The 56,458-nt window shown below is 57.7% G+C and carries 53 protein-coding genes, 1 tRNA gene, 3 pseudogenes and 1 riboswitch (2 of these 58 only partly in view); of the genes and pseudogenes, 39 read left to right on the forward strand and 18 right to left on the reverse strand.

What is annotated here, in order from left to right:
* The 3 genes from ACR3EJ_RS18510 to ACR3EJ_RS18520 all read right to left on the reverse strand — a co-directional run.
* Nucleotides 1-1,932 carry the 5' portion of a cellulase family glycosylhydrolase gene (locus ACR3EJ_RS18510; protein WP_170542969.1) on the reverse strand. Its footprint begins 93 nt before the window's first position, so 1,932 of the gene's 2,025 nt are visible here — the first part of the coding sequence; the start codon lies at nucleotides 1,930-1,932; its stop codon lies beyond the left edge, outside the window.
* Nucleotides 1,933-2,090: 158 nt separating this feature from the next.
* Nucleotides 2,091-3,677 (reverse strand): MFS transporter, encoded by a 1,587-nt coding sequence (locus ACR3EJ_RS18515; RefSeq protein ID WP_170542967.1) that lies wholly within the window; start codon nucleotides 3,675-3,677, stop codon nucleotides 2,091-2,093.
* Nucleotides 3,678-3,806: 129 nt separating this feature from the next.
* Nucleotides 3,807-4,694: an AEC family transporter gene (locus ACR3EJ_RS18520; RefSeq protein WP_170542965.1), complete on the reverse strand. Its 888-nt coding sequence runs from the start codon at nucleotides 4,692-4,694 to the stop codon at nucleotides 3,807-3,809.
* Nucleotides 4,695-4,911: 217 nt separating this feature from the next.
* Between ACR3EJ_RS18520 and ACR3EJ_RS18525 the strand changes: the two genes are divergently transcribed.
* Nucleotides 4,912-5,721, forward strand: a complete 810-nt coding sequence (locus tag ACR3EJ_RS18525; protein WP_010437571.1) for a division plane positioning ATPase MipZ — start codon at nucleotides 4,912-4,914, stop codon at nucleotides 5,719-5,721.
* On the opposite strand, the gene ACR3EJ_RS18530 is transcribed toward ACR3EJ_RS18525, so the two are convergent.
* The 3 genes from ACR3EJ_RS18530 to ACR3EJ_RS18540 form a co-directional block, all read right to left on the reverse strand.
* A complete protein-coding gene (locus tag ACR3EJ_RS18530) occupies nucleotides 5,718-6,503 on the reverse strand; it encodes a DNA/RNA non-specific endonuclease (RefSeq protein WP_170542964.1) in 786 nt (261 codons plus the stop codon). The two genes, ACR3EJ_RS18525 and ACR3EJ_RS18530, sit on opposite strands and share 4 nt — an antisense overlap.
* 122 nt (nucleotides 6,504-6,625) lie before the next feature.
* The gene (locus tag ACR3EJ_RS18535; protein ID WP_170542962.1) at nucleotides 6,626-7,861 is read right to left on the reverse strand and encodes an adenylate/guanylate cyclase domain-containing protein; all 1,236 of its coding nucleotides are present in this window, start codon (nucleotides 7,859-7,861) and stop codon (nucleotides 6,626-6,628) included.
* A 62-nt stretch (nucleotides 7,862-7,923) separates the two neighbouring features.
* Nucleotides 7,924-8,376, reverse strand: a complete 453-nt coding sequence (locus ACR3EJ_RS18540) for a MarR family transcriptional regulator (RefSeq protein ID WP_170542960.1) — start codon at nucleotides 8,374-8,376, stop codon at nucleotides 7,924-7,926.
* 58 nt (nucleotides 8,377-8,434) lie between these two features.
* Here ACR3EJ_RS18540 and hmgA point away from each other — a divergent pair, with 58 nt between their 5' ends.
* The 10 genes from hmgA (at nucleotide 8,435) to ACR3EJ_RS18590 (ending at nucleotide 16,566) form a co-directional block, all read left to right on the forward strand.
* Nucleotides 8,435-9,790, forward strand: coding sequence for a homogentisate 1,2-dioxygenase (gene hmgA / locus ACR3EJ_RS18545; RefSeq protein ID WP_170542959.1), 1,356 nt, complete (start codon nucleotides 8,435-8,437; stop codon nucleotides 9,788-9,790).
* A complete protein-coding gene (locus ACR3EJ_RS18550) occupies nucleotides 9,787-10,410 on the forward strand; it encodes a LysE family translocator (RefSeq protein WP_170542957.1) in 624 nt (207 codons plus the stop codon). The genes hmgA and ACR3EJ_RS18550 overlap by 4 nt, the downstream gene beginning before the upstream one ends.
* 22 nt (nucleotides 10,411-10,432) lie before the next feature.
* Entirely contained in the window at nucleotides 10,433-11,689 is a 1,257-nt protein-coding gene (gene fahA, locus ACR3EJ_RS18555; protein WP_170542955.1) for a fumarylacetoacetase, read from the forward strand.
* 3 nt (nucleotides 11,690-11,692) lie between these two features.
* Complete coding sequence (locus ACR3EJ_RS18560; protein ID WP_170542953.1) at nucleotides 11,693-12,049, forward strand: VOC family protein; 357 nt, start codon at nucleotides 11,693-11,695, stop codon at nucleotides 12,047-12,049.
* 3 nt (nucleotides 12,050-12,052) lie between these two features.
* Nucleotides 12,053-13,003, forward strand: a complete 951-nt coding sequence (locus tag ACR3EJ_RS18565; RefSeq protein WP_039541551.1) for an MBL fold metallo-hydrolase — start codon at nucleotides 12,053-12,055, stop codon at nucleotides 13,001-13,003.
* 134 nt (nucleotides 13,004-13,137) lie between these two features.
* A complete protein-coding gene (locus tag ACR3EJ_RS18570) occupies nucleotides 13,138-14,748 on the forward strand; it encodes an FAD-dependent oxidoreductase (RefSeq protein WP_170542951.1) in 1,611 nt (536 codons plus the stop codon).
* Between the two features lie 5 nt (nucleotides 14,749-14,753).
* Nucleotides 14,754-14,951 (forward strand): DUF2783 domain-containing protein, encoded by a 198-nt coding sequence (locus ACR3EJ_RS18575; RefSeq protein ID WP_170542950.1) that lies wholly within the window; start codon nucleotides 14,754-14,756, stop codon nucleotides 14,949-14,951.
* 5 nt (nucleotides 14,952-14,956) lie between these two features.
* Nucleotides 14,957-15,499 (forward strand): VOC family protein, encoded by a 543-nt coding sequence (locus ACR3EJ_RS18580; RefSeq protein WP_010437557.1) that lies wholly within the window; start codon nucleotides 14,957-14,959, stop codon nucleotides 15,497-15,499.
* A 7-nt stretch (nucleotides 15,500-15,506) separates the two neighbouring features.
* Nucleotides 15,507-16,145, forward strand: a complete 639-nt coding sequence (gene maiA / locus ACR3EJ_RS18585) for a maleylacetoacetate isomerase (protein WP_170542948.1) — start codon at nucleotides 15,507-15,509, stop codon at nucleotides 16,143-16,145.
* Between the two features lie 88 nt (nucleotides 16,146-16,233).
* Nucleotides 16,234-16,566, forward strand: coding sequence for a DOPA 4,5-dioxygenase family protein (locus ACR3EJ_RS18590; RefSeq protein ID WP_170542946.1), 333 nt, complete (start codon nucleotides 16,234-16,236; stop codon nucleotides 16,564-16,566).
* Here ACR3EJ_RS18590 and ACR3EJ_RS18595 read toward each other — a convergent pair.
* Nucleotides 16,563-18,191, reverse strand: coding sequence for an acyl-CoA synthetase (locus ACR3EJ_RS18595; protein ID WP_170542944.1), 1,629 nt, complete (start codon nucleotides 18,189-18,191; stop codon nucleotides 16,563-16,565). The genes ACR3EJ_RS18590 and ACR3EJ_RS18595 overlap by 4 nt on opposite strands.
* A 221-nt stretch (nucleotides 18,192-18,412) precedes the next feature.
* Between ACR3EJ_RS18595 and ACR3EJ_RS18600 the strand changes: the two genes are divergently transcribed.
* The 16 genes from ACR3EJ_RS18600 to cobT all read left to right on the forward strand — a co-directional run bounded on the left by ACR3EJ_RS18600 (nucleotide 18,413) and on the right by cobT (nucleotide 37,554).
* Nucleotides 18,413-19,804: an aminotransferase family protein gene (locus tag ACR3EJ_RS18600; protein WP_170542942.1), complete on the forward strand. Its 1,392-nt coding sequence runs from the start codon at nucleotides 18,413-18,415 to the stop codon at nucleotides 19,802-19,804.
* 294 nt (nucleotides 19,805-20,098) lie between these two features.
* Nucleotides 20,099-20,219, forward strand: a riboswitch (TPP riboswitch).
* A gap of 101 nt (nucleotides 20,220-20,320) precedes the next feature.
* Complete coding sequence (gene thiC / locus ACR3EJ_RS18605) at nucleotides 20,321-22,120, forward strand: phosphomethylpyrimidine synthase ThiC (RefSeq protein ID WP_170542940.1); 1,800 nt, start codon at nucleotides 20,321-20,323, stop codon at nucleotides 22,118-22,120.
* A complete protein-coding gene (locus ACR3EJ_RS18610) occupies nucleotides 22,117-23,085 on the forward strand; it encodes an FAD-dependent oxidoreductase (RefSeq protein WP_170542938.1) in 969 nt (322 codons plus the stop codon). Before thiC ends, ACR3EJ_RS18610 begins: the two co-directional genes overlap by 4 nt.
* Nucleotides 23,054-23,251 (forward strand): sulfur carrier protein ThiS, encoded by a 198-nt coding sequence (gene thiS, locus ACR3EJ_RS18615; protein WP_170542936.1) that lies wholly within the window; start codon nucleotides 23,054-23,056, stop codon nucleotides 23,249-23,251. Before ACR3EJ_RS18610 ends, thiS begins: the two co-directional genes overlap by 32 nt.
* A gap of 1 nt (nucleotide 23,252) precedes the next feature.
* Entirely contained in the window at nucleotides 23,253-24,020 is a 768-nt protein-coding gene (locus ACR3EJ_RS18620; RefSeq protein WP_170542934.1) for a thiazole synthase, read from the forward strand.
* Nucleotides 24,020-24,613, forward strand: coding sequence for a thiamine phosphate synthase (locus tag ACR3EJ_RS18625; protein WP_170542932.1), 594 nt, complete (start codon nucleotides 24,020-24,022; stop codon nucleotides 24,611-24,613). Before ACR3EJ_RS18620 ends, ACR3EJ_RS18625 begins: the two co-directional genes overlap by 1 nt.
* Nucleotides 24,610-25,575: a ThiF family adenylyltransferase gene (locus ACR3EJ_RS18630; protein WP_170542930.1), complete on the forward strand. Its 966-nt coding sequence runs from the start codon at nucleotides 24,610-24,612 to the stop codon at nucleotides 25,573-25,575. Before ACR3EJ_RS18625 ends, ACR3EJ_RS18630 begins: the two co-directional genes overlap by 4 nt.
* A complete protein-coding gene (gene thiD / locus ACR3EJ_RS18635) occupies nucleotides 25,572-26,303 on the forward strand; it encodes a bifunctional hydroxymethylpyrimidine kinase/phosphomethylpyrimidine kinase (protein WP_170542928.1) in 732 nt (243 codons plus the stop codon). The genes ACR3EJ_RS18630 and thiD overlap by 4 nt, the downstream gene beginning before the upstream one ends.
* A gap of 228 nt (nucleotides 26,304-26,531) precedes the next feature.
* The gene (locus ACR3EJ_RS18640) at nucleotides 26,532-27,347 is read left to right on the forward strand and encodes an ABC transporter substrate-binding protein (protein WP_170542926.1); all 816 of its coding nucleotides are present in this window, start codon (nucleotides 26,532-26,534) and stop codon (nucleotides 27,345-27,347) included.
* A 1-nt stretch (nucleotide 27,348) separates the two neighbouring features.
* The gene (locus ACR3EJ_RS18645; protein WP_010437538.1) at nucleotides 27,349-28,182 is read left to right on the forward strand and encodes an amino acid ABC transporter permease; all 834 of its coding nucleotides are present in this window, start codon (nucleotides 27,349-27,351) and stop codon (nucleotides 28,180-28,182) included.
* Nucleotides 28,182-28,913, forward strand: a complete 732-nt coding sequence (locus ACR3EJ_RS18650; protein WP_170542924.1) for an amino acid ABC transporter ATP-binding protein — start codon at nucleotides 28,182-28,184, stop codon at nucleotides 28,911-28,913. The genes ACR3EJ_RS18645 and ACR3EJ_RS18650 overlap by 1 nt, the downstream gene beginning before the upstream one ends.
* 100 nt (nucleotides 28,914-29,013) lie before the next feature.
* Entirely contained in the window at nucleotides 29,014-30,489 is a 1,476-nt protein-coding gene (locus ACR3EJ_RS18655) for a Y-family DNA polymerase (protein ID WP_170542922.1), read from the forward strand.
* Nucleotides 30,486-33,833, forward strand: coding sequence for an error-prone DNA polymerase (locus ACR3EJ_RS18660; protein WP_170542920.1), 3,348 nt, complete (start codon nucleotides 30,486-30,488; stop codon nucleotides 33,831-33,833). Before ACR3EJ_RS18655 ends, ACR3EJ_RS18660 begins: the two co-directional genes overlap by 4 nt.
* Nucleotides 33,834-33,978: 145 nt before the next feature.
* A complete protein-coding gene (cobS, locus tag ACR3EJ_RS18665) occupies nucleotides 33,979-34,965 on the forward strand; it encodes a cobaltochelatase subunit CobS (protein ID WP_010437533.1) in 987 nt (328 codons plus the stop codon).
* A 13-nt stretch (nucleotides 34,966-34,978) separates the two neighbouring features.
* Complete coding sequence (locus ACR3EJ_RS18670) at nucleotides 34,979-35,680, forward strand: aspartate/glutamate racemase family protein (RefSeq protein ID WP_170542918.1); 702 nt, start codon at nucleotides 34,979-34,981, stop codon at nucleotides 35,678-35,680.
* A complete protein-coding gene (cobT, locus tag ACR3EJ_RS18675; RefSeq protein ID WP_170542916.1) occupies nucleotides 35,677-37,554 on the forward strand; it encodes a cobaltochelatase subunit CobT in 1,878 nt (625 codons plus the stop codon). The genes ACR3EJ_RS18670 and cobT overlap by 4 nt, the downstream gene beginning before the upstream one ends.
* Here the strand turns inward: cobT and ACR3EJ_RS18680 are convergent.
* Nucleotides 37,551-37,712 carry a hypothetical protein gene (locus tag ACR3EJ_RS18680; protein ID WP_170542915.1) on the reverse strand — a complete coding sequence of 54 codons (162 nt, stop codon included), beginning with the start codon at nucleotides 37,710-37,712 and terminating at the stop codon, nucleotides 37,551-37,553. The two genes, cobT and ACR3EJ_RS18680, sit on opposite strands and share 4 nt — an antisense overlap.
* 139 nt (nucleotides 37,713-37,851) lie before the next feature.
* Between ACR3EJ_RS18680 and ACR3EJ_RS18685 the strand changes: the two genes are divergently transcribed.
* From ACR3EJ_RS18685 to ACR3EJ_RS18725, 9 genes are all read left to right on the forward strand, one after another.
* Nucleotides 37,852-39,024 carry an alpha/beta hydrolase gene (locus ACR3EJ_RS18685; RefSeq protein ID WP_170542913.1) on the forward strand — a complete coding sequence of 391 codons (1,173 nt, stop codon included), beginning with the start codon at nucleotides 37,852-37,854 and terminating at the stop codon, nucleotides 39,022-39,024.
* A 71-nt stretch (nucleotides 39,025-39,095) separates the two neighbouring features.
* Nucleotides 39,096-40,886, forward strand: coding sequence for an aminopeptidase P family protein (locus tag ACR3EJ_RS18690; RefSeq protein WP_170542911.1), 1,791 nt, complete (start codon nucleotides 39,096-39,098; stop codon nucleotides 40,884-40,886).
* 63 nt (nucleotides 40,887-40,949) lie between these two features.
* Entirely contained in the window at nucleotides 40,950-41,294 is a 345-nt protein-coding gene (locus ACR3EJ_RS18695) for a DUF427 domain-containing protein (RefSeq protein ID WP_170542909.1), read from the forward strand.
* A gap of 292 nt (nucleotides 41,295-41,586) precedes the next feature.
* Nucleotides 41,587-42,462 (forward strand): carbon-nitrogen hydrolase family protein, encoded by an 876-nt coding sequence (locus tag ACR3EJ_RS18700; protein WP_170542907.1) that lies wholly within the window; start codon nucleotides 41,587-41,589, stop codon nucleotides 42,460-42,462.
* Nucleotides 42,463-42,552: 90 nt separating this feature from the next.
* Entirely contained in the window at nucleotides 42,553-42,771 is a 219-nt protein-coding gene (gene infA, locus ACR3EJ_RS18705; protein WP_005978431.1) for a translation initiation factor IF-1, read from the forward strand.
* A gap of 10 nt (nucleotides 42,772-42,781) precedes the next feature.
* A complete protein-coding gene (locus tag ACR3EJ_RS18710) occupies nucleotides 42,782-43,360 on the forward strand; it encodes a Maf family protein (RefSeq protein WP_170475663.1) in 579 nt (192 codons plus the stop codon).
* Nucleotides 43,357-44,379, forward strand: a complete 1,023-nt coding sequence (locus ACR3EJ_RS18715; RefSeq protein ID WP_170542905.1) for a ribonuclease E/G — start codon at nucleotides 43,357-43,359, stop codon at nucleotides 44,377-44,379. The genes ACR3EJ_RS18710 and ACR3EJ_RS18715 overlap by 4 nt, the downstream gene beginning before the upstream one ends.
* A complete protein-coding gene (locus ACR3EJ_RS18720; protein WP_170542903.1) occupies nucleotides 44,376-44,558 on the forward strand; it encodes a DNA gyrase inhibitor YacG in 183 nt (60 codons plus the stop codon). The genes ACR3EJ_RS18715 and ACR3EJ_RS18720 overlap by 4 nt, the downstream gene beginning before the upstream one ends.
* Nucleotides 44,559-44,637: 79 nt before the next feature.
* Nucleotides 44,638-44,712, forward strand: a tRNA-Phe gene (locus tag ACR3EJ_RS18725).
* Between the two features lie 41 nt (nucleotides 44,713-44,753).
* On the opposite strand, the gene ACR3EJ_RS18730 is transcribed toward ACR3EJ_RS18725, so the two are convergent.
* The 6 genes and pseudogenes from ACR3EJ_RS18730 to ACR3EJ_RS18755 all read right to left on the reverse strand — a co-directional run bounded on the left by ACR3EJ_RS18730 (nucleotide 44,754) and on the right by ACR3EJ_RS18755 (nucleotide 47,828).
* Nucleotides 44,754-45,845 carry a tyrosine-type recombinase/integrase gene (locus ACR3EJ_RS18730; RefSeq protein ID WP_170542901.1) on the reverse strand — a complete coding sequence of 364 codons (1,092 nt, stop codon included), beginning with the start codon at nucleotides 45,843-45,845 and terminating at the stop codon, nucleotides 44,754-44,756.
* 85 nt (nucleotides 45,846-45,930) lie between these two features.
* Entirely contained in the window at nucleotides 45,931-46,170 is a 240-nt protein-coding gene (locus tag ACR3EJ_RS18735; RefSeq protein WP_480423312.1) for an integrase core domain-containing protein, read from the reverse strand.
* 27 nt (nucleotides 46,171-46,197) lie between these two features.
* Nucleotides 46,198-46,302, reverse strand: a pseudogene (locus ACR3EJ_RS18740) (hypothetical protein); the annotation flags it as partial.
* Nucleotides 46,303-46,490: 188 nt separating this feature from the next.
* A pseudogene (locus ACR3EJ_RS18745) lies at nucleotides 46,491-46,739 on the reverse strand (IS3 family transposase); the annotation flags it as partial.
* Nucleotides 46,740-46,769: 30 nt separating this feature from the next.
* Nucleotides 46,770-47,057 (reverse strand): transposase, encoded by a 288-nt coding sequence (locus tag ACR3EJ_RS18750; protein ID WP_170703282.1) that lies wholly within the window; start codon nucleotides 47,055-47,057, stop codon nucleotides 46,770-46,772.
* A 243-nt stretch (nucleotides 47,058-47,300) separates the two neighbouring features.
* A complete protein-coding gene (locus tag ACR3EJ_RS18755) occupies nucleotides 47,301-47,828 on the reverse strand; it encodes a universal stress protein (RefSeq protein ID WP_170542897.1) in 528 nt (175 codons plus the stop codon).
* A 345-nt stretch (nucleotides 47,829-48,173) separates the two neighbouring features.
* Here ACR3EJ_RS18755 and ftsH point away from each other — a divergent pair, with 345 nt between their 5' ends.
* Both ftsH and ACR3EJ_RS18765 read left to right on the forward strand, forming a co-directional pair.
* Nucleotides 48,174-50,087 carry an ATP-dependent zinc metalloprotease FtsH gene (gene ftsH / locus ACR3EJ_RS18760; protein ID WP_480423249.1) on the forward strand — a complete coding sequence of 638 codons (1,914 nt, stop codon included), beginning with the start codon at nucleotides 48,174-48,176 and terminating at the stop codon, nucleotides 50,085-50,087.
* Between the two features lie 81 nt (nucleotides 50,088-50,168).
* Nucleotides 50,169-50,389: pseudogene (locus ACR3EJ_RS18765) on the forward strand (DDE-type integrase/transposase/recombinase); the annotation flags it as partial.
* A gap of 60 nt (nucleotides 50,390-50,449) precedes the next feature.
* On the opposite strand, the gene ACR3EJ_RS18770 reads toward ACR3EJ_RS18765, so the two are convergent.
* From ACR3EJ_RS18770 to acsA, 4 genes are read right to left on the reverse strand one after another with little or no spacing between them, the layout of a single operon-like run.
* Nucleotides 50,450-50,698, reverse strand: coding sequence for an acyl carrier protein (locus ACR3EJ_RS18770; RefSeq protein WP_170542895.1), 249 nt, complete (start codon nucleotides 50,696-50,698; stop codon nucleotides 50,450-50,452).
* Nucleotides 50,695-51,861: a dihydrolipoamide acetyltransferase family protein gene (locus ACR3EJ_RS18775; protein ID WP_170542894.1), complete on the reverse strand. Its 1,167-nt coding sequence runs from the start codon at nucleotides 51,859-51,861 to the stop codon at nucleotides 50,695-50,697. The genes ACR3EJ_RS18770 and ACR3EJ_RS18775 overlap by 4 nt, the downstream gene beginning before the upstream one ends.
* A gap of 1 nt (nucleotide 51,862) precedes the next feature.
* The gene (gene pdhA, locus ACR3EJ_RS18780; protein ID WP_170542893.1) at nucleotides 51,863-53,857 is read right to left on the reverse strand and encodes a pyruvate dehydrogenase (acetyl-transferring) E1 component subunit alpha; all 1,995 of its coding nucleotides are present in this window, start codon (nucleotides 53,855-53,857) and stop codon (nucleotides 51,863-51,865) included.
* On the reverse strand, nucleotides 53,854-55,593 hold the full coding sequence (gene acsA, locus ACR3EJ_RS18785) for an acetate--CoA ligase (protein WP_170542891.1): 1,740 nt from the start codon (nucleotides 55,591-55,593) through the stop codon (nucleotides 53,854-53,856). The genes pdhA and acsA overlap by 4 nt, the downstream gene beginning before the upstream one ends.
* A 385-nt stretch (nucleotides 55,594-55,978) precedes the next feature.
* On the opposite strand from acsA, the gene ACR3EJ_RS18790 reads away from it, so the two are divergent.
* Nucleotides 55,979-56,458 carry the 5' portion of a TSUP family transporter gene (locus ACR3EJ_RS18790; protein ID WP_480423362.1) on the forward strand. It continues 246 nt past the right edge of the window, so 480 of the gene's 726 nt are visible here — the first part of the coding sequence; it begins with the start codon at nucleotides 55,979-55,981; its stop codon lies off the right edge, out of view.

Below are 56,458 nucleotides of genomic sequence, written 5' to 3' on the forward strand. Positions count from 1 at the left end.
AGGAAGGGCCCGCCCCGGATCAACGGACCTCAGTTTGAGGTCAGCGGAGGCGGTAATCTGCAAAATGCCCGTAACCGGTTCGACCCGGAAGGCAGCTGATTGAGGTTCGACAGGAACACTTCGCCCTGAAATCGAAATCAAAATCTGACGCGATTGTGCAATGTCATTGCCATCCAGACTTTGAACTGCCACCGCCGCCACGGGTGTCGTGATGTCGAATACAACATTTCTGGTCGTAATTACCTCGTCATGGAAAAAGCCTGCCGCAATCTGACTCTTTCCCGTGTCCACCGTGAACCGGGCATTGCCAAAGTCGCGCTGAAACTCGCCCGTATCTGCGGCAACAACAGTGGCATCCTCTGCCAGATATGATCTGTCGAGATCAAGCGGGCCGTATTCGTCGCGGTTCAATTTGGTCGCCGCGAGCCACGGCAATGCACGAGTCTCGGGCATACATGTTACCAACCTGCTTTGTTCAAACACTGTCCGTATGGCAACTGATGTTTCCGGAGACACGGGACGGCCAAAGAACGTGTCCTCATCCAAGCAAATCGCGTACGTATTCTCGGCTTGCTTGACATGGCCTTCCCGGAACAGAAGGGCTGCGGCGGGCATCATCCATATCATCCCGGGATCTTCGGCCATACTCCAATTGTTTGGCGATGTTGATCGGTTCAGAGATTGCTGTGAGTAGCCATAAATCATCATGGCATCCCAGCCTTGATGCGCTGCGCTCGTCGCAACACGGAGCGGCGTGATGAACCTATCTTCTGCGGGAAATTCCCCAATGTTCCACTCTGAAACGCTAAGCGGCATACCTTCGACCTGCGCGATCGCGATCCATTCCAAAAAACCACTCTGTTGGCGCGGGTCAAAACCGATTTCACCAACTGCTCCGTAACTATGCGCGTCGATTATGGACCCAACGGTCAGCGATGGCAGACCGGCGATTGTCATCCCGCCCCAAAGGCTCGTTGTCGAGATCAGACCTTCAAATCCAGTGTCGCGAACAGCGGGGATCAGTTGTTCGTTGAAACGGCGTTCAAGATCGTTCAGAAAAATCTTCGAGTCGCCGTGCTCCCATGTCCGCCAGGTTTCATCGGGATCAAGCCCGTTGCCGCGCGCAAATTCATCTGCCATAGCCATGAATAGTTCACTATGCATAGGTACATTCTTGTTCGGGAGGAGAGCATTGCCGAAGTGATGCGTAAGGTCGTTTTCGTTCGTCAACATCACGGCGACAACTGCCGGGTCCTCGGCATACGTAAGACCCGTCAAAGAATTTTCGTGACGCAAATAGGCGTTCTGGAATTCGACCATTCGCGCCTCAATGCTGGACGAGATGTAGTTAAAGCCTCTGACATCGGCAATATCGTCATCCCCAGCAATCTCATCGAACCCGGAAATTCCGTCCTGCTGCGTAAACCTTCGACCTACATGGAGATCAAGCCATACGTAAATTCCTTGCCTCTTGAGCGCTGCAATCCAAGCGTCAAGCCTTTGCATCGACGCTGGGTCGAGGTTAAGCGTATCAGAGGGATCTGATCCGAAGATGTTAGGACCCACCCAATGAGAATCGTGGTGGTGAATTCTGACAAGGTTAATCCCCAACCGCGCCATCCTTTGGGCATGCAGTTCGACTGAATTCAGGTTGGTGTGAAATAACGCATATGCCTGTAGATTAACGCCCCAAAAACGGACTGGCGTCCCATCCTCAAACACCAATGCACCCTCTTGCGCTAGAATTTTTCCGTGAAACCCGGCAGGTTTATGATTGAGCCAACTCAGGTCAGGAGTCGGTGCATAGGACAGCACCCTATCTATTGGCCATTTGTCCGAAGCCGAGGATTCTTGTGCCAAAGTGCATACGGGCAAGGTACACAGTGATAAAAGGACATACAGAAACCGTTTCGTGATACCAAATAGACTCATTAACTTTTCCAATACCAATACATCCACATCATAACCTCAGTTCCGGTAGCCGCTATTCACAAAAGTTGTGCTCCCGGACGTACCAGTTGTGTTTTCGCTATGCTCAACTCAGAGCATGAAGTAAGCCCCAAACCCAGAATCGCACTTGAAACCGTGCGCTATCGGGTCAGGTTCACCGCGCTATGCACAGGCGGAACGGGCCCTCTGAGCAGCAGCAATGCCAGCAGCATCCCAGCCAGTGCGACACCGGCAGCGATCAGCATCACACTGTCAAAAGCATCATCCTGAAGATCACGCAGAGCACGTGCCAATGTTGCGCCAGTATCCGGATCAAGCCCAGCGATAAGCTGCTGTACCTGACTGGCTGTACCATGGGTCAACGCATGAGCCAGATCGGCCCGTTGCTCTGATCCAGCGGGTAATGCGGCGATCACTTCGGACAGACCCCGACGGGTGGTGATCGCCTCGGCCAGCCCACCGACCACGGCACCAAGGGTCGCACCAAAATAGAGGAACGCGTTCACCACACCCGAACCCTGCCCCATGTGCTCTTCTGGCAACAAGCGCAGCCCGAGACGAGGCAGCAATGAAAACCCGATGCCAAGCCCGGTCCCTATGATCAGCAGCTTCCACCAGATCCCGCCCATGCCGGTCGTGTTCGTCGTTATGGTCAACAGCAAAAAACCACACGCCATGAAACCCATGCCAAGTATCACGGGCCATTGGAAGCTATAGGGTGCCAGAAAGCGCGGCGCGATCACGGACACAACGAACATGCTGAGGCTCAACGGCAGGATCGCCACACCTGCACCGACGGCCGATAAGCCAAATGCATCGGGCGACTGCACAAACACGTTGAAATAGACAAAGAAGCTAAACAGCGCGAAGCCGGTGATGAACATCCCCGCCGCTGCCATGAAATAGCGGGGATGACGGAAATAACGCAGCTCGATCAGAGGGTCTGCGCTTCGGCGCGAGGTGATAATCAACGCAATCACCGCAATCGCTGAAACGCAGAGCGGGATAAGTGTCGAACTAGAGGTCCAGCCCTGGCTTTCGCCATTGCTAAGAGCGAAGGACAGCGGACCGAGCAGCAGGACCAAAGCAACGGCACCAGCCAGATCAAACTTCGCACCAGCAAGCCGCGTGTCAGGGACATAATGTTCCTTGCTCACCCGTAACCCAACCAAAAATGCAACCAGCAGCAGCGCGAGATCGGTGGCAAACACGCCCCGCCAACTGAGGTAATGCGCGAACGCGCCGCCCAAGATCGGACCCACACCGATCGCCAACCCAACGATCGCACCCCAGGCGCCGGTTACGCTGGCCCGCTGATCTTCTGGCGTCGCCGCCGTCAACAATGACAGAGAGGTGCCAAACAACGCCGCAGCCCCTGCGCCCTGAGCCCCTCGGCCTATCAACAACATGGCAGCATCCTGCGAAAACAGCACCAGGGCAGAGCCAAGGGCAAACACAATCATCCCGGCAAAGAATACGCCGACCTTGCCGGTAATATCACCCAGCCGGCTAACGATGGTAACAAGTGTGGCGCTCACCACCGTATAGATTGCCATCACCCATTGCAGGCTGGATGGTGACAGATCAAATTCGGTTTTCAGGTTGGGCAGGATCGTCGCAACGGCGGTCGAATTGAACCCAACCACCATCATGCACAGCGCCGTCATTATGAGAACCAGGCGCCCCCCACCAGAGCCTGAATTGTCATCAGTGACGCTTGCTGGCATCTGTGTACTCCTCGTTCAGGAATAGCCTGCTGGTTTTCCAGGCGCATAGCTTAGCGCTGTGTTGTTCCTATTATTAAACGGTTTTTCGTTGGTGCGTATAGTTTTTCCGCAAGGCGAGCTTTGCCCACTTCAGACCCAGTAAGACAGTGCCACCGGCAACACCAAAATCGTGGTCAGGGTTGAAACCAGAATGAACCCGGCCACGTCGGGCCCGTATTCCGGTACATGTTGATCAATGAATAGATATGTTGCGACGGAAGACGGCATCAGGCAGCACAGGATCACCGCCCCCCGCTCGGCCCCCGTGAAGTCGAAAGCCCAGACCAGCGCGCTTGCAATCACCATGGCCATCACCAGGTGCAACGCGGTCAGCATTACAGCGCGTCCAAGGCTTGATATCCGCAGCGTCGCAAGCGTGTGCCCCAACGTCAGCAGCATCAGCGGGATCGAGAGACCACCCAGTATGTCAAAGGATTTGGCGACCGGTTGTGGAAGGTTATAGCCCGTGGCCATCAGCACCAGGGACAGCGCTACCGCGTAGATGATCGGAGATGTAGCAAGTTTTCTGGGTGAGAACTCCCCAGCCGGAATCCACATACCGATCGTGAAAATACTGATCAGCACAACAACCACAAATCCCATCGTATAAGCCATGCCGGCATCCCCCAACGCCAGTAAGGTTATGGGAAGACCGATATTGCCGACATTGCCGTGCATAAGCGGCGTTAAAAACGCCCGCGCTGGCAACCGCATCAGCTTGAGCGCGACAAACCCCAACACTCCAAATCCTGCGATCGCCAAAGCGGCTGCTGTCATCACGTCAAGAAACGTGCCGACCGCGATTTTGGTGGTCGACAAGTGCGAGATGATCAGGGTTGGATACCCGACCCTCGATACGATTCCACCAATGACCTTATTGTCGAACGGAGCACGGATTAGTGCCAGACAATAACCGATTCCAGCACAAATCAGGACGGGCAGAACCACGTTCAGGACGTTCAAAAACAGATGGTCCAATTGCTGTCCTTAATCACAATTCCTCGATCCCGACATTGAAATACGGGCGTCTGTTTGGCAAGGAGTTACCCTAAACCCAACCCATCACGCGTTTTTCCAAAATAGAGCCTGATAAAGCTACTCGGGACGGCCCGAGGTTCTTCCCTTCCACGCTCACACAACATATAGTGGCTGCCACAACGTGTAGATAAACACGGCGGGACTTGGGAATACAGGCATGGCACATATCATCGTGGTCGGGAACGAAAAAGGCGGCGCAGGTAAATCGACCGTGTCAATGCATGTTGCCACTGCCCTGGCCCGATTGGGGCATAAGGTCAGCACGCTTGATCTCGACTTGCGGCAGCGCAGTCTGGGCCGGTATTTCGAGAATCGCCTGAACTTCCTCAACGGCTCGGACCTGTCTCTGCCCAGTCCGCGTCATCACGACCTGCCCGAGATTGACGCCAGCGCGCTGAAACCCGGCGAGAATATATATGACCACCGCCTGTCGGCTGCCGTCGCAGAGCTGGAAAGTGACAGCGATTTTATCCTGATCGATTGCCCCGGATCGCATACGCGCCTCAGCCAGGTGGCCCATTCACTGGCCGATACGCTGGTTACGCCGCTGAACGACAGTTTCATCGATTTCGACCTGCTGGCGCGGATCGATTCCAAGGGTGAGAAAATCCTTGGCCCGTCGGTCTATTCCGAAATGGTTTGGAACGCGCGCCAATTGCGTGCTCAGGCCGGCTTGAAACCGATCGACTGGGTGGTGGTGCGTAACCGGGTCGGGACGCAGCGCATGGTCAATAAGGAAAAGATGCAACGCGCCATCGAGATGCTGTCGCAGCGCATCGGTTTCCGGGTGGCATCTGGTTTCTCTGAACGGGTTATCTTTCGCGAACTTTTTCCACGCGGGCTGACCCTGCTGGACCTCAAGGATATTGGCGTCAAACAGCTCAACATCTCGAACATCGCCGCGCGGCAGGAATTGCGCGACATGATGAAAGAATTGAACCTGCCGGGCGTTGAGATCGATTTTTAGAGGCTCAGCGGAGGTGGAGCCTTCAAAGGTCTAGGGTAGTTCTTGCTGGGTGGGGTTGATTGAGCTTTGCCCGTGCTCGCCTCAACGTACTCTGTTTTAATCTTGTAGGTGATTTTTTCTGGGAGTTTTCTTAACTTTCTTTTTACTCTATCGGAACAATTGCTGAACCAGGGTGACATATTGCCTTCGGCTTTGATTTTCAGCTCAACACGAACATAGTGTTTACTAGCCGACATTTTCTCAGCGTTTTTTGCGGCTTTGAAAAAATTGTATAAAGAGGTTTCAAACTTCTCCATAACAGCATTTTTGTTGCGATCCAGCGGCACCAAATTTTCGGATTTTCCAGACCCACCCAGTTTTTGCGCTAATAAGTGGCCACGAACCCACCGCTGCGAGTTCAGTTCCGCGTAATCCGCAAGTTCAAGTATACCCGTGAGCTTGAGCTCTTTGAGTATGGAATCGACCGATCGCATTCGTTCGATCTTTTTGACATCAAGGCTGGAAACAGCGGCGGTAACATCTGATATCTTGATGAAGTCGCGCACATTCCAGTTTGTATTGAATTCGTCAACGATCACACAATCGCTTTTGCTTGCACTCTGCCCTCGATTTAGGCAGGTCGATGTAAGAGTAGCGATCGCGGCTCTGCCACCATAAACCTTATCGCTCGGGGCATAATCCACTGAGAATTTTGGAATTTTTATTGCCATCACTCGTACAGGTTCCCAACTGATCAATACCAAAACTAAAGAGTTGCATTTTTCTAAATTGCGATAGTTCAATGTTGTATCAAGAACTGAAGAAAAGCTCCGTTCCGGTACAATGATAGATTTTCGGTTGCCCCAACGTCAACCAACTCCGCATCAGAAGCCTACACCCGCGATATTTTATTGCCTATCACGATCTAGTTCGCTGCATGGTAGACCGTAAACAGCTCTTTCGGCTCTGCCACACCTCGCAGCATATAGCGCCCAACTGAAATCAGATCCTGATCGCAAGGCTGAGCCGCACGGGCCACATCATCCGAGATCAATATTCGCTGCCCCAACGAACGATGCATCCCGGCGATACGGGATGTCTGGTTCACGGTCGGGCCGATAACTGTAAAATCAAGACGGCTGTCGGCACCGATATTGCCATAAAGAATCTCGCCCGCATGCAGGGCCAGCGTATAGTTCGAAACCGGCTGCCCGCGCTCTTTGCGCAGGGTGTTCAGCTCCGCCATACGTTGCTGAAGCATTGTCGCGGCAGCCAGAGCGGCACGGGCGTCGGCATCAATTTCGCCCACATCAAACATCGCCATAACCCCGTCGCCCATAAATTTCAGGATATTGCCATCACATTGATGAACCACATCCACCACCGCAGCGAGGTAGTCATTCAGCATGTCGATGACTTCAATCCCCGGAAGCTCTTCCGACAGGCTGGTGAATCCTTCGAGATCGAAATTCCAGATCACTGCATCGATTTGCTGCAAAGACCCCCGGCGGATTTCGCCGGACAGGACCCGCCGCCCGGCATCACGTCCCAGGTAAACCCGCATCAAGTCCTTAGACACCCGCGCATTCGAGGCCGACTTCAAGGCCAAACCCAGGTGCGGCAGCGCAGTTTCGATCACTTCCAGATCATCGTCGCCGAACCCTTCGGGCGCGTTGCTGGCCCAGGACATCAGCACGCCATCAATTGACATTTTTGCATCGTGCGGGTTGGTTTGGCTGGGCACGTCAAAGCTAATACCAGTCGCGTAATAGTCCGTGGCACCGTTTTCCCGCAATTCATTCAGCAATGGAAATCGACTGGGCTCATTCTGATCGATCAGACGTTCGCGGATCGCGTCGACGTCCTCGTTGAGAATGACGTAGAGCGGGCTTTTGGTCCAAACCTCGCTGGGCTCCTCGGAGTATTCGAAAGTTTGGAAATCACCGCCCCGATCCTGATACCAGCTGTATCCAGTGCCACCGTAGACCGGATGCAATGCCGGTTGCGCTGCGTGGAACCGCATCAAAGGCACGCCAAGATCGACCAGCCGGTTGCAGTAACCGTCCAGCAGCTCTTCTTTGTCGGCCCCTTCCAAACCTCGGGCGACAAGCCAATCGATCAGATTATGGGATTTTGCCGTTGGGGACTCCGGCTTGGTCATTTCACAGTCCTGTGTTTGTTATGACGTTGATCTGGGGATCATGATCCCAGATTACCAGAGTGCTATTCCATTCCAGCTAGACGTCGCAGCATCATACGCAGCAATGCGGCTTCGCCGGTCGTAAAATGGGCTGCAAGCTTGGCGTCATAATCGCGCGCAATTCCGCGTAGCTCACGATACACATTCTGGCCAGAGGTTGTCAGCGTCAGTCTTTCAACTCTGCGGTCGTTTTCGTCCCGCGTCCGTTTCAGATATCGGCGCTGTTCAAGCTTGCGCACAGCGCGGCTGACTTTGGTCTTATGGATCTTCGCGCGCAAGCCGATTTCCTTGGCCGTCATCTCACCATAATTCCCAAGGTGAAACAGCACCCGCCATTCGGTACGCAACATCCCATATCGATTCTTGTAGACGCGCTGAAATTCAAGCGAGCTTTCCTCGGCCGCCTGATTCAACAGGAATGGCAGGAAATTTCGCAAATCAAACTCATCTTTTTCGTCATTATTCTGTTGTGTCATCCTTGTTAGTTACAAAATCAACTATTATCCGACAAGCAGCAACTTGAAGGAGCGCCCGATGAATCGCCCCACCGATCCGCATAAGATGACCCAGGCTAGCACCCCTGTCGGAACCCATCCCGGCTATATGCCCGGCTTTGGCAATGACTTTGAAACCGAAGCCCTGCCCGGCGCGCTGCCGCAGGGCATGAACAGCCCGCAGAAATGTAACTATGGGTTATATGGTGAACAACTGAGCGGCACCGCCTTCACTGCCAACCCGCCCGAACGCACGTGGTGCTATCGCATCCGGCCATCGGTAAAGCATTCGCATCGATATGTGAAAATCGACCTGCCCTACTGGAAATCAGCTCCCTGTGTTGATCCGGACGTGATCTCTCTGGGCCAATACCGCTGGGATCCAGTGCCACATTCGGATGAAGGCCTGACCTGGCTGACCGGCATGCGCACCATGACCACGGCCGGCGACGTGAATACCCAAGTTGGCATGGCCAGCCACATCTATCTGGTCACAGAATCGATGGTGGACGAGTACTTTTTCTCGGCAGATTCAGAATTGCTAATCGTCCCGCAGGAGGGTCGGCTTCGATTTGCCACTGAAATGGGTATCATCGATCTGGAGCCGAAGGAGATCGCGATTATCCCACGTGGGCTGCTCTATCGCGTCGAAGTGCTGGAAGGCCCCGCGCGCGGTTTTGTTTGCGAGAATTACGGACAGAAGTTCGAACTACCCGGGCGCGGACCGATTGGGGCCAACTGCATGGCGAACCCACGCGACTTCAAAGCTCCGGTGGCAGCGTTTGAGGATCGCGAGGTGCCCTCGACCGTGACGATCAAATGGTGCGGGCAGTTCCACACCACCAAGATCGGTCACAGCCCGCTGGATGTGGTTGCATGGCATGGCAATTACACGCCTTACAAATACGATCTGAGCACCTATTGCCCGGTCGGAGCGATCCTGTTCGACCATCCCGATCCGTCGATCTTTACCGTCCTCACCGCACCCTCAGGCCAGCCGGGCACGGCCAATATCGACTTTGTGCTGTTCCGCGAGCGCTGGATGGTGATGGAAGACACGTTCCGCCCACCCTGGTATCACAAAAACATCATGTCCGAACTGATGGGCAACATCTACGGTCAGTACGACGCCAAACCGCAAGGGTTCATCCCGGGCGGCATGAGCCTGCATAACATGATGATCCCACACGGGCCCGACAAGGAAGCTTTTGAAAAGGCGTCGAATTCGAACCTCGGCCCGGATAAGCTGGAAAACACCATGTCCTTCATGTTCGAAACCCGCTTCCCGCAGCACCTGACCGGTTTTGCCGCAATCGAGGCCCCGCTGCAGGACGATTACATCGATTGCTGGAGCGACATCGAAAAGAAATTCGACGGGACGCCGGGCAAGAAATGAGCTTTGATATCTGGATAACCTATGTGCTGACGGTCCTGCTGCTTATGAGCACGCCCGGCCCCAGTCAGTTGCTAATGTTGTCTAATTCCGCAACCAACGGTCTGCGCCGCGGAATGTTCACCGCTGCCGGAGATCTGACGGCCAACTTCCTGCAGATGCTTGCCGCAGGGTTGGGCCTCGCAGCCCTAATCGCAACGTCCGGGACGGCTTTGGCCGTCATCAAGTGGCTGGGAGTGGCCTATCTGGTCTATCTCGGTGTCAAGCAAATCCTGAAAGCCCGCGTCGCCGACACCAAAGATGCACCGCGTGCCAGCTGCAGGGCGCTCTGGATGCAGGGTTTCATCACTTCTGCCGCGAATCCTAAGGCAGTGGTGTTCTTTGCCGCTCTGTTCCCACTGTTCATCGACGGCGCGCGGCCATTCTGGCCGCAATTCGCCATCCTCTCTGCCACCTATCTGATCATAGACGGAATGTTTCTGACCACCTATGGCGCCAGCGCAAGTTGGCTGGCCCGGCGACTGCAAGGCCCAGCGCGACTTTGGCTTGACCGGATCGGGGGAAGCTTCATGATTTTGGCTGCAGTTTTGTTGGGCTTCAAATCCCTACGCGCCGCCACGTAACTGAAAGACTTAAGGACGCAACATGCCTTTGATAAAATCCTGGGTCTCATCGGCCAATTCCGCCGATCACCCATTTCCACTGAACAACCTGCCTTATGGCGTATTCTCTACAGAAAGCACCGAGCCCCGCTGTGGGGTGGCTATCGGTGACATGATCTTTGACGTCACCGCCGCCGAGGTCGATGGGCTAATCGCACTCTCTGACGAGCCGCTCTTTGATCTGCCGTTCTGGAATCCGTTGATGGAAGAAGGCCCTGCCGTATGGGCCGCCTTGCGCGACCGCCTGATCGCTCTGCTGGCCGAAGGCTCAGACGCGCAGCACAAGATCGAAGGCCTGCTGATCCCGCAGGACGAGGCCGAGATGCATATGCCCTTTGCCGTCAGCGAATACACCGATTTCTACGCGGGACGCCATCACGCCCAGAACGTTGGCACCATGTTCCGTGGCGCTGAAAATGCGCTGCCGCCGAACTGGCTGCACATCCCCATCGGCTATAATGGGCGCGCCTCTTCGGTGGTTGTTTCGGGCACCGATATCCGCCGCCCTTGGGGTCAACTGAAATCCCCCGATCAAGACCTGCCCGCCTTCCTGCCCTGCCGCCGCTTTGATATCGAGCTTGAGATGGGTGCGATCGTCGGTACACCGTCTGACGGCCCGATTTCTGTGCAGGAAGCCGATGACAACATCTTTGGATACGTCCTGCTGAATGACTGGTCCGCGCGCGATATTCAGGCGTGGGAATACCAACCGCTGGGACCGTTTCAGGCCAAGGCGACAGCGACCTCGATCAGCCCTTGGATCGTGACCAAAGCGGCGCTGGAGCCATTTCGCTGCGACACGTCGGATCGTGAGTTTGCCCTGTTGGATCACCTGAAAGATTGTGGACCGATGCTGTATGACATTGATCTGGCCGTGACCATGGCACCCAAAGGCAAAGACGCCACGACCATCGCGCGGACCAATTACCGCGAGATGTACTACTCGGCGGCACAGCAGTTGGCGCATCACTCGACGTCTGGCTGCCCCATGAACACAGGCGACCTGCTGGGATCCGGCACCATCTCGGGCCCGACCAAACCGGAACGCGGCTCATTACTGGAACTCAGCTGGGGCGGGAAAGAACCACTGAGGCTGGACACCGGCGAAACCCGCAATTTTATCGAAGATGGTGACACCATGACTCTGACCGGCGCGGCCAAGGGCGACGGCTACACCATCGGCTTCGGCGATTGCGTGGGCACTGTGCTGCCAGCGTTAAGCGACCCTTATACGCGCTGATTGATGTTTGGGCTCGACCATATCCAGATCGCGCTTCCCGAAAGTGGCGAATCCACCGCCCGGAAATTCTGGTGCGATGCTCTGGGGTTGAGCGAACTGCAAAAGCCCGAAGCCCTGCACGCGCGTGGTGGCCTCTGGCTGGCGCTGGGTCAGTGTGAACTTCACTTGGGTGTCGAGAAAGACTTCTCGCCAGCCCGCAAAGCCCATCCGGGTTTCGCCGTCGATGATCTGGATGCGATCGCCGCTCAGATCGAAAGTTACGGTCAGAAATTGCGCTGGGACACAACACTAAATGACCGCCGCCGGTTTTTCACCGAAGACCCCTTTGGAAACCGGCTCGAGTTTTTGCAAAAGGATTGAGAAATGGCCAAGGCATTCGCGTCCCAGGGGGACATGTCGGAAAAGAAAATCAGCTTCACTGAGGTGGGCGAAGGGCTGTATGCCTTCACTGCTGAAGGTGATCCCAATTCTGGCGTGATCATCGGCGATGACAGCGTGATGATTGTCGAGGCGCAGGCGACCCCGCGTTTGGCTAACAAGGTGATCGAATGCGTGCGCTCGGTCACCGACAAGCCGATCACCCATGTGGCGCTGACGCATTACCACGCAGTACGCGTGCTGGGCGCGAGCGCCTTTGGTGCGCAACAGATCCTGATGTCGGATATGGCGCGCGCCATGGTGGTTGAACGCGGTCAGGAAGACTGGGACAGCGAATTCCAACGCTTCCCCCGCTTGTTCGAAGGGCATGAGAGCATCCCTGGCCTCACATGGCCCACCACCACATTCAGCGACACCATGACCGTTTATCTGGGCAACCGTCGGATCGACTTGATGCATCTGGGCCGCGCCCATACGGCAGGCGATATCGTCATCCATGTGCCCGATCAGAACGTCATGTTCACCGGTGATATCGTCGAATACCACTCGGCCTGCTACTGCGGCGACGGGCATTTCAGCGACTGGGGCGATACGCTGGATGAGATCAAGTGGTTTGACGTGGACGCTATCGCTCCGGGGCGTGGGGACGCTTTGGTCGGAAAGGACATGGTCAACGCGGCCATCGAAAACACCCGCGATTTCGTGGAAAGCACCTACCGTCCGGCGGCCAAGGTCGCGGCTCGCGGTGGCAGCCTGAAAGAAGCATGGGACGCGGTTCGCGCAGAATGCGACCCAAAATTCGCCGACTATGCGATCTACGAACACTGCCTGCCCTTCAATGTTGCTCGCGCCTATGACGAGGCCCGCGGCATCGACACGCCCCGTATCTGGACCGCCCAGCGCGATCTGGAGATGTGGGAGGCCCTGCAGGGCTAAGAATTCCGGGCCAAATTTGATCCAGATCGTGGCGGCCCGGATTTGACGGTGAAACTCTAACGCAAGCCCTCCGGTGCAACCGTGCCGGAGATCAGATGAGGTGCGCCCGATGCGCCAGAAATGGGAGAGAGAGAGTGAACAAGATCTTTGAAGTTCCACTTTATGCCTACGAGGCCAGCCCGGATCAATCCGCGCCAGCGCCCGTGCGCCACAAGGTCATCGTTGTCGGGGCCGGTCCGGTGGGTCTGGCCGCCGCCATCGATCTGGCCCAGCAAGGGGTCGAGGTGCTGGTGCTGGACGACAACGACAAGGTCAGCTTCGGCAGCCGCGCCATTTGTTTTGCCAAGCGCCCGCTGGAAATCCTCGACCGTCTGGGTTGCGGGCAGCCGATGGTGGACAAAGGCGTTCTTTGGAACAAGGGCAAAGTGTTCTTCGACGAACGTCAGGTTTACGAGTTCGACCTGCAGCCCGACAGCGGCGATCAGCGCCCGGCCTTCATCAACCTTCAGCAATACTATTTCGAACAGTTTCTGGTCGACCGCGTCCGCGAATTGCAAGCGCAGGGTGCACCGATCGAAATCCGCGGCCGCAACAAGGTCGAAGCCGTTGGAACCCACCCCGATCACGTCAAGCTTGAGGTCGAAACGCCTGAGGGTTCATACACCATCGAGGCGGATTGGGTCATCGCCTGCGACGGCGCGGGCTCACCCATGCGCGCCATGATGGGTAAGGATTTTGTGGGCCGCGTGTTCGAAGACAACTTCCTGATCGCTGATGTGATTATGGAGGCCGATTTCCCCTCGGAACGCTGGTTCTGGTTCGATCCGCCCTTCAACAAAGGCCAATCGGCGCTGCTGCACAAGCAACCCGATGGCGTCTGGCGCATTGATCTACAACTGGGTTGGGATATCGACAAAGAGCGCGAAAAGCGCCCGGAAAACGTAATCCCGCGCCTCAAGGCCATGCTGGGTGAGGACGTTAATTTCGAACTGGAATGGGTCAGCATCTACACCTTCCAGTGCCGCCGGATGGAGCAATTCCGCCACGGCCGAGTGATCTTTGCAGGCGACAGCGCGCATCAGGTCAGCCCGTTTGGTGCACGGGGTGCAAATTCTGGCGTTCAGGACACCGACAACCTGTGCTGGAAGCTGAAACTGGTGATTGACGGCAAAGCGCCAGAGTCGCTGTTGGACAGCTACGATCAGGAACGCATTCACGGCGCGGACGAGAATATCCTGAACTCGACCCGCTCGACCGATTTCATCACCCCGAAATCGCAGATGTCCCGCATCCTGCGCGATGCGGTATTGGACCTGAGTGAACATTATGATTTTGCCCGACCGATGGTGAATTCAGGTCGGCTCAGCGTGCCTTGCGTCTATGACGGCTCGCCACTGAATTCGGCGGACGCATTGAACGGACCATCGCAGACGCGCCCCGGAGCGTCCTGTCCCGATGCGCCTTTGGGTGATGACTTTCTGCTGCCTAAACTGGCTGGACAGTTCACGCTGTTGACCATCGACGCCGATGCGCCGGATGAGATCGAGGTCGATGGGATCACCGTCAAACGCCTGGCACTCTCGGTCAAAGACGACCCGACCCTGACGCTGAAGCGCCGCTATCTGGGCGATGCGACCGGAGCAGTCTACCTGATCCGTCCCGATCAGCACGTGGCCGCCCGCCGCGACACTTACGAAGAAAACGCATTCCGGCACGCGGTGCGCCGCGCCACAGGCAAGGAGTAAGCGACATGGCCGATCTGATCCTCTCACCCAACCTGACCCAGGCCGACGATTTCTATGCCGATTTGGTGGCGGCCCATGAAGGGCTTGAGAAATCCGAAAGCGATGCGTTCAACGCACGCCTCGTGCTGGTACTGGCGAACCACATTGGCGACAATGCAATCTTGAAGCACGCGCTTGAGGCCGCAACGCTGAAACAGGAGTAAGCCTCATGAAAATCGATCAAATTCACCACGTCGCCTATCGCTGCAAGGATGCGAAAGAGACGGTGGAATGGTACGGCAAGATGCTGAACATGGACTTCATTCTGGCGATTGCCGAAGACCATGTGCCCTCGACCCACGAGCCCGACCCTTACATGCACCTGTTTCTGGATGCTGGAAACGGAAACGTGCTGGCGTTTTTTGAACTGCCCACCAAGCCCGAGATGGGGCGCGATCCCAACACGCCGATTTGGGTGCAGCACATCGCCTTCAAGGTGAAGGACCGCGATGAGTTGATCGCGTTCAAGGACCACCTCGAAGCCAACGGGGTCGAGGTTCTGGGTGTCACGGATCATTCGATCTTTCACTCGATCTATTTCTTCGACCCAAACGGCCACCGCGTTGAACTGGCTTGCCCCGACCCCGAGGAAGAGGCCATGCTGGCCCGGCTGGATTCGGTGAAATGGGATATGCTCGAAGAATGGTCGCGCACCAAACGAGCCCCTCAGCATGCCGACTGGCTGCATGCCAAGGAACTAAGCAAAGGCTGACCATCATATGTCCGAAGTGGTGCTGTATGATTACTGGCGCTCGTCCGCCAGTTACCGGGTGCGAATTGCGCTCAATTTAGCAGGGATCACCTATCGCCCTGTTGTGGTCGATCTGGTGAACGGAGCGCATCGCGCCTCGGATCATTTGGAACGCAACCCGCAGGGTCTGGTCCCGGTGCTGGATATCGATGGGGTTCGATTGACCCAATCGCTGGCGATCATCGATTATCTGGATGAGACCCGCGACCTGGGCCTGCTGCCAACCGATCCGGCCAAGCGAGCCGCGGCGCGGGCATTGGCTCACAGCATCGCGGTGGATATCCATCCGGTCTGCAACCTGTCGGTTGCCAAACATGCCACCGCGCTTAGCAATGGCGCTGGCGACATGCCCGGCGACTGGATGCGCCACTTCATCCGGCCGGGTCTGCTGGCGTTTGAATCGCTGCTGAGCGGCTTTGATCAATCCCCGTTCTGCACCGGAGACACCCCCGGTCTGGCCGATATCTGCCTGATTCCACAGCTTTATAATGCGCGCCGGTGGGAAGTTGATCTATCCGACATGCCACGCCTGACAGCAGTCGAGGCCGTTTGCGCCGAGCATTCCGCCTTTGCCGCAGCCCATCCCGATCTGCACACTCCGCTCTGAACCGGTGCACAGGGTCTGTTTGGCAGTGTGGGTGCACAAATCCTCGCGCCACCCTTAGGTTTCTGTACAACGTCAGACGGAGACCCCCATGCCCGAGATCACCGGCTATCACGCCCATGTTTATTTCGACGCCGACACACAGGACACGGCGCAGCAGGTCTGCAAGGAGGCCGCGCGACTGTTCCCCAGCGTGCTGATGGGCCGAATGCATGCGCGCAACGTTGGCCCTCATCCGCGTTGGAGTTGCCAGCTGGGCTTTCCCGCCGAAGCCTTTGATCAGGTCTTTCCCTGGCTGATCCTGAACCGGAAAGGGCTGACCATCTTTACCCATCCAGAAACCGGCGATCACTTGGCCGATCACCGGGATCGCGCCATTTGGATGGGTGAGATGCTGGATCTTGATCTGTCGATCTTCGATTAACCCAGCTCCCGCGCCCGGTCGCGCAAGATGAACTTCTGAATTTTCCCCGTCGACGTTTTCGGCAACGCACCGAAAACAACCGTCTTGGGCGCTTTGAAGTGGGCCATATGATCCCGGCAGAAAGTGATGATATCCGCCTCATTCGCCTCTGCCTGCGGTTTCAATTCAACAAATGCGCACGGCGTTTCACCCCATTTCTCATCCGGGCGGGCCACCACCGCTGCTTCCATCACGGCCGGGTGTTTATAAAGCGTGTCTTCGACCTCAACGGATGAGATATTCTCGCCGCCCGAGATGATGATATCCTTGGATCGATCCTTCAGCGCGATGTAGCCATCCGGGTGCATCACGCCCAGATCGCCTGAAGCAAACCAACCGCCTTTGAAGGCCTTGTCCGTTGCCTCGGCGTTCTTGAGATAGCCCTTCATGACGATATTGCCCTGCATGAATATCTCGCCCATGGTTTCGCCATCCGAAGGCACAGGCTCCATCGTCTCGGGGTCAGCCACCATCAGGCCGGACAGGGCGACATATTTCACCCCCTGACGCACCTTCAGCGCAGCGCGGTCTTCTGCGCCCTTCTCGTTCCATTCGTCCTTCCAGGCGCAGACGACAGACGGGCCATAGGTCTCGGTCAGACCATAGACATGGGTAACCTCGACCCCCATCCCTTCCATCGCTTCGATCACCTTTGCAGGCGGCGGAGCACCAGCGGTCATCGCCCTGATCTGCTGCGTGAAATCCCTGAGGTGATCCGGCGCGTTGGCCAGCATGTTCAGCACAATCGGCGCGCCGCAGAAATGGGTTACGCCCTCTTCACGGAACGCGCGATAGATGGGTTCTTCACGCACGGCGCGCAAGCAAACGGACGTGCCGGCGTTGGCTGCCATCGTCCACGGGAAGCACCAGCCGTTGCAATGAAACATCGGCAGGGTCCACAAATAGACCGAATGCTGCGGCATCCCCCAGGTCAGAATATTCGACGTCGCGTTCAGTGCCGCGCCCCGGTGGTGATAAACCACACCCTTGGGGTTGCCGGTGGTGCCCGAGGTATAGTTCAGCGTGATCGCATCCCATTCATCTGCGGGCAAAGACCAATCGAACTCCGGATCGCCCTCGGCCAGCAGCCCCTCATAGGTCAAATCGCCCAATCGCTCGCCACCGTCAAAACTGGCGTCTTCGATGTCGATCACCAGAATGTTGTGATCCACCTGCCCTAACGCCTGTTTCACGACGCCTGAAAACTCGGGATCGACCAGGAGAACCTTGGCTTCGGCATGGTTCAGAATGAAGGCGATGATCGGCGCATCCAGCCGCGTGTTGATCGCGTTCAGCACCGCGCCCGCCATTGGCACGCCAAAATGTGACTCGTAAAGCTCGGGGATATTGGCCGCGATGATCGACACTGTGTCGCCCACGCCCACGCCACGCGCAGTTAGCGCGCTGGCCAGTCGCCGGCTGCGCTCATAGGTATCAGCCCAGCAATAACTGCGCTCGCCATACACCACGGATGGGTAATCCGGATACACTGCCGCCGTCCGCTCAAGATAGCTGAGCGGAGACAGAGGCGTGAAATTCGCAGGGGTTTTATCCAAATGTTGCTGGTAGATTGGTGTGGCTGTCATCCGGCGATCCTCCCAAACTCGACAGATTGGCGTATTGAGCACAAAGTTTACGTCATAACAAACCCGTATTAATACGCGTTTCTGGTACACTGGAGATATCCTATGGGCTAATCTGGCCCTACTTCACGCGCACCATTCGCGTTGATCTGCAGTATCACGTCACTTTGTGCCCGCCGGGACCTACTGATTCCCCGCGCGCCCCACTTTTGAAAGGACATGTCATGGACGGCACGTTCAACGAAAACGATCTTTCCCGCGTAGTCGAAGCGGACCGCGCCCATATCTGGCATCACCTGATCCAGCACAAGCCGTTCGAAACCAATGACCCTCGCATCATTGTCGAAGGCAAAGGCATGCGCGTGTGGGACCAGAAGGGCAAGGAGCATCTGGATGCTGTTTCCGGCGGGGTCTGGACAGTGAACGTCGGCTATGGCCGCGAATCCATCTGTAAGGCGGTTTACGACCAGCTGATGAAGCTGTGCTACTTCGCCAACACCGCAGGCTCGATCCCCGGTTCGAATTTTGCAGAAATGCTGATCGACAAGATGCCGGGCATGAGCCGCGTTTACTACACGAACTCGGGCTCCGAGGCGAACGAGAAGGCGTTCAAAATGATCCGCCAGATCGCGCACAAGAAGTACGGCGGCAAGAAGACCAAAATCCTGTATCGAGACCGCGACTACCACGGCTCGACCTTGGCGACGATGTCAGCAGGCGGTCAGGACGAGCGCACCGCGCAATACGGCCCCTTTGCACCCGATTTTGTGCGCGTTCCGCATTGCATGGAATACCGCAAGCACGAGCTGGACGGCGCACCGGAAGAGAACTTTGGTGAATGGGCTGCCAACCAGATCGAAGAGGTCATCCTGCGCGAAGGCCCCGACACCGTTGGCGCCCTGTGCCTTGAGCCGGTGACCGCAGGCGGTGGCGTCATCGAAGCGCCCGAAGGCTATTGGCCCCGCGTGCAGGAAATCTGCAAGAAATACGACGTGCTGCTGCACATTGACGAGGTTGTCTGCGGCGTTGGCCGGACCGGCACTTGGTTCGGATACCAGCAATACGGCATCAAACCTGACTTCGTGACCATGGCCAAGGGCGTTGCCTCGGGTTATGCCGCGATTGCCTGCATGGTAACCACCGAGGAAGTCTTTGACATGTTCAAGGACGACGCGTCAGACCCGATGAGCTATTTCCGCGATATCTCGACCTTTGGCGGCTGCACCGCCGGTCCGGCTGCGGCGGTTGAGAACATGCGCATCATTCAAGACGAAAACCTGCTGCAGAACTGCATCGACATGGGCGACCGCATGATGGGCAACCTGAAGGCACTGATGGAAAAGCACAAGGTTATCGGCGACGTGCGTGGCAAAGGCCTGTTCCTGGGTGCCGAACTGGTCGCGGATCGCGGTTCCAAAGAGCCGGTGGACGAAAAGCAGGCACAGGCCGTCGTGGCTGACTGTATGGCGCAGGGCGTTATCATCGGTGTTACCAACCGTTCGATCCCCAGCCGCAACAACACGCTGTGCTTCTCGCCAGCGCTGATCGCAACAGCGGACGATATCGACCAGATCACCGACGCCGTAGACGGCGCGCTGGGACGTGTCTTCGGTTGATCCTACAATACAGGCTACCCACTAGAGCACCGAAACCCGCCAAATTTTGGCGGGTTTCTTTTTCGGATATCTCCGTGGGTAAAGGCCGCTCGGGTCGGTGTAGAGCATCGACACTATTCTCGATTTAGCCAATACGGTTTCCGGTAGTGTTGATTGAGCGCTTCAATCCCAACTGAAACTGTCGTCAGACCAACCCGCCTGATTGCCCGCTATCCGGACAAGGTGTGCTTTCACCGCGATTGCGCGAAAGGTTGTTTCTTGAGACTTTACAAACCGGCTGTTCCATCCTATCGCAAACCTACGCAGGGGAGTCCCGCCCAAGGGACTGAGAGGCTGATTGGGTGAGAACCCGGTGATGCGACCCTTTGAACCTGACCCAGTTGACACTGGCGTAGGAAGCTAAGGTCGCACAGCCCATTCTGGCTTTCGCAACCGGAACACAAGGCACGTTTTGCCTTTGCCTCCTCCCAAACTCTTCTGGTGTCTTTTTGAGACCTGAGCTTGAGGAGCGCCAAAGTGAACGTACCAAACCCAAAAATTACCACCGATGAATTGCCGGCATCGCGCAAAATCTATGTCGCTGGCGAGTTGCATTCCGACATCCGCGTACCGATGCGCGAAATTTCGACACATCCGACAGCCGGTGAAGCTCCGCTGCCTGTCTATGACAGTTCAGGCCCTTACACCGATCCGAAAGTGCTGACGGACATTAGGCAGGGTCTGGCACCAGTGCGCGCCGAATGGATCAAGGCGCGCGGTGATGTCGAAAAATATGAAGGGCGCGAGATCACTGATGCCGATAACGGCTTTGTTCACAAGGACAAGCTGACACCTGAATTTCCAGTCAAGACACGACCGCTGCGTGGTAAGGATGGGTTGGCTCCGACTCAATTGGCCTATGCACGGGCCGGGATCGTCACCCCAGAAATGGAGTTTGCGGCGATCCGCGAAAACCAGCTGCGCGAAACGTCACCTTGCCATCGGGACGGGAACGACTTTGGGGCCAATATCCCCGACTATGTGACGCCTGAATTTGTCCGCTCTGAAATTGCCGCAGGGCGTGCGATCATCCCGGCCAATATCAACCACCCAGAAACCGAACCGATGATCATCGGTCGAAACTTTCTGGTAAAGGTGAATGCCAATATGGGAACGTCCGCCGTGACCTCCAGCATGGAGGAAGAGGTCGACAAGATGGTCTGGGCCATCCGCTGGGGTGCCGATACGGTTATGGATCTCTCAACCGGGCGCAACATCCATAACACCCGCGAATGGATCATTCGCAATTCCCCAGTGCCGATCGGGACTGTCCCGATGTATCAGGCGCTGGAAAAGGTGAACGGTATTGCCGAGGATCTAACTTGGGAAGTCTTTCGCGATACTCTGATCGAGCAGGCCGAACAGGGCGTGGACTATTTCACAATCCACGCGGGTGTACGCCTGCATATGGTACCCATGACGGTCAACCGTGTGACTGGCATTGTCTCGCGCGGCGGCTCAATCATGGCCAAGTGGTGCCTGCATCACCACAAGGAGTCGTTTCTTTATGAACACTTCGAAGAGATTTGCGACATCTGCCGTCGGTATGATGTGGCCTTCAGCTTGGGTGACGGGTTGCGCCCTGGCTCGATCGCCGACGCCAATGATGAGGCGCAATTTGCTGAGCTAGAGACCTTGGGTGAGCTGACGAAAATCGCCTGGGCCAAAGACTGCCAGGTGATGATCGAAGGGCCGGGCCATGTGGCCATGCACAAGATCAAGGAGAACATGGATAAGCAGTTGGAATGCTGCCACGAAGCGCCTTTCTATACGCTTGGGCCGCTTACCACCGATATCGCGCCGGGTTATGATCACATCACGAGCGGTATTGGCGCTGCGATGATCGGTTGGTTCGGTTGCGCCATGCTATGCTACGTCACGCCCAAAGAGCATCTGGGCCTACCAGACCGCGATGACGTCAAAACTGGAGTGATCACATACAAAATCGCCGCGCATGCTGCCGATCTGGCCAAAGGGCTGCCTGGCGCACAGCGACGCGATGATGCGCTAAGCCGGGCGCGGTTCGAATTCCGCTGGGAGGACCAGTTCAACCTGTCGCTTGATCCTGACACTGCACGCGATTTTCATGACCAGACCTTGCCCAAACAGGCCCATAAAGTAGCGCATTTCTGCTCCATGTGCGGGCCTAAGTTCTGCTCGATGCGGATTTCCCATGACATCCGTGCCGAAGCGCAAAGAGAGGGGATGGAGGCCATGGCTGCAAAATACCGCGAGGGGGGCGATCTTTATATGCCCGTCGAGGAACCGAGCGAATGATTACGATCGCGGGGGCCGGTCTCGCCGGCCTCACCTCAGCCTTGGAGCTTGCGCGGGCGGGGGTCCGGGTACGCGTGTACGAAGCCCGCACCGAGATCGGAGAGGGGAGCGTTTCCCGGTTCGCCGGTGGCATGTTGGCTCCGTGGTGCGAACGTGAAAATGCCGAGGAAGAAGTTATCACTCTTGGTGCGGGGGCGGCTGATTGGTGGGCGGACATCACACCCGTCACCCGTCTTGGTACGTTGGTGGTCACCCCGGCCCGTGACAGGGCAGAGTTGACGCGCTTTGCCCGGCGCACCTTCGGGTATCGTGAGATGGACGTCGCTGACATCAGCGCCTTGGAACCGTCTTTAGCAGGCCGGTTTTCGCGCGGGTTGTTTTATGAATCCGAGGCCCACCTAGATCCGCGATGCGCCCTGCGGGATCTGGCCGAGGCAGCGCAGGCTCTGGGTGTTGAGATCCTTCTTGGAACCAAAGCACCGGGGCATGTCGATCTGGATTGCACAGGTATTCAAGCCGCTCTGTCCGATCTGCGCCCTGTGCGCGGTGAGATGGCGATACTGCATTGCCCGGAGGTCACGATCAGCCGAACCATCCGCCTATTGCATCCGCGCATTCCGCTCTACCTCGTCCCGCGTAGAGACAACCACTATATGATCGGCGGCACAATGATCGAAAGCTCGTCCGAGCGTCCGGTAACCCTGCGTTCGCTTTCCGAACTACTTGCTGCGGCATTTGCCATCCACCCTGGTTTCGCAGAAGCCAGCGTCATAGAGACCGGTAGCGGGTTACGCCCGGCCTTTCCCGACAACCTTCCTCGCCTTGTTCAGTGTGGCGACACTCTGCATCTGAACGGTCTTTATCGTCACGGCTTCCTTCTGGCCCCGGCAATGGCGGCAAGGGTGGTCCAACATCTCATTCCGGAGACGAAACATGCACATCACAGTGAATGCCAAAACGCATGAAGTATCTGCCGAAACGCTGGACGCGGCGCTTGTCGAGCTTGGCTTTATCAGTCCCGCCATCGCAACAGCGCTAAATGGCCAGTTTGTACCGGCGTCTGCGCGCAGCGTAACCGTGTTGAACATAGGCGACCGGCTGGAAGTTCTGGCCCCGATGCAAGGGGGCTGACATGAAAATCTACGATGTCGATATTTCGGTGCCTATGTTTCTAGGCACAGCGCAATACCCGTCACCCGCGATTCTGCACCAAGCGATCCGCGCCAGCGGTTGCGAGGTGGTCACTGTCAGCCTGCGTCGCGAAACAGCGGATGGGACAGGTGCAGGGTTCTGGGACATGCTACGCGCAACGGGTGCCCACATCCTGCCCAACACTGCCGGGTGCCATTCGGTGCAAGAGGCTGTGACCACCGCACAAATGGCTCGTGAACTTTTTGCAACCGATTGGATCAAGCTGGAGGTGATTGGCCACGCGGATAATCTTCAGCCGGATGTCTTCGCCTTGGTCGAAGCCGCACGTATTCTGACGACCGATGGTTTCAAAGTTTTCCCGTACATGACGGATGACCTGATTGTGGGTGAGAAGCTGCTGGAAGCGGGATGCGAAGTCCTAATGCCTTGGGGAGCGCCCATCGGTTCAGGCCAAGGGTTGCGCACGCCTGATGCTTTGCGGACGATGCGTGCGCATTTTCCGGATGTTCCTCTGATCGTCGATGCCGGAATCGGACGGCCCTCTGATGCGGTACAGGCCATGGAACTGGGTATGGATGCGATCCTGCTCAATACCGCGGTGGCCAAGGCGGGCGATCCCGTCGGCATGGCACGAGCCATGGCCCTGGCGGTCGAGGCCGGGCGTGCGGGTTTTACCTCTGATCCAATTGATCGGAGAGATGTGGCGGTGCCTTCCACTCCCGTACTCGGCCTCGCGGAGTTGATGTGATGGAACGGTTCTATCTGATCACGGGCCATGTGGGGCGGTTGGAACTGTTGGTGCCTCAGGGCGTGAAGCTTGTGCAATTGCGCATCAAGAATATGCCAGAGCCCGAAGTTCGTCGTCAGATCGCCCGAGCCCGCGACATCTGTGCCGTCCATCAAGCCCAACTTGTGGTGAATGACTACTGGCAGGTGGCCTTGGATCTCAATTGTAACTTTGTCCACCTAGGGCAGGAGGATATGGACACTGCCGATTTTGCGGCCCTTCGTCGTGCGGGCGTGCGTATTGGACTCTCCACTCATGACGAAGCCGAACTTGACCGTGCCTTATCCTCCGATCCTGCGTATGTGGCGCTTGGCCCGGTCTATTCGACACTACTGAAAAAAATGAAATGGAAGCCGCAGGGATTGGACCGTGTGACCCGATGGAAAACAAGGGCCGGAACCGTCCCGTTAGTCGCAATTGGCGGGCTGACCCCAGAGCGTGCGCCCGGTGTTTTTGCCGCCGGTGCGGATAGTGCCGCGGTGGTGACAGACATTCAACAGGCCGCCGACCCCGAAGCCCGCACGCGCGAATGGTTGCGGGTGTGCAGCACATGAGCAGGTATGCCCGCCAGATGCAGTTGCCCGAAATCGGCGAGGCCGGTCAGTCCAGATTGGGCAAAGCCCATGTCGCGGTCGTCGGGGCTGGCGGGTTAGGCTGCCCTGTCCTGCAATACTTAGTCGGTGCAGGAATTGAGAAGATTTCGATATTTGACCCAGATGAGGTCGAGGAAAGCAACCTGCACCGCCAACCTCTTTATGGCATGCCGGATATCGGCAAGCCTAAAGCACTTGCCGCGCGCGATGCTCTGCGCGCGCTCAATCCACAGGTGGAAGTTTCAGCAAATGTAGAGTCGATCGGCCCAACTAGAGCACCAGAGATCGCAGCCAAGGCGGATCTAGTGATCGACGCGGCGGACAGTTTCGCGGCCTCATATATCTTGTCAGATGCCTGTCTGGCTGAAGATACGCCGCTCGTCTCAGCAAGCGTTCTGGGGCAAACCGGATATGTCGGCGGGTTTTGCGGGGGCGCACCGTCTCTACGTGCCGTGTTCCCTGAATTGCCCGCAACCGGAGCGACCTGCGCAACTGCAGGTGTGCTGGGGCCCGTGGTAGGCGTCATCGGCGCATTGCAGGCACAGATCGCGATCAAAGTCCTTTTGGGTGCACAGCCAGCATTAGGGCAGATGATAACAGCAGATCTTTCTGGAATGCATTTTGGTGGGTTCAGCTTTCTGGGTAACCCAGAACCCGAAACTGCAATCCCTTTCATCGCAGAACCGATGTTGCAATGTTCTGACCTGATCATTGAACTGAGGAGCCATCACGAAGCACCTAAGAAAATCCGCCCAGAAGCTGAGCGCATTTCCGAAGCCGAGTTGCGCAATCAGTTTCCGTTTTCAAGGCAAAGGGTAGTCTTGTGCTGCCAAAGCGGATTACGAGCTTGGCGGGCGGCAAAAGGCTTGCAGGCCCAGGGTGAAACCAACCTCGCTTTGTTGGCTGCGAGGGCCAGTAAATGAAGCCGATCATGATAATCGGCGGAACCGACAGTAGCGGGGGCGCGGGCCTGATCCGAGATGCCTGGGTGGCCCAAAAACTTGGATGTCAGGTCCTTCCCATTGTCACGGCGGTGACCGCTCAATCAGATGATATGGTGTTAAATACCCAGCTCATATCGACGGAAATGATCGCCAGCCAGATCAAAGCCGCACTGGCCACAACCGCTCCTGCCGCCATCAAGATCGGCATGCTTGGTAATGAAGAAATTGCTAATGCGGTTGGCAACGCCATCGATAGGCAATCGTGCCCCATTGTCCTGGACCCGGTGCTAAAAGCCAGCTCGGGACGTCAACTCATGTCAGGGCAGTTTCCCAGAACGTTGCTGTCGCAAGCCCGGCTTGTCACCCCGAACCTACTCGAAGCGGCAGCGCTCTCAGGATATCCCGTGGCGGAGACCGACGACCAGATCGCGGCGCAGGCAGATTGGTTTTTGTCCCAAGGAGCGCAGGCCGTGTTGATCAAGGGAGGCCATGCATCGGGTGAAACCTCCGACGATCATCTGTACACACTTACAGAGCAGAATATACTGACGGCACCGAGGCTAGAAGTAGCAACGATGCGCGGCACAGGCTGCGCAATGGCCACGGCGATCGCCTGCGGCCTGATCCAGTGGAACGATCTTATTTTAGCATGCAAGAGGGCAAAATCTTTCGTCCATAACTACCTCCGCGAGGCAATCAACATCTGATATCGTGATACCGGTTTTGCCAAAACTGACATTCGGCCTCGACACTGCACCAGTCACTTTGGAGCTCATTCCCGAATTTTGTTGCTGCTGTGTAGGCGGGCTTTCGATCATCTGAAATAAGATAGAAATCGAATCCAGTCGAAGCCCAATAGCTACGCATCTGCTGGACAGGCCCGACCGGCAGAACTACCGTAGCGGCAAAATGATCCAACAGGAGGATTCACTCGGATGTCCAAGACACTCACGATCGCGGCAAGTACAGTTCTGTTTCTCTCGACGGCAGTATATGCGCAGGACCAATGCGCCGCTGGCAAGACACTGACAGACGGCAAATTCACCATCGCAACAGGCAACCCTGCCTATTACCCTTGGGTACTTGATGACGCGCCCGAAAGTGGCGAGGGGTTCGAGGCAGCCGTTGCTTATGCCGTGGCTGAAGAAATGGGGTTCGCAGCTGATGATGTCGTTTGGGTCCGCTCGTCCTTCGACGAGGCGATCCAGCCTGGCGCCAAGGAATTCGACGTCAACATGCAGCAATACTCGATCACGCCCGAACGGGATCAGGTGGTTGATTTCTCTGCCCCTTACTACACCGCCCCGATGGCGGTTCTGGTCAGCCCCAATTCAACCGAAACGGCCCCAACGCTGGAAGCGTTGAAAGGTCTGCAATGGGGGGCTGTTGGGTCCACCACGGCGGTTCCGAAACTGGCCAGCATCATCCAGCCCGACAGCGATCCGCTGCTGTATGGCGACAATGCGGATGTGAACGCCGCGATGACGGCCAACCAGATCGATGCAGCGCTGTTCGATCTGCCCACCGCCCTGTTCCTCAGCGCGGTGATGATCGAAGGCTCGAAAGTCATCGGTCAGTTCCCGGCGGATGAAAATGACAATCCCGATCATTTCGGCATGCTGATGGAAGAGGGCAATCCGCTGAAAACCTGCGTGGACGAAGCGCTGGCAGCACTGGCCGCGAACGGCAAACTGGCCGAGATCGAGGCCGTATGGCTGCAGGACACCACCGGTGTCCCTCTGATCAAGTAACATGGCAGATCACAAGGCGGCGGGGATGACCCGCCGCGAACGGTACGAGGCGCACCAACGACGACGCTCGTTGGTGATCGCCACAATAAGCACGGTCACTGTTGTGGCCGCGATTTACTTTCTGGTGCCGCTCGCTCCGGGCTGGTCGAAGGTTCAGCAGAGCTTTTTCAACGGCGAGACACTAGTCAAAACCTTCCCGAAACTGCTTGAGGCGTTTCGGATCAATGTGATGATCTTTTTGTGGTCCGCACCGGCTATCGCGGTGCTTGGGCTACTGATCGCATTGGCGCGGGATGCCAAATCCCCCGCCCTGTTTCCTCTGCGCATCTTTGGCGCGGCGTTCACCGACATTTTCCGCGGCGTGCCAGTGATCCTGACGGTCTACCTGATCGGCTTCGGTATTCCGGGTCTAGGCCTGCCGCGTCCATGGAATTCGCCTTACATCTGGGGCTCGCTGGCGCTGATCCTGACCTATTCGGCCTATGTGGCCGAAATCTTCCGTTCCGGCATCGACAGCGTTCATCACAGCCAGCGCGCCGCAGCTTTGTCGCTGGGCCTGTCAGAGCGGCAAGTGATGCGCGACGTGGTGTTGCCGCAGGCCATCCGCAACGTGGTGCCATCACAGATGAACATGCTGATTGCTCTGCAAAAGGACGTCTCGCTGCTCAGCTTCATCGGTCCGGTCGAAATCTTCCGTCAGGCCGGGGTGTTCAAATCACTGCTGGCGAATTTCACCCCTTATGTGGGGGCCGCGATTATCTTCCTGATCGTCACCATTCCGGCCACCCGCTATGCCGATCACTTGATGGCCCGCCAAATGCGAGAGAGGCGCTGATGCCAAAACTGGAACTTCAGGGCGTGGTCAAGCGCTTTGGCGACCGTACAGTCTGTGACGGGATCAACCTGACCGTGGATGAGGGCCAGATGGTCTGCCTGATCGGCGCGTCCGGGTCGGGAAAATCCACCCTGTTGCGCTGCATCAACCTGCTGGAACCCATCGAAGACGGCGCAATCTTTCTGGATGGCGAGGATATTTCGATCCCCGGCCTGAACCCGCAATCGGTACGCGCCCGCATCGGGATCGTGTTCCAAAGCTTCAACCTGTTTCCGCATATGACCGCGCTTGAGAATGTCATGCTCGCGCCCCGCCGGGTGCGTGGATTGACCCGCGCCGAATTGCAGCCCGAGGTCGAGACGCTGTTCAGCCGGTTCGGGCTGGCCGACCGGATGCATAATTATCCTGACCAGTTGTCGGGCGGGCAGCAGCAGCGCGTCGCCATCGTGCGCGCCTTGGCCATGCAGCCCGAGGTCATGCTGTTTGATGAGATCACATCGGCCCTCGACCCGCAACTGGTGGGCGAGGTGCTGGATGTTCTGCTGATGCTGAAGAAACAGGGCATGACGATGGTGATGGCCACGCATGAAATGGGCTTTGCCCGCGAGGCCGCCGACAAGATCTGTTTCCTCGACAGCGGTCGGATCATTGAAGAAGGCCCGCCCGAGGCGGTGTTTGACCACCCTTCGCACCAGACCACGCAGGCCTTTCTGGCGCGGGCGCTGAAGTAAGCGCCCCGGCTCTGAAACCCTGACGATCTGGCCCTCAAGGACTCGACTCATTGAGGGTCAAGAACATATAAGAACAAATGTAGAACATTTGGGGGTTTATATGTTCGGCGGGATGCAGCGCCGCATCGTTTCACTCTGGTTTCCCCGGCTGGCAAGCGACCGGGCTTTGCGCCTGCGCCCGGTCGATGGCCCGTTTGTTCTGACGCTGAAACAGAATAATGCAAACCGGGTGTATTGCCTGAACACGCAGGCACAGCGGCAAGGCCTGCACAGCGGCATGCCCTATTCCGATGCCCGCGCCTTTTGCCCCGATCTGCAAAGCCATCCTGCCGACCCGCAAGGGGATCAGCGGTTTCTGCACGCTCTACGCCGCTGGGCCACGCGCTATTGCCCCTGGGTCGGGCTCGAGGGTGAGGATGGGTTGGTTCTGGACATCACAGGATCGGCTCATCTTGCGGGCGGGGAAGAGATGATGCTGACCGATATGCGCAGGCGTCTGGCCCGGGCCGGGCTGGCGGTTCAGATCGGTCTGGCCCCAACACGCGGCGCGGCCTGGGCCCTGGCGCATTACGGCGAAGGGGTCGCGACCCAGGATACGCTGAAAGCGATCCGCACCTTGCCGGTGGCAGCGCTGCGGCTGGATGAGGATACCTCGGTCGCGCTGCAACGGCTGGGACTGCGCCGGATTGGCGAGCTGGCGCAAACCCCGCGCGCGCCATTGACGCGCCGGTTTGGCCCCGAGGCTCTGATGCGTCTGGATCAGGCGCTGGGGGACCAACCCGAACAGATCACACCGCTGGCCAATCCGCCCCATTACGGCGTGCGCATGACTCTGCCCGAGCCCATTGGGCTGCTGTCCGACATGATGGCCGGGGCGGAACGGCTGCTGGAACGGCTCTGCGACAAGCTGAAAGCGCAGGAAATGGGCGCGCGCAAGCTGTGCATGACCTTGCGCCGGGTGGATCAGGACCACCAGCAGGTCGAGCTGCGCCTGGCTCGCCCTCTGCGTGACCCGTACCGCATCCTGCCCCTGTTCGAACGCGGGCTGGCCGAGGTGGATGCAGGCTTTGGCGTCGATCAGCTGCGGCTGGAGGCCACGCTGGTGGAACCCCTGCCCGTGCGCCAGATCAGCCGCGCCGCAAGCCGGGACAAAGATCAGTTGGACGACCTGATCACCCGCATCGGCACCCGCATCGGGTTGGAGCAGGTCCACCGCCTGCTGCCCGCGCAAAGCCACATCCCCGAACGCAGCTTCATCATCTCGCCCGCCGCCTATTCCGACCCCGCAGGCGGTTGGTGCGCCCTGCGCCCCCGCCCCCTGCACCTGTTTCCGCCGGAACCCATCGCTGGATCGGGGCCGCACCCGCCACGCCGCTTTCGCTGGCGACGCATGTCGCTGACCACAGGCCGCTCAACCGGCCCCGAACGCATCTGCCCCGAATGGTGGCTCGAGGATGAGAACTGGCGCACGGGCTTGCGCGATTACTGGCAGGTCGAAACCCGGCAGGGGCGGCGATTGTGGCTGTATTACACGCCGCAAAATCCGGGATGGTTCGTGCATGGGGAATTCGCATGAGTAAACCGAACCCGCCCAGCTCACACGCGCAGGACCCCGGCTATGCCGAGTTGTGCGTGACCACAAATTTCACCTTCCTGACCGGAGCCTCGCACCCAGAAGAGCTGGTGACCCGCGCGGCAGAGCTGGGCCTGAAAGCCATCGCGATCACCGACCGAAACTCTCTGGCCGGGGTGGTCCGGGGCTGGAGCGCGTTGAAAGAGCTGCGGCGCGAGGCGGAAGGCGCGGTTCAAATCCGCTCGCAACACCGGCTTGATTCCTCGTCCCGGCAAGAGGTCGGGCATGTGCAGCCGATCAACAAACCGGACGTACCCGCCCTGCCCAAGCTGATCGTCGGCTGCCGTCTGGTTCTGCGCGACAGCGCGGTGCACTGGCTGGCCCTGCCCCGCGACCGCGCCGCCTATCAGCGACTGACCCGCCTGCTGACGCTGGGCAAGCGACGGGCCGAGAAAGGCGACTGTCATCTGGATATGCGGGATATGCTGGCGGCCTGTCAGGGGATGATCCTGATCGCGCTGCCTCAGGCAGGGTTGAAACAGGCCATCCCCGATATTCAGACCGTCCGGCGACAATTCCCCAATTCGGTCTTTCTGGGGGCGGTGCCACGCTATGACGGCAGTGATCGGGCCTATCTGGCGGCCTGTGCGCAGGCAGCTCTGCGGGCCTCGGCCCCGATGGTGGCGGTGGGCGATGTGCTGATGCACCGTGGCAGCCGCCGCCAACTGGCCGATGTGCTGACCTGCATGCGCGAGCACATCACGATTGACCAGATCGGCACCCGCGCCCTGCCTAATGCCGAACGGCGGCTGAAAGGCTATGCGGATATGGCCCGGCTGTTTCAGGATCACCCCGGCGCGCTGCGCCGCACGCTGGAAATCGCCGACCGCTGCAGCTTTGACTTAACTGAGTTGTCTTATGAATACCCCGACGAGATCGCCAGTACCGAAACCCCGCTGGCGCGATTGGAACGTTTGGCCCGCGAGGGGCTGAAACGACGCTATCCCGATGGGCCGTCTGAGAGGACCATCAGCCTGATGAAAAAGGAACTGGCCCTGGTCGCCGATCTGGATTTCCCGGCCTATTTCCTGACCGTGCATGACATTGTGCAATTCGCCCGCTCGCAGGGCATTCTGTGTCAGGGGCGCGGCTCGGCCGCCAATTCGATCCTGTGTTATCTGCTGGGCATCACCGATGTCAGCCCCGACATGATCGCCATGGTGTTCGAGCGTTTTGTCTCGAAATACCGGGGCGAGCCGCCGGATATCGACGTGGATTTCGAACACGAGCGGCGTGAAGAGGTGATCCAGTGGATTTACGAGAAATATGGCCGCCACCGCGCGGGCCTCTGTGCCACGGTCATCCATTTCCGATCCCGCGCGGCAATCCGCGAGGTGGGCAAGGTGATGGGCCTGTCTCAGGACGTCACCGCAGGCCTGTCCGGCCAGATCTGGGGGATGAGCAATGGCGGCGTTGATGCCGAGAGGCTGCAGGAACTGGGCCTCGACCTCAAAGACCGGCGGCTGATGCAGACGGTCCGACTGATTGGCGAGATCATCGGCTTTCCGCGCCACCTGTCGCAGCATGTGGGCGGGTTCGTCATCACCAAAGGGCGGCTGGATGAGCTCTGCCCGATCGAAAACGCCGCGATGGAAGACCGCACCGTGATCGAGTGGGACAAGGACGACATCGACGCGCTTGGCATTCTAAAGGTGGATATATTGGGGCTGGGGATGCTCAGCTGCATCCGCAAGGCGTTTGACCTGATGCAGCAGCATGACGGCGAAACCCTCAGCATCGCCACCGTCCCGCAAGAGGATACGGCGACCTATGACATGCTCTGCGCCGCTGATGCGGTGGGTGTGTTTCAGGTCGAAAGCCGGGCGCAGATGAATTTCCTGCCCCGGATGAGGCCGCGCGAATTCTACGATCTGGTGATCGAGGTTGCCATCGTCCGCCCCGGCCCCATTCAGGGCGATATGGTGCAGCCCTATATCCGGCGGCGCAACGGGCTGGAAAAATCCGAACCCTTCGGCCCCGCTTTGGAAGAGGTGACGCGGCGCACGCTGGGCGTGCCGCTGTTTCAGGAACAGGCCCTGCAAATCGCCGTGGTAGGCGCAGGTTTTTCGGCGGAAGAGGCTGACCATCTGCGCCGCTCCTTGGCCTCGTTCCGGCGCATGGGGACGATTGGCACATATCGTGACAAGTTCATCGCGGGGATGCTGAACAATGGCTATACGCCCGAGGTCGCCGACCGCTGCTTTGGCCAGATCGAAGGCTTTGCCGATTACGGCTTTCCCGAAAGCCACGCGGCGGCTTTTGCCATGCTGGCCTATGTCTCGGCCTGGATGAAATGCCACCACCCGGCGATCTTTGCCTGCGCGTTGCTGAACTCGCAGCCCATGGGGTTTTATGCCCCCGCCCAGATCGTGCGAGACGCGCGCGAGCACGGGGTCGAGATCCGCCCGGTCTGCGTTAACACCTCGACCTGGGACAATCTGCTGGAACGCCGCGCCGACGGGGCGCTGGCCCTGCGGCTGGGTTTTCGCCAGATCAAAGGGTTCAAGCAGGAGGATGCGGATTGGATCGTGGCCGCGCGGGGTAATGGGTATCCGGACCCCGAAACGCTGTGGTTGCGGGCCGGGCTGCGCCCCGATGTTCTGACGCGTCTGGCCGAGGCGGATGCGTTCTCCGGCATGGACCTGACCCGGCGCGACGCCCTGTGGCATGTCAAAGCCATCCGCAGCCGAACCGCTCTGCCGCTGTTCAATGACCCCATCGATGGCGAAAGCATCAACGAGCCACCGGTGAACCTGCCGGTCATGCATCTGGGCGAGGAAGTGGTCGAAGACTATGTCTCAACTCGCCTGACCCTACGTTCACACCCGATGGAGCTGTTGCGCCCGTCCATCCCCGGCCTTGTGCCCCATGCCACGCTGCAGGACATCCCGCTGGGCCGCTACAGCGTGTGCGGGCTGGTGATTACGCGTCAGCGGCCGGGAACCGCCTCGGGCGTGATCTTTCTGACGCTTGAGGATGAAACCGGGGTCAGCAATGTGGTTGTTTGGCCTAAGGTCTATGAACGGTTTCGCCGCATCGTGATGGGCGGGCGGTTGTTGCAGGTCCGCGGGTATCTGCAGCGCGAGGGGATCGTCGTGCACCTGATCGCGCAGGAGATCACTGATATGTCGCACAAACTGTCCGAGCTTGGGCACCCGCTGGATGAGGCCATCGGCATCACCCAACCGCAAGCTGATGACACCCCGCGTCCCCGACAGAACGGCCCAAGCGCCCGTCATCCGCGCGAACAGGCCAAGCGGCTGTTCCCGAGCCGGGATTTTCACTAGAACCCGCGCCATCATAAGGCCAGTTTCAAAGAAACATCCGGCTAGCGTGATCCGGTCACCTCTTTCCCTTGCCCTTGCCCGCAATATGTTGCACCACACACGGGTTCAAACCCGGTGAACGGGCCAAAGGATAAGGACAAGGTGCATGGCTGACGGATCGATCGACATCAACGCAAAACCCACCGAGGACATTTCGGTTCGCGAGGTGTTTGGCATTGACAGCGATATGGCAGTCAAAGGCTTTGCCGAGCGCAGCGACCGCGTGCCGGTCATCGACCCGACCTACAAGTTCGACCCCGAAACCACATTGGCGATTCTTGCCGGCTTTACCCATAACCGCCGGGTGATGATTCAAGGCTATCACGGCACCGGGAAATCGACCCATATCGAACAGGTCGCTGCCCGTCTGAACTGGCCCGCCGTGCGTGTGAACCTCGACAGCCACATCAGCCGGATCGACCTGATCGGTAAGGATGCGATCAAGCTGCGAGACGGCAAGCAGGTCACCGAGTTCCACGAAGGCATCCTACCCTGGGCGCTGCGCAACCCGGTTGCCATCGTGTTCGACGAATACGATGCGGGCCGTGCGGATGTGATGTTCGTGATCCAACGCGTTCTGGAGCATGACGGCAAGCTGACCCTGCTGGACCAGAACGAAATCATCACGCCGAACCCGAACTTCCGTCTGTTTGCGACTGCAAACACCGTGGGTCTGGGCGACACCACCGGCCTCTATCATGGCACGCAACAGATCAACCAGGCGCAGATGGACCGCTGGTCGCTGGTTTCGACACTGAACTACCTCAGCCACGATGCCGAGACCATGATCGTGCTGTCCAAAGCCCCCCATTACAACACTGCCGAAGGCCGCAAGACCGTCAGCCAGATGGTCACCGTCGCCGACCTGACCCGGACTGCCTTTATGAACGGCGATCTGTCCACCGTCATGAGCCCCCGGACCGTGATCAACTGGGCCCAAAACGCCGAGATTTTCCGCAACATCGGCTATGCCTTCCGCCTGTCCTTCCTGAACAAATGCGACGAACTGGAACGCCAGACCGTAGCTGAGTTCTATCAGCGTTGTTTTGATGAGGAACTGCCGGAAAGCGCGGCGAGCGCCAGCCTGGGGTGACAGGGGGGCCGCCATGCATATCGGATTGATTGGCGGGATCGGTGTTGCTGCAACGGTGGTTTATTATCAGCGCCTGAGTGCGGCGATGGCGGCGCGTGGAAAGCCGATGGAACTGACCATCGTGCATGCGGATGTGCAGGAATTGATCCGCAACAATCTGGCGGACGAACGGGATGCACAGGCGCAGGTCTACGCAGGGCTCATTGATCGCCTGAAGGCGGCAGGTGCGGATTGCGCCGCAATCACGTCGCTGGGTGGGCATTTCTGCTATGATGAGACCGTGCCATTGTCTTCGTTATCCCTTGTTTCGGCCGTAAAGCCTCTGGATGCGTATTTCGCCTCACAGGGGTTTGGCACTGTTGGGTTGCTGGGAACGCGTGTTGTGATGCAGACCAAACTTTATGGTCAGCTTGGGCAGACCCGGGCGGTTGCGTTTGAAGATGAGATCGAAGTGTTGGGACAAGCCTATCAGGACATGGCGGTCGCCGGGGTTTGCTCCAATCAGGATCGCGCGCTGTTTCTGGACGCAGGTCGCCGTATGGTGGATGATTTGAATGCTGATGCCGTCGTTTTGGCTGGGACCGACCTGAACCTTGCCTTTGACGGGCGAGATCCCGGATATAAGGTTGTTGATGCGTTGGATGTGCATGTGGATATGCTGGCGCGTCTGGCAAGTGATGAAATGACGCTTGAAGAAGCAGGGGCGGACAGATGAGTAAACCAAACGACAACCCTGCTGATCCTTTTAAAAAGGCGCTGGCCGAAGCCACCAAGGTCATGGCCGATGACCCCGAGCTTTCGGTAAGCTATACGGTCGACCCCTCAGGTCTGTCAGGCGAGTCCATGCGGCTGCCGCAGGTCTCACGCCGGATGACGCGCGAAGAGGTGTTGTTGGCGCGCGGCACGGCAGATGCTCTGGCCCTGCAGCGCAAGTACCATGACGACGCGACGCACGCGCGCTATGCGCCTCCAGGAGATATGGCGCGGGATCTTTATGAGGCGATGGAAACGGCCCGCTGCGAGGCGATGGGCGCACGGGACATGCCCGGAACCGCGTCAAATATCGACGTCAAGATCGGGCATGAGGCGATCCGGCGTGGCTATGACCAATGCAAGCAGCCTGCGGATGCGCCTTTGGCTGTGGCGGCGGGCTATCTGATCCGACATCTGGCCACCGGGCGCGATATGCCGCCTGCGGCTGAGAATGTCATGAACCTGTGGCGCGGGTTTATCGAGGAACAGGCCGGCGGCGTGCTTGAAAACCTTGATGAGGTGCTTTCGGATCAGGCCGAATTTGCCAAGTTTGCCCGCCAGATGATCAAGGATCTGGGCTATGGCGACCAGCTGGGCGAGGACCCTGATGAGCTGGACGATGAGCAGGAAGATCAGGCCGAAGAAGATGCCGAAGAACAGCCCGATCCCGACAGCACCGGCCAGGATGATCAGGACGAACAGGACGCCGACGCGACGCCTGAGCAAACTCAGGAAGAGCAGCAAGACCAGTCTCAGGCCCAGGTCTCGATGGACGAGATGGCCGAAGACGAGATGGGCGATGAGGCTGAAATGCCCGAGGGCGAGGCTCCTCTGGAGCCGCCTGCCCCGCCACCTGCGTCCGAGGCGGATCCGGACTACAAGGTCTATCTGAACACCCACGACGAAGAGATAGCAGCCGAAGATCTTGCCGAACCGGCCGAGCTGGAACGCCTGCGCGCCTATCTGGACCAGCAATTGGAGCCATTGAAGGGCGCGGTCAGCCGTCTCGCCAACAAACTGCAACGCCGCCTGCAAGCGCAGCAGAATCGCAGCTGGGAGTTCGACCGCGAGGAAGGCATTCTGGACGCAGGCCGTCTGGCGCGCGTGGTGGCGAACCCGACCACACCGTTGAGTTTCAAGGTCGAGAAAGACACCGAGTTTCGCGATACCGTAGTGACGCTGCTTTTGGACAACTCGGGCTCGATGCGCGGACGTCCGATTTCGATCGCCGCGATCTGCGCGGATGTTCTGGCCCGAACGCTGGAACGCTGCAACGTCAAGGTCGAGATTCTGGGCTTTACCACCCGCGCGTGGAAAGGCGGTCAGGCGCGTGAGGCGTGGCTGAACGATGGCCGCCCGCAGCAACCGGGGCGTCTGAACGACCTGCGCCATATCATCTACAAGGGCGCCGATGCCCCATGGCGGCGTGCGCGGCCCAATCTGGGGCTGATGATGAAAGAAGGCCTGCTGAAGGAAAACATCGACGGTGAAGCTCTGGAATGGGCCCATCGCCGGATGCTGGCGCGGCGCGAGGCCCGCAAGATCCTGATGGTCATCTCGGACGGCGCTCCGGTCGATGATTCCACGCTCAGCGTTAACCCGGCGAACTATCTTGAAAAGCACCTGCGCGACGTGATCGCCATGGTCGAAAAACGCAAGATGGTCGAATTGCTGGCCATCGGCATCGGCCACGACGTGACGCGGTATTACGACCGCGCCGTGACCATCACCGATGTAGAACAACTGGCCGGAGCCATGACCGAGCAATTGGCAGCGCTCTTCGACAGCGATCCCCGCGCACGGGCGCGTGTCATGGGGATGAAGCGGGCCAGCTAAGCCCGCCGCTCCTGCGCCGTCAGGCGAAGCACCAGATTTACCAGCCAATTGGGCATGGATATTGCCCTGCCCGAGGGTTCAGCGCGCGGGCGGGATAGGCTTGGCCGATGACGGGCAGCCGGGTGGTGCAATAACGCGGTGTCAAAGGGAAGCATCATCTGTATCTCCTGTCTGTTGCTTCCAATGTGGTCTCTATGCGCCGCGCCCGCTTGAAGGCGATCCTGAGAAACCCTCGAGAATTCCTTGGGATAATTATTGAAACTTGAGGCCTGCGCCGAAACAGAGTGTATTCAGCCCATGCGATATGAGTTTGCAGACTGTGTTCTTGATGTGGACCGCCACGTATTGCTGCGCGGCGGCGAGACCGTACCGGTAGAACCGCAGGTCTTTGATCTGCTGGAATTGCTGGCTGAAAGCCCCGGTAAACTGGTTGTCCGAGAGGAGATCATCGATCGGGTCTGGAACGGCCGGTTTGTCTCGGATTCAACGATCAGTGCACGCATTGCGGCAGCCCGTCGGGCTGTTGGTGATGATGGCAAGTCACAACGGATCATTCGAACAATCGTCCGACGCGGATTGCAGATGACAGCCGAGGTCAAAAGCGACGCTGGTTCAAACTCGGACGAGAACAGACAGACCCAGAAACTGCGTTATGCCCAAGGCAGCGATGGCCGGCCAATCCCCTATTCGCTAACGGGCAGTGGTCACCCCGTTCTTCGCATCGGCTCGGTCATTCATGATCTGGAAGCCGAATGGCGCTTGTCTTCTGAACGCACCCGGTTGATAGATATGGCCAAGCAATTCCGCCTGCTGCGCTACAACAAGGATCACGGAGTAAGCTCCAACTCGGACCATCAAGCCGTCTTTGACCTCAGAATCCAGGAAATTCTGGCAGTCACCAAGGCCGCCGGGTTCGAGCGTTTTTCGATCATCGGCGAGTTTGGGGGCACTTTCCCGGCCCTGCATTTTGCGGCACGGCATCCGGATCGGGTGGACAAGCTGGTGATCGCTGGCGGTTGGGCCGAAGGGCGCGACCACCGGGGTGATACGAAACAACCCGATTCCATCCGAACCATGATTTCAGAAGGCTGGCAAACACCGGGCGGTGGATACGCGATGGGCTCGACTCTCAGTTATTTTCCGGAAGGCCCGCTCGATGATGTCCGCCAAATGGTGCAAGAGATGCAGGCGCTATATTCGCGCGAGCAAAAGCTCTTGTATCGAGATATTGGAAACAGCACATCCGCCTTGCATCTGTTATCCGAAATCACTTGCCCAACCCTGATCCTGCACGGACGCCACACCGAAGTTCACCCTCTGACCGAGGCACGCAAACTGGCTGCAGGCATTCCAAATGCCTCGCTTGTTATCCTTGAAACCGCCAATCAAATTCCGCTGCCCGGAAACCCCGCCTACGAGATCTACATGCAAAGCCTCATCGAATTTCTTGGAGCGCCCTCGGATAGCTGATCTGGCGCTGGACATTCTTTGGCGCAGCCCTCAGGTTTCACCGCATCCAAATCCACCCGAAGAGGCCGCCCATGTTTCAGAGTTTCGAAGTGACCGCCCGCCCGGAACAAGGCCCCCCGCGACTGGCGGCCCTGCGCGAAGAATTGGCGGGCGAAGGTTTGCAGGGTTTTCTTGTCCCCCGCGCAGATGCACATCAGGGGGAATATGTGGCCCCTCGGGATGAACGGTTGGCCTGGCTTACCGGTTTCACAGGGTCTGCGGGGTTCTGCGCGGCACTCGCGGATATTGCCGGGGTTTTCATCGATGGACGCTATCGCACGCAGGTGAAGGCGCAGGTCGCTGAAGACTACACGCCAGTCCCGTGGCCCGATGTCAGCCTAAGCGCGTGGTTGAAAGAACAGCTACCAGATGGCGGAAAGGTCGGGTTTGACCCATGGCTTCACGCGGCAGGCCAGATTTCATCTGCGCAGAAAGAGCTTGAGGGCAGCGGGGTTGAGCTGCTGCGCTGCGATAACCTCGTGGATCGGGTTTGGGCGGATCAACCCGCCCCTCCCATGAATCCGGTCAGAGTGCATCCGATTGAATTTGCGGGTGAAAGCGCCGAGAGCAAGATCCATCGCCTCGCCGATGAGCTAAGAACAGCGGATCGCACGGCTGCAGTGATCACTCTGCCGGATTCGATCATGTGGCTGCTGAACATTCGGGGCTCGGACATCGCGTATAATCCGGTGGCGCATGGGTTCGCCATCCTGCACGGCGATGGTCGCGTTGACCTGTTCATGGCCGCCGCCAAGCTGTCCGAGATAACGGATCATTTGGGCGACAAGGTTACCCAGCACGAGCCCGACACATTCCTGACGGCAATCGAGGCGCTAGAGGGCAAGGTGCAGGTTGATCCAAATACGGTTCCGCAAATCGTGGCGGATACGTTGGGGGACCGTTTGGTAGACGGCGGCGATCCCTGCGCCTTGCCCAAAGCCCGCAAGAATCCAGCCGAAATCGCTGGCACCGCCGAGGCGCATCTACGCGATGCTGCAGCGGTGGTGGAACTGCTATGCTGGCTGGAGGCGCAGACCCCGGGCAGCCTGACCGAGACAGAAGTGGTGACAAAGCTGGAAGAGAGCCGCCGCCGGGACAACGCGCTGCAGGATATCTCATTCGACACCATCGCGGGCACTGGACCAAACGGCGCCATCATGCATTACCGGGTGACTGAAGAAACAGACAGTCGGTTGGAAAACGGTCACCTGCTGGTGCTGGACAGCGGTGGGCAATATCTGGACGGCACCACCGATATCACCCGCACGATTGCGATCGGTGATGTGGGGGATGAGGAAAAAGCATGCTTCACCCGCGTCCTCAAAGGCATGATCGCCATGTCGATGCTGCGCTGGCCTGTTGGTCTGGCCGGGCGTGATATCGAATGCGTCGCACGGCTGCCTCTGTGGCTGGCCGGGCAGGATTTCAACCACGGGGTCGGGCATGGGGTCGGTACCTATCTCAGTGTGCACGAAGGTCCTCAGCGCCTGTCACGGGTCAGCCACGTCCTGCTTGAGCCGGGAATGATCCTGTCGAACGAGCCGGGATATTATCGCGAGGGCGCCTTTGGTATCCGTCTGGAAAATCTCGTCGTCGTGGAGGAGGCCCCCGCCCTGCCCGGTGGTGACGACGAACGCGCCATGCTGAACTGGCGTACGCTGACTTATGTCCCAATCGACAGGCGTTTGATTGTAATAGATATGCTGACACGAGAGGAACGTACTTGGCTAAACGCCTATCACTTCGATGTGGTGGAAAAAATCCGACCAAGGCTGGGCGACGACGCTCAACTGTGGTTGGATGCCGCAACTGCGCCGGTTTGACACCGGCATGTTACATAGATTGGGCAGAGGAGAAGCCCCGAACCGACAAGGGAAGGAACAGGAATGACAGACACCATCACAATTCGCAAAGCGCCGGGTAAATGGAGCGTGCGTTCAGGCGGCGCAATTCTAGGTGAAACCACAGCTGCGCTGGAATTGCTTGAGGGTGATAAAGACCCGGTCATCTATTTCCCGCGCACGGATATCGCTATGGCTTTTCTGGATCGCACCGACAAAGTGACCCAATGCGAAGGCAAGGGGGAGGCCACGCATTTCTCGATCGTGAACAAATCATCAGTCACTAAAAACGCGGCGTGGAGCTATGAGAACCCACTCGATACCATCGCCGAAATTAAGAACCATCTGGCGTTTTATCCCGAAGACTCGGTCAAAGTTGAACGAATTTAGGTTCAATATTTGCCTCTACTTTACAATTGATGTGTTCGATGCCCATCAAAGCTGACTGTCCACTCCATCTTGTTGCCAAGATCGGGCCTACTCGAAGATAGCCAGAGTATCGATAATCCAGCTCGTGGGATGTTGGCGGCCGGTTCTACGATCTAGTAGGGAATGCTTCGATCCGGGTCTGGCCTCGAGGCTCCCGAGATTTGATGATCCGTAACGAGCAACATAATGCTTGTATTGGTCCGGCGTAATTTGCGGCCCAGAGATCCGACACGCTGCAAAACGGGGAAAATGAATGAAAATCGCAACTGCTGCTTACAACCTGAATTGGCTCGACAGTTGGGCGCAATATGAAGACAAAGTTGAGGCGTGGGTTTCCGAAGCCGTAAGTCATGGTTCCAATCTTCTCGTGTTCCCCGAGTATGGTGCGATGGAGTTGTCGACACTCGATGGTCCCAAGGTGGCAGGTAATCTTGAACGTTCTATCCACGCCGTTTCCGACCGGTTGGAAGATGTACAAGACATACATTCCCGCCTGGCGATGACGTACAATGCATACATTCTGGGTGCGTCAGCCCCGGTGATCGACGGATCAGGCCGTCCAGTGAACCGCGCAGTCCTCTACGCTCCTGATGGTCGCCGCGACCATCAGGACAAGCAGATCATGACACGGTTTGAGCGCGAGGTCTGGGACATCGCCCCAGGTGGTCCGTTGAAACTGTTCGATACCGCTTTGGGTAAAATCGGCGTTCTCATCTGTTATGACAGTGAGTTCCCGCTCTTGGGTCGCGCGCTGAGCGAGGCCGATCTGATCCTCGTTCCATCCTGTACCGAAGCCCTGTCCGGTTATTGGCGCGTGCGGATTGGCGCCATGTCCCGCGCTCTTGAGAATCAATGCGTTACGGTAATGTCATCATTGGTTGGCGGCAATGAATGGTCTGAAGCGGTAGACATGAATACCGGTATGGGCGGCGTGTTTGGCCCGCCCGATATCGGGTTCCCGCCGACGGGTGTGCTTGCCGAAGGCACTCTGAATACAGCCGGCTGGACCTATGCCGAGGTCGACCTGTCCGCAATCGCAAACGTCCGTGCGGACGGTCGTGTGTTGAACCGCACCCATTGGGTCGAGCAAGATGCCCGAGTCGATTCGGTCACAATATCGCCTCTTTAGGTGACTTCGCCCTTGAAATAAGGCCGGAATAGGCTCATTTAAGCGCACGAACTGCAGATTCTGCAGGTGCAACGTAATGATGGAGACAACATGGCCAAGGAAGATACGCTCGAATTTCCCGGTGTCGTGAAGGAACTCCTGCCTAATGCGACGTTTCGGGTCGAGCTGGAAAACGGCCATGAGATCATCGCACATACGGCAGGCAAGATGCGCAAGAACCGCATCCGTGTTCTGGCCGGCGACAAAGTTCAGGTCGAAATGACCCCTTATGATCTGACCAAGGGTCGGATCAACTACCGCTTCAAGTAACGCCCTACACATGGCGTTTATCCTCGGATCGGGCAGCCCAAGGCGGCTGGACCTGCTGGCGCAGCTTGGCGTTCAGCCCGATGCGATCCGTGCGCCGGATATCGATGAAACGCCGCTGAAAGGCGAACTGCCAGCCCCCTATTGCAGCCGCATCACACGGCAAAAAGTGCAGGCGGTTCAGGCAGATAGTGATGATATCACCCTATGCGCCGACACAACGGTCGCACTGGGCCGCCGTATTCTTGGCAAACCCGAAGATGCGGGACAGGCTGCCGAATTTCTGCACGCCCTGTCCGGCCGACGCCATCGGGTGATCACCTCGGTCGCGGTGCGGCGCGGCGACAAAATTCTCCAGCGCGACGTGGTTTCTCAGGTCAAGGTGAAGCGGCTGTCTGATACCGAAATCAATGCCTATCTTGCGACGGATGACTGGCAGGGCAAGGCCGGAGCCTATGCGATCCAAGGCCCTGCTGGTGCCTTCATCCCATGGATTTCAGGCTCGTTCACCGGTATCGTCGGCCTACCCTTGTCCGAAACTGCCGCACTGCTGCAAGGCATAGGCTATCCGCTATATCGCGAGGCATCATGAAGGGTCGTACCATCATTCTAGATCATATTCAGGGACGCGAAGCTGCAGCCCTGATGGTAGATGGCATCCTCGACGATTTTCTGATCGCCGCAGATACCCCGGCACCCGGCACGATCTACCGTGCCCGTGCGGATCGCCCGGTCAAAGGTCAGGGCGGTATGTTTCTGACCACCCCCGATGGCCCGATGTTTCTGAGACAGGTCAAAGGGTTGGTCCCCGGCGCGCTGCTTTTGGTGCAGGTGACTGGGTATGCCGAGCCCGGCAAAGCCATCCCCGTCACAAACCGCATCCTGTTCAAAAGCCGCTATGCAATCGTGACACCCGACGCTCCCGGCTTGAACATCTCGCGCCGTATCCGGGATGAAGATGTACGCGACCAACTGCTTGAAATCGCTCATGAACAGATGGGCGACAGCCCGCACGGCCTGATCTTACGCTCATGCTGCCAAGGAGCCGAGCCAGGTGAGATCGCTGAGGATATCTCGGCCATGCTTGCGCTGGCCGAGCAGGTGCTAAGTGACTCAGGCACAGAACCCGAATTGCTCAGTGAGGGCGATGGCCCACATATCCTGGCCTGGCGCGATTGGACGGATCCGGCCGAGGTCGTGACCGCATCTGGTGGTTTCGAAGACCATGGCGTGCTGGACGCGCTTGACACCGCACAGGGGATTTCCGAAGCGCTGCCCGGTGGGGGGCACCTCTATATCCAACCGACCCGCGCCCTGGTTGCGGTTGATGTAAACACCGGTGCCGACACGTCTCTGGCCGCTGGGACCAAGGCTAACTTCGCCTGCGCCAAAACCCTGCCGCGCGCCCTACGCGTGCGCGGGCTGGGAGGTCAAATCACGCTGGACCTCGCACCGATGCCCAAGAAAGACCGGAGAGGTTTCGAATCTGCCTTACGGTCGGCTTTCAAGTCCGATCCTGACGAGACAATCCTGGCCGGTTGGACACCGCTGGGCCATTTCGAACTTCAGCGCAAACGTGGTCGTATCCCTTTGACGGAGATCCTGAAATGAGCTGCCCGATCTGCGGAGAATACACTCAGCAGGCCTTTCGCCCATTCTGCTCGAAACGCTGCGCGGATATCGATTTGGCAAAGTGGCTGAACGGTTCATATGCGGTGCGATCGCAACGTGAAGAAGACGCCGAGTCGACTTCGGAACCAACCGAAAGCCCCACGCCCCGCCCGCATTGAAAAAATGTCAAAAAGCCTCTGGACACTGCCTGTGGCAAGTCATAGAAGGCCTCCACCCAATGGCAAACGCCATTCCCGTGCCCGGGTAGCTCAGGGGTAGAGCAGTGGATTGAAAATCCTCGTGTCGGTGGTTCGATTCCGCCCCCGGGCACCATTCAAGAGTTTGATTTTTCTCAATATTCAATTTTGAGCCTTTCAGGGTTTGACAGTTTTCTTGAAGGGTTTGACAACTCTTGATCTGCGTTCGTTCTCCTTTTCTAGTGCTTCCATCGTGATCCGGTTGCGGTCCGCGAGGTTGGCGGACCGGGAATAGTGACGGGCCATAGATGGGGTCTTTTGCCCCAGCAGGTCCGCAATCTGGCGTTCCTCAAGCCCTGCTTCTCGCAGTGTAGTGGCCACGGTATGCCGCAGCCCCTTGAGCGTCAGGCCGGGTTGCACAGCGCCCTCAGCTTCCAGCTTTTTCTTGAAGCGGTACCAGACCGTCGAAAAGCCATTGTAGGTCCAAGGCTTTCCGTTTGATGAGGCAAGGATGGTCACGGCGTCGTGCGTGGGCGCAGCATCCAGAGCCGCTTGCAGCGTCGGACCGATTGGAACGGCAACTTCCTGGCCCGTCTTGCCCCTGACGCCCCAGATCGTGTCGCCGTCTATCTGGCGACGGGTCAGCTTAAGCGCATCGGACGGATCAAGGCCGGTATTCATAATCAACGCCACCGCCACTCGAACGTGCGGGGCGGCCCGATCCAGCACAACTGCGCGTTCTTCCACCGTCCAAGGCCGGTTGGCATAGGGCCGATTTTTCGGGCGCGGCTTGGGAATGACACCTGCCGCATAATCCCGGTCGATCAGACCGCGCGGAATGGCATAACGAAAAACTTGACTCAGGAAGGTGCGGACCATGTTTGCTCGCCGCCAGCCAATCTTGTCCGCCGCTTTGTCATGGATGCCCGAAACGAGGGGCGTCGTGATTGCTGAAACAGGCGTGTTCCGGATTGGGTACAGGAAGTCAGCGCACTTGCGATAGTCGCGCTTGGTGGCGTCCGACAGATTGCCATAGTGTTCAGTCTGGAAATAGGCATTGACCAGCCCGCCAAGGGTTCCCGGCTTAGGTGCTTGCGCCTTCCTCGCCTCTACAATGGCAGCAATGCGGGCGCATTCCGCAAAAAACTCAGCCGATCCTAACGGAGTTTTTTCCAGGTCGATCTTGTGACTCGTGGCGCGATGATAGCAGCGCGGTTTCCCGTGCCGATCATCGAATATCTTGAAACCTCTAACCCTGACACGTGTCATTACAACTTGCCAAGAATGACGTCCTGCGTTGCCATCTCGGCCCCTTCCTTCATTGCATCAATCCAATTGTCCAGATCGCGCTTGTCTAGCCCCCGTGTTCTGGGCCATCTCGGACTAGAGTTTCGGGGACTGGTGGGCGCATGTTGAGGGCCTGATGCGGCCGGGTGTGGTTGTATTGCCTGAGCCAGCAATTGATCACGATCTGTGCCTGCTTGGTCGTTGTGAACCATTCGGAATTGAGAACCTCGCGGCGGAGCGTTCCATTGAACCTCTCGTTGTATCCGTTCTCCCAGGGAGAGCCCGGGTAGATCCGGATCGGGTTCACACCGACCTTCTCGAGCCAACTCTGGGTTGCCCGTGAAGAGAACTCTGGGCCGTTATCGCTTCGAACGAAATCAGGCTTTCTGTGGCGCAGGAACAGCCCGTAGAGAACCTCCAGCACATCTTCAGAACCCATGCGGGTCCGAACTTCCACTGCGAGCGCCTGGCGGGTGTATTCATCCAAACCGTGAGCATCTTGTAGCTCCGCCCATTGCTCAGCTTGTCGTGAACGAAATCGACGCTCCAGACATGGTTAGGATGCGTCGGTCGGAGTCGAATGATCGAGCTGTCCTTGTGGTACAGGCGACGCTTCTTCTTGTGCCGCTGCGGGAGTTGCAGACCTTCCTCCCGCCACAGCCGTTCTACCTTCTTGTGATTGACACGCCAGCCCTCGACCCGAAGTAGCTGCGCCACCTTACGGTAGCCATACCGGCCATAGCTCTTGGCCAGACGGATCATGGCCAGTCGAAGAGCATCATCGTTCTTCTCTACGGCCTGATTGCATGGAGCTGCGTGCAAGGCCGACCACCTTGCAGGTGCGACGCTCTGATGTGCCGAGCTTCTGGCGAGCATGAATGACGGCCTGACGAAGTTGGCTCGTCGTCAGGCCCTCGGTTTTAGGTAGTTCAGACTTTCTTTGAGGATCAGCTTGTCCAGTTCCAGTTCGGCCACGATCTTCTTCAGCCGGGTATTTTCTTTCTCCAGGCTGCGCAACTCCGACAGTTGCGACTTGCCCATGCCACCGAACCGACGCCGCCAATTGTAGTAGGTCGCATCGCTGACACCGACACCACGACAGGCTGTCCGAACATCGTCGCCATCTGCCAGCTTCAGTTCAATCTCACGCAGCAGCTTCAGAATATCTTCGTCCGAGTATCGCTTCCGAGCCATCCCTTGTTCCCCCTTCTCGGCCAAAGTAGTGGCCCAAGTTTAGGGGGCAAAGACACCTGGTTGGCGGCGGGTTTCGGGGTCGGAACATTTCTGAGTTTCAGTTTTGAGACGGCATTGCCAAAAACCATTGCTCGCATAGTTTTTTTCTCTGGGTCTCTTTTGTTGCCGACATTGGCACAGCGCATTGCCGAAATTCTGAATGCGTTGGTGCCACAAAACAGTGCCCGGCCCGTTTGCAGAATTTTAGCGTACGGTAATTACCGTGCAGTCTGCACGATGATTGACTTTTTGCGAAACGCTGCCTTGAAAGATCCGCTGGACCCGGCCCAAGCCGCGGCGGCCAATAACTATTGTGTCTGCACCGATTTCGCTGGCCATTTTTAGGATGCCTTCATCGTAATCCCCATTGTTCACCCGTGTCGAAACGCTCTTCGCGCCTGCATCCTTCGCGCGCCGCGCCGCTCCATCAACGATTTTCTCGCCAATCACTGTGATGATACGCTCTCTGTCTGCGCGTGACAGGGGGCCCGAAAATACCGCGTCAATATTGGATGGAATGTCGCCCAAATGAAGCTTCGAATCGCTTTTGACTTGCTGCACCAAGTGCTCAACCTCAGTCATGCGGCCCAATTCTTCAATGCGAGCGCTATGTTGAAGGACATGGCCGATAGTCATTGGCACATCCAGTCTGAGCGCTAGGTCTGTGGCGAATTCAACGGCACGATCGGCTGTTTCAGAGCCGTCAGTTGCGACCAAGATATTCGAAATCATGGCTTCCCCTCCGTTTTGAAAGGCCAAGACTGACGGGTATCAGAGGAAGAAGCATTGATGCAGGTCAATAGCTTCAGTGAACTCGAAATTTGCGATTTCCGCCGTTGCCAACCTTTTGACCGCGGTTCGAGTGGTGTAGAAGCCTGAAGGTTTGCCGTGAAAAGCGTCTTGTTCAAACGCATGTAGCTTCAGCTAAATCTGTAATTGGTTTTGCTAAGATAATGCAAAGTCGACTATTATTTGATTGGGCCTTGCTCAAGGATGCGTAGTCTGTGTGGTTGCGTGAGGTTCCGAGGTTGTGCTGTCTGCGGACGCAAATGCCAGTCTGTTTGAAAGATTTCGCTTATGCCACAAGAGCCATCGAAAGATCCCGGCAATGGGCCAAAATGGCCAGAGTGGATTTATTATGTTGCGATTGTTGCCACGATGGGAACTTTGATTGTCGCAAGTTTCTTTGCGCCGCCTACCGATCTGACCGCTACGACGATTTCATACAGCGGCGTGAAAGAGATCATTCGGGCGGGACGGGTTCGTTCGGCAGAATTAAGTGAGCACAGCATAACGGTTCGCGCTACCTCTGCAGACGGGGATGGTGAGCAAGCTTTCCGGGCCGTAATGCCAAGCCAGAGCGACCCGGATTTGTTGGGGCTGCTGGAAGATAACGGTGTTGATGTTACCGCGATTGAACCATCTGGAACTTCGATCTTCGTATATCTTATTCCGTGGGTACTTATCTTGGCCCTGTATTTCTGGCTTCAAGGGCGAATGACGGGCGGGATAGCCGGCGGCCCGGGAGGTATTTCTGGTGGTCTACTCAGCGGTCGTTTTTCAAAACCGAAGGAAGCTGGAAGAAAGGTTACCTTCGAAGATGTCGCGGGTCAGGATCAGGCTAAGCGCGAAGTAATAGAGTTAGTAGAGTTTTTACGCGACCCAGAGCGTTTTGCCCGTGTCGGTGCTGAGGTCCCACATGGAGTTTTGCTTGTTGGCCCCCCTGGGACGGGCAAAACGCTTCTGGCCAAAGCCCTTGCCGGCGAGGCCGACGTACCTTTTTTTTCGACATCTGGTTCCGAGTTTATTGAGATTTTCGTCGGCGTTGGCGCAGGAAGGGTGCGCAAACTCTTTGAAGAGGCGCGCAAGGCTGCTCCCTCCATTATTTTTATCGATGAGTTGGACAGCGTCGGGCGTACTCGTGGTACAGGGCTTGGCGGTGGTCATGATGAACGGGAGCAGACACTGAACCAGATACTTGCCGAGCTTGATGGGTTTAGTGGCCGAGAATCTGTTGTTGTGCTGGCGGCGACCAATCGGCCAGATGTGCTGGACCCAGCCTTACTCCGACCTGGCCGTTTCGACCGTCATGTAACACTGAACTTGCCTGAGAAAGACGCCCGGCGGGCTATTCTCGACATACATGCAAGAAAACTGCCGCTGGAAGATACTGGCGACCTGGGTTGGATCGCAGCAGGAACGCCGGGGTTCTCGGGGGCCGACCTGAAAAACTTGCTTAATGAGGCCGCAATCGGAGCAGCGCGGCGAAGCGCTGATCTGATTTCTCGCAACGACCTTGATGAAGCGCGTGATAAAGTGATGATGGGGACTGTCCGCACTCTTGCGATACGACCTGAAGAAAGGCACCGTCTTGCCGTGCACGAGGCTGGCCACACCGCCGTTTGCTATTTCACACCAGAAGCTGACCCCTTGTACAAAGTGACGATTATTCCACGTGGTCACGCACTTGGGGGGACACACTCACTGCCAGAAGCAGAGCGTCATACCCTTAGTGAAACCTTTCTCAGAGATCAGATTGTTGCGTTGCTTGCCGGGCGCGCGGCAGAGCAACTGTTCCTGGGAACGGTCAGTTCCGGCGCTGACGACGACATCCGAAGAGCCACCGAAACCGCCAGACGTATGGTGACAAGGTGGGGGATGACTGAAGAACTCGGCCCAATCGACCTGCGGCAAAGCGACGACCACCCATTTCTGGGACGTACAATCGCGCAGCCGACGAACATAGCTGATACAACGGCAGCACAAGTAGACCGGGCGGTTATGAAAATGCTTATTGACGCCGAAGCCAGAGCAACTGCCACCCTCGAAGAGCACAAGCCCGAGATCGAGACGTTGATTATAGCGCTTGAAAAAAATGAAACTCTGGACTTCTCGGAAATTCAGTCTTGCTTGGATCCAGAGCGCAAAATTGAGCAACCGCAGCTAGCTTTGAGCTCGGTGACCAAAATACCGGCGGTTCCGCATAACTGATATCAAGATTTTTCAGCCGCTGTGTTCGCTGGCCACGCGGCAAATGTCCAACTTCCTTGGTTCGGTGCAGACAGCAAAGTCAGGTGGCTCAATAACCGCGTTGAGAACTCTCACCTGCCATTCCGACGAAGAGAACGCGCCATGCAAAGTTTTCGGAGAATGCGAAGTTTGCAGAAATTTGCCGCCGTTCACTCCTCCGTTTACAACCATTTTACCAAGAAAGATCACTCGCCAGCAGAGACACCTTCAAGCTGACACGTAGCGCCGCTCTTGCCGAACGGCGCGAACTTGGTGCGGGATAAAGGACACCGTCAACGGCCTACCAGAGACGAGTTCGAATTCGTCTGACAGCACCTTTTGAATCATGGCCCGAGTCTAGAAGCGAAGTACTTAAGCGCCTTGGTCGGCGTTTCGATCTGGGCATAGTCGGTCTCAGGTATCGACACGCCTAAGCGCGCGTGCAGGGCCGTCACAAGGTTCAGAATATCCATCGAGTCGAGTTCCAGATCATCTTGCAGATGGTCATCATCAAACACATCCGCCGGTTCTATGTCCGGCGCGATTTTGTGGACTTCCTCCAGAAAGGCCTGTCTAATCTCACTGTCGTTCATAGTTCCTCCGGTCTCGAAAGCATATCGGTCAACACTGTAAGAAATTTTGAGGCCTGCCTGCCGTCGCAGACGCGGTGGTCTGCAGAGAGCACAAAGTTCGTGACCTCACGGGGTGCAACTTTCTCCCCATCCACCCAAGGGCGAATTTGTGGGGCACCAACCGCCAAGAGGGCGACCTGAGGAGGGAAAATAACTCCCGTCATGCTGTCGGCACCACTCTCACCAAGGCTGGAAATAGTCAGCGTTCCGCTGGTCAGTTCTGAACTACGCAATCGTCCAGATCGAGCACGGGTCACCAGATCACGCATCCCTTCCATGACCTCCTCAAGGGACATACGGTCTGCGTTGAAGACCGCTGGGGCGACCAGTCCGCCGCCGCGGAGGGCGATGGCGACTCCTGTATTGATCTCGTTAGAGGGGACAAATGCTCCATTCACAATATGACCGTTCAGCGATTTGACGGCCTGCGCTGCGAGGGCGGTGGCCTTCACGATGGCCGCGCCGAGCAATATCCGTTCTGCCGGGGGCCGGTCCTTGTTGCGTGCGGCCAGCCATTCAGACAGGCCCTGAGTTTCGATCGTGTGCGAGACGTAGAAATGTGGAATTTCCTGCTTTGCGCGCGTCATCGCTGCGGCAACCGCCTTGCGCATTTCGGATAGGCCCTCCGTGGCTTGTTTGGAACTGGCCGCGTTTTTCGCGAAGATCTCGACATCGGCCAAAACAACTGCCCCGTCCGGGCCGCTGCCTCGGAGTTCGGACAGCTTCATGCCAGCATGTCGTGCTGCAACGCGGGCCGCCGGGCTGGCTGCCACAACTGCCGCCGGTCTCGGCGGCGTGGCCGAGACCTTTTGCTCATCAGGGCCAAGCGATGGAATGTCGGGAGGCGCAGTGCCGGCCAGGTCTGGCAAAACCTCTGGCGCTTCCGGCGCGTCCTCTCCTATACGGGCTAGCGGCTCTCCCACGGGAACGGTTTGACCGACGTGCGCCAGTATTTCTGAGACGCGCCCGGCTTCAAAGCTCTCGATTTCTATGGCGCCTTTCTGTGTCTCGACCACGGCGACGACATCCCCCCGCTGCACTTCGTCCCCTGGCTGAATCAGCCACTCGACCAACGTACCGGCCTCCATGTCCGCACCGAGCGAGGGCATCCGAAAGATACTCATGTCAGCTTTGCCCCATCACACTTTTGGCCGCCGCGACAATCGCCGGAACCTGCGGTATCGAAGCGTCTTCCAGATGTTTCGGGTAAGGGATCGGAACTTCTTCCGAACACACCCTTCCAACTGGGGCATCGAGCGTCCAAAAGACCTGTTCGGTGATCCGGGCCGAGATTTCAGCTGCCAGCGAGCCGCTGCGCCATCCTTCGTCAACAATGACGGCGCGACGCGTCCGGGCAACCGATCCCATGATTGTTTCGTCGTCAAGCGGACGTAGCGAGCGCAGGTCGATGACTTCAGCGCCAATCCCTTCTGAGGCAAGCGAATTTGCCGCCTCTAATGTCTTGTGGAGCGACCCGCCATAGGTGATCAGCGTCAGGTCTTTGCCCGGCATGCGAATAGCCGCGCGGGAAATGTCGACAGGGCCTGCGCCCGAGTCGATTTGACCGCTCAGATTGTAGAGCATAACGTTTTCGAAGATCAGGACTGGATCGGGATCCTGCAGAGCGGTCCAAAGCATGCCGCGCGCATCTTCCAGCGTCGCAGGCGCGAGGACCTTAAGTCCCGGAATATGAGCGTACCAACCTTCAAGGCTATGGGAATGTTGGGCCGCGAGTTGCTTGCCCGCCCCGGTTGCCATACGGATAACCACCGGTACGCCGAACTGCCCTCCGGACATGTGTCGGAGGGTGGCTGCAGTGTTCAAAATCTGGTCGAGTGCCAAAAGGCTGAAGTTGACGGTCATCAGTTCAACGACGGGGCGCATCCCGGCACATGCAGCGCCGATCCCAGCTCCGGTGAAGCCTGACTCGGAAAGCGGCGTGTCACGCAACCTGTCCGCGCCGAATTTGTCCATCAGACCTTTGGAGACGGCATAGCATCCGCCATATGCACCGACGTCCTCGCCCATGAGGAAGACACGGGGATCGCGAGTCATGGCGTCGGAAATCGCGGCCCTAACGGCTTCGCGATAGGTGGTCTCGACCAGCTCACCGGTAGGGGAAGAGGCCTCAACAGTTGTTGCGGATGGCGCCATTACGTCCTTAGTTAACGACGAAACAGGCTCCCAGGTTCCGGCCTCGGAAAAGGCGACGGCTTCGTCAATTTCGGCATCGGCTTGCTTTTCGAACTCCCGGATGTCTGCTTCGTGGATCAGCCCATTTTCTAAGAGCCATGACTGGAAGCGCAGAATTGGCCCCTTTTTACGCCATTCCTCAACTTCGTCCTTTGTTCGGTAAAGTTGGGCGTCAAACATCGAATGCGCCCGGAAACGGTAAGTTCTACATTCAAGAAAGACTGGCTTTCCAGTTTCGCGGATTTCCTGCAGCGCCTGTGTTGCGGTCGCTTCGACCGCGACAATGTCCATGCCATCGACCACACGCGCCTCGATCCCATAAGCGGCGGCCTTGCGGCTGACATCGGTCTCAGACTCGGAGCGCGCAAGAGCCGTTCCCATTGCGTAGCCATTGTTTTCGCAAACAAAAAGAACAGGTAGCCGCCACAGTACCGCGAGGTTAAGAGTCTCGTGGAACTCGCCCTCGGCCACGGCGCCTTCGCCAAAGAAGCAGGCCGTCACGCCCGTGTCGCCGCGCATCCGGTCGGCTAGAGCCAGCCCCGCAGCCAAGGGGAGACCGCCACCGACAATGGCATTGCCGCCATAGAAGTTCGTGGCGGCGTCAAACATGTGCATCGAACCTCCGCGTCCGCCCGAGCAGCCTTCGGCCTTGCCATACATTTCGGCCATGACCGAGGACATTGAGACGCCGCGCATCAGCGCATGTCCGTGTTCTCGGTACGTGGCGACGACGCGATCTTTGTCCGACAAGAGCGGGATAACCCCAGCGGCAATCGCTTCCTCTCCATCATAGAGGTGCAGGAAGCCGCGAATTTTTTCCTGAGTGTATAGCTCCGCACATTTGTCTTCGAAACGTCGTATACGGATCATGTCACTCAGCAAGCGTTTCACATGGTCGCGGTCCAGTCTTGGTTTGCTTGTGGTCATTTCTCGTCCGTCTCCAATGTAGAGATGTCACCTTCTGGCAGACCAAGTTCGCGCGCCTTCAAAAGGCGGCGCATGATCTTGCCAGAGCGGGTCTTGGGCAGGGCATTTCGGAAAACGATCTTGCGGGGGGCCACAGCCGCTCCAAGCCGTTTGCGGGCAAGGCCGCGAATGTCGCGCTCCAGCTCCTCATTCGCGGTTTGGCCGGGATTCAGGGTCACGAAGGCTTTGACGATTTCGCCCGCAGTCTCGTCTGGAATACCAATAACAGCGGCCTCGGCGACGGCTTCATGCGCAATCAGCGCACTTTCAACCTCGAAGGGGCCGACCAGATGGCCCGACGTTTTGACTAGGTCATCGGCTCGACCGACGAACCAGAAATACCCATCACTGTCCCGCATCGCGAGATCGCCTGACAAGTACCAACCATCATTGAAGCATTTTTCGTACCGCGCCTGTTCGTGAAGATAGTCCCGCATTATCGAGGGCCAGCCCGGTCGCAGAGCAAGCTCTCCGATCTCGCCATCCGGTAATTCCCGCAAGCCCCCGTTGTCTGGTTCAACAATTCCAGCAACAACGCCGGGCAGGGGTTTGCCCATCGATCCTGGCTTGATGTCATGCGCTCTAGTATTGGCAATCATGATGCCGCCGGTTTCTGTCTGCCACCAATTGTCGTGGAACGGTCGACCGAATACCTCGTTGGACCAGACCACGGCTTCGGCGTTCAGAGGCTCACCGACGCTTGCAAGAAACTGCAGAGCACTGAAGTCGTACCCTCGTGCGGCCTCACTGCCAGCGCGCATCATCATGCGGATGGCTGTTGGGGCTGAATACCAAACCTCAACGCGTTCCCTTTCAACGATCCCATACCAGCGTTCGAGATTGAATTCTGCCTCGTCCACGATCATCGTCACGCGGTTCACCAGTGGTGAGATAATCCCGTAGGTCGTTCCGGTGACCCAGCCAGGGTCAGCGGTGCACCAGTAGGTCACGCCGGGCTGCAGTTCGAGCGCGTATCGACCGGAGAGCGCGTGGTGCTGAACTGCGCCATGCACGTGAACCGCACCTTTTGGCCTCCCGGTGGTGCCCGAGGTGAAATGAATCAAAGCCGGGTCTTCCGTCTGTGTATGGACCGCCAGAAATTCTGTCGAGGCCTCTTGCAATGCCGGGGCCAGAGCGACGCAATCATCAGGAGCTTCGTCGCCAACGATGAGGACCAGACGCAGCGACGTCATTTCCTGACGCCACGACGCGATTTTGCGTTTGTAGAGTGACTTAGTCGTGACCAGAACATTGGCATCGCCGATTTCCATCCTGGTTCTCAGGGGTTCCGGCCCAAAGGCGGCAAAGAGTGGCGTAAAGACCATCCCGGCCTTTAAAGTGCCAAGGGCCGCAGCATAAAGCTCAGGCCGCCGCCCCATCGCGACAAAGACGCGGTCTCCTTTTTGTTGTCCGTGGTCATAGAGCAGATTTGCAAATCGCGACGACATGGCTGCAAGATCGCCATAGCTGAGCGTTTGCTGCGCTCCGTCCTTGGATAGCCAGATCAGGGCTGTATGGTCTCCATGCCCCTGCGCTACGTGGCGATCGACAGCTTCAAACCCGATGTTGATCGAGCCATCTGGCAAACCTGTGAGAAGTTCGCGGCCAAGGTCGTGGGTCGGCTGCTCTAGGGCATCCGAGGTTGGTTGCCAACACGCGGCGGCGCGCTCTTCGGGTGATTTCCGGATGATGCTCATTGCTACATCCTCCCGCAGAAAGTCTGGCGGGGAGATCTGGGGGAAGACAATGACTCAAATCAAAGCGCGCAATATGGACTCATCTAACACGGTCTTTAACGTTTCGGGCAAGGTCAGTGCGCGCGCGATTATGTACGCACCATGGTTTGCTAGGACTATATCAGGTCCTTATGGCCTTTTACATCTTCAATGATAGACTTGTGCATCGTTTCGACCGACTGGAAGCACATTTTGAAGGCCTTCCCGAATATCCGATTGTCACCTAATGCACGGACCTGCATGTCTAACCGCGTGCACGATCGCATAAAGACCGGCGGCAAGGCCGGTCTGTCCAGTGGGCAGCATGATTAGTGATTTTGCCCCGGATGCGTCTTTCTTGACCATTGTGCTGGCCGGAGTTGTTATCTTCGCAGCCTCTTTTGCTCGGGGTTATTCGGGGTTTGGGTTCTCGACTATTCTGATGGTGGGCTTGCTGCCGGTCATTCCCGCTTCACAACTCGTGCCATTGTCCATTGCGCTTGAAATTCTCGCGTCCAGCAGTCAGGCGCCGCGTATCCTGCCTGATATCAACCGCCGTTATCTCGGCATTCTTCTTGGCGCCAGCCTGATTGGTGCGCCAGCCGGTGTTTTTCTACTGTCCTATGTCGCGGAAAGTACACTGCGTATGATTGTCTACGGTGTGGTGTTTGCCTCAACGGGGTTGCTGCTCTTGTCTGCTTCCCGGCCTATATCCATTACGATACCGAGGTTGGTTCTGGCTGGCCTTATCGCCGGGGCGGCAAATGGGGCGACCGCGCTGAGCGGTCTTGTATTGGCTTTGTTTTTCACCTCCTCGACGATTGAGTCAAAAGCGATGCGGGCAACG

Source organism: Ruegeria sp. AB11 (genome assembly GCF_056536325.1).

What these genes read in the sequence shown, in the direction of transcription:
- ACR3EJ_RS18515 (WP_170542967.1), bottom strand. Translation starts at nt 3,677, where the DNA reads ATGCCAGCAAGCGTCACTGATGACAATTCAGGCTCTGGTGGGGGGCGC.
- ACR3EJ_RS18525 (WP_010437571.1), top strand. Translation starts at nt 4,912, where the DNA reads ATGGCACATATCATCGTGGTCGGGAACGAAAAAGGCGGCGCAGGTAAA.
- ACR3EJ_RS18535 (WP_170542962.1), bottom strand. Translation starts at nt 7,861, where the DNA reads ATGACCAAGCCGGAGTCCCCAACGGCAAAATCCCATAATCTGATCGAT.
- ACR3EJ_RS18540 (WP_170542960.1), bottom strand. Translation starts at nt 8,376, where the DNA reads ATGACACAACAGAATAATGACGAAAAAGATGAGTTTGATTTGCGAAAT.
- hmgA (WP_170542959.1), top strand. Translation starts at nt 8,435, where the DNA reads ATGAATCGCCCCACCGATCCGCATAAGATGACCCAGGCTAGCACCCCT.
- ACR3EJ_RS18550 (WP_170542957.1), top strand. Translation starts at nt 9,787, where the DNA reads ATGAGCTTTGATATCTGGATAACCTATGTGCTGACGGTCCTGCTGCTT.
- fahA (WP_170542955.1), top strand. Translation starts at nt 10,433, where the DNA reads ATGCCTTTGATAAAATCCTGGGTCTCATCGGCCAATTCCGCCGATCAC.
- ACR3EJ_RS18560 (WP_170542953.1), top strand. Translation starts at nt 11,693, where the DNA reads ATGTTTGGGCTCGACCATATCCAGATCGCGCTTCCCGAAAGTGGCGAA.
- ACR3EJ_RS18565 (WP_039541551.1), top strand. Translation starts at nt 12,053, where the DNA reads ATGGCCAAGGCATTCGCGTCCCAGGGGGACATGTCGGAAAAGAAAATC.
- ACR3EJ_RS18575 (WP_170542950.1), top strand. Translation starts at nt 14,754, where the DNA reads ATGGCCGATCTGATCCTCTCACCCAACCTGACCCAGGCCGACGATTTC.
- ACR3EJ_RS18580 (WP_010437557.1), top strand. Translation starts at nt 14,957, where the DNA reads ATGAAAATCGATCAAATTCACCACGTCGCCTATCGCTGCAAGGATGCG.
- maiA (WP_170542948.1), top strand. Translation starts at nt 15,507, where the DNA reads ATGTCCGAAGTGGTGCTGTATGATTACTGGCGCTCGTCCGCCAGTTAC.
- ACR3EJ_RS18590 (WP_170542946.1), top strand. Translation starts at nt 16,234, where the DNA reads ATGCCCGAGATCACCGGCTATCACGCCCATGTTTATTTCGACGCCGAC.
- ACR3EJ_RS18595 (WP_170542944.1), bottom strand. Translation starts at nt 18,191, where the DNA reads ATGACAGCCACACCAATCTACCAGCAACATTTGGATAAAACCCCTGCG.
- ACR3EJ_RS18600 (WP_170542942.1), top strand. Translation starts at nt 18,413, where the DNA reads ATGGACGGCACGTTCAACGAAAACGATCTTTCCCGCGTAGTCGAAGCG.
- ACR3EJ_RS18610 (WP_170542938.1), top strand. Translation starts at nt 22,117, where the DNA reads ATGATTACGATCGCGGGGGCCGGTCTCGCCGGCCTCACCTCAGCCTTG.
- thiS (WP_170542936.1), top strand. Translation starts at nt 23,054, where the DNA reads ATGCACATCACAGTGAATGCCAAAACGCATGAAGTATCTGCCGAAACG.
- ACR3EJ_RS18620 (WP_170542934.1), top strand. Translation starts at nt 23,253, where the DNA reads ATGAAAATCTACGATGTCGATATTTCGGTGCCTATGTTTCTAGGCACA.
- ACR3EJ_RS18625 (WP_170542932.1), top strand. Translation starts at nt 24,020, where the DNA reads ATGGAACGGTTCTATCTGATCACGGGCCATGTGGGGCGGTTGGAACTG.
- ACR3EJ_RS18630 (WP_170542930.1), top strand. Translation starts at nt 24,610, where the DNA reads ATGAGCAGGTATGCCCGCCAGATGCAGTTGCCCGAAATCGGCGAGGCC.
- thiD (WP_170542928.1), top strand. Translation starts at nt 25,572, where the DNA reads ATGAAGCCGATCATGATAATCGGCGGAACCGACAGTAGCGGGGGCGCG.
- ACR3EJ_RS18640 (WP_170542926.1), top strand. Translation starts at nt 26,532, where the DNA reads ATGTCCAAGACACTCACGATCGCGGCAAGTACAGTTCTGTTTCTCTCG.
- ACR3EJ_RS18645 (WP_010437538.1), top strand. Translation starts at nt 27,349, where the DNA reads ATGGCAGATCACAAGGCGGCGGGGATGACCCGCCGCGAACGGTACGAG.
- ACR3EJ_RS18650 (WP_170542924.1), top strand. Translation starts at nt 28,182, where the DNA reads ATGCCAAAACTGGAACTTCAGGGCGTGGTCAAGCGCTTTGGCGACCGT.
- ACR3EJ_RS18655 (WP_170542922.1), top strand. Translation starts at nt 29,014, where the DNA reads ATGTTCGGCGGGATGCAGCGCCGCATCGTTTCACTCTGGTTTCCCCGG.
- ACR3EJ_RS18660 (WP_170542920.1), top strand. Translation starts at nt 30,486, where the DNA reads ATGAGTAAACCGAACCCGCCCAGCTCACACGCGCAGGACCCCGGCTAT.
- cobS (WP_010437533.1), top strand. Translation starts at nt 33,979, where the DNA reads ATGGCTGACGGATCGATCGACATCAACGCAAAACCCACCGAGGACATT.
- ACR3EJ_RS18670 (WP_170542918.1), top strand. Translation starts at nt 34,979, where the DNA reads ATGCATATCGGATTGATTGGCGGGATCGGTGTTGCTGCAACGGTGGTT.
- cobT (WP_170542916.1), top strand. Translation starts at nt 35,677, where the DNA reads ATGAGTAAACCAAACGACAACCCTGCTGATCCTTTTAAAAAGGCGCTG.
- ACR3EJ_RS18680 (WP_170542915.1), bottom strand. Translation starts at nt 37,712, where the DNA reads ATGATGCTTCCCTTTGACACCGCGTTATTGCACCACCCGGCTGCCCGT.
- ACR3EJ_RS18685 (WP_170542913.1), top strand. Translation starts at nt 37,852, where the DNA reads ATGCGATATGAGTTTGCAGACTGTGTTCTTGATGTGGACCGCCACGTA.
- ACR3EJ_RS18690 (WP_170542911.1), top strand. Translation starts at nt 39,096, where the DNA reads ATGTTTCAGAGTTTCGAAGTGACCGCCCGCCCGGAACAAGGCCCCCCG.
- ACR3EJ_RS18695 (WP_170542909.1), top strand. Translation starts at nt 40,950, where the DNA reads ATGACAGACACCATCACAATTCGCAAAGCGCCGGGTAAATGGAGCGTG.
- ACR3EJ_RS18700 (WP_170542907.1), top strand. Translation starts at nt 41,587, where the DNA reads ATGAAAATCGCAACTGCTGCTTACAACCTGAATTGGCTCGACAGTTGG.
- infA (WP_005978431.1), top strand. Translation starts at nt 42,553, where the DNA reads ATGGCCAAGGAAGATACGCTCGAATTTCCCGGTGTCGTGAAGGAACTC.
- ACR3EJ_RS18710 (WP_170475663.1), top strand. Translation starts at nt 42,782, where the DNA reads ATGGCGTTTATCCTCGGATCGGGCAGCCCAAGGCGGCTGGACCTGCTG.
- ACR3EJ_RS18715 (WP_170542905.1), top strand. Translation starts at nt 43,357, where the DNA reads ATGAAGGGTCGTACCATCATTCTAGATCATATTCAGGGACGCGAAGCT.
- ACR3EJ_RS18720 (WP_170542903.1), top strand. Translation starts at nt 44,376, where the DNA reads ATGAGCTGCCCGATCTGCGGAGAATACACTCAGCAGGCCTTTCGCCCA.
- ACR3EJ_RS18730 (WP_170542901.1), bottom strand. Translation starts at nt 45,845, where the DNA reads ATGACACGTGTCAGGGTTAGAGGTTTCAAGATATTCGATGATCGGCAC.
- ACR3EJ_RS18750 (WP_170703282.1), bottom strand. Translation starts at nt 47,057, where the DNA reads ATGGCTCGGAAGCGATACTCGGACGAAGATATTCTGAAGCTGCTGCGT.
- ACR3EJ_RS18755 (WP_170542897.1), bottom strand. Translation starts at nt 47,828, where the DNA reads ATGATTTCGAATATCTTGGTCGCAACTGACGGCTCTGAAACAGCCGAT.
- ftsH (WP_480423249.1), top strand. Translation starts at nt 48,174, where the DNA reads ATGCCACAAGAGCCATCGAAAGATCCCGGCAATGGGCCAAAATGGCCA.
- ACR3EJ_RS18770 (WP_170542895.1), bottom strand. Translation starts at nt 50,698, where the DNA reads ATGAACGACAGTGAGATTAGACAGGCCTTTCTGGAGGAAGTCCACAAA.
- ACR3EJ_RS18775 (WP_170542894.1), bottom strand. Translation starts at nt 51,861, where the DNA reads ATGAGTATCTTTCGGATGCCCTCGCTCGGTGCGGACATGGAGGCCGGT.
- pdhA (WP_170542893.1), bottom strand. Translation starts at nt 53,857, where the DNA reads ATGACCACAAGCAAACCAAGACTGGACCGCGACCATGTGAAACGCTTG.
- acsA (WP_170542891.1), bottom strand. Translation starts at nt 55,593, where the DNA reads ATGAGCATCATCCGGAAATCACCCGAAGAGCGCGCCGCCGCGTGTTGG.